The sequence below is a fragment of the Methanospirillum stamsii genome, from assembly GCF_003173335.1.
GTDB classification, from domain to species: Archaea; Halobacteriota; Methanomicrobia; order Methanomicrobiales; family Methanospirillaceae; genus Methanospirillum; species Methanospirillum stamsii.
In genome coordinates this window covers 1-56,495 of the sequence record NZ_QGMZ01000039.1, presented here as the reverse complement: position 1 = coordinate 56,495, position 56,495 = coordinate 1, and the positions used below count along the sequence as shown (strand labels likewise).

Sequence of the window (56,495 nt, the reverse complement as noted above, 5' to 3'; positions counted from 1 at the left end):
TCTGCAGATACTCCTTCTGAAGGGATTCGGTTATTAAAGACAGAAAAATTTGATCTTGTTCTGCTTGATATTTTAATGGAGCCACTTGATGGGTGGGATACTCTTGACCTTATTGGAAATCTAACACAGGGATATGAAACTCCGGTAATAATGGTCTCATCAAAAAAAATGGATCTGCTTGAAGTTGTCAGGTATGGTGAACGGTTGTTTGGTTTTATGAGAAAACCTCTCACTCGTGAAGAAATTTGTGCCGGTGTATTCTCCTTTTTTGAGTGGTATCAATCCCTCCTTGATATTGTATCAAAAAACCGTAGAACAAATGTGCCGGAGGACGAAATTTTGCAATGGTTTGATCTTTCAAGGCAGATCAGGGTCATAACTGATTTAAAAGAGGAAGCTGCATTACGTTGTCTTCCAGATGCATACCGGACTGAAGAGGAGTGCATGATACAATTGACAACACAGGTGGAAGATATGGTTCAGGAGAAAAGAAAGCTTCTTTATGAACTGGAACAAAAAAATCCGGTTCTTAGAACCTCAGGTAAAAAATAAAAATTAGAATCTTCTGCGATTGCCGCCAAAACCACCGCTTCCACTGTTTCCACCGCCGCCATATCCGCGGTTTCCACCAAAGGATCCACTCCCGCCAAATTCACGGCGTGGTTGCATTGGTCGTGCTTCATCAATACGAAGTGTCCTTCCACCAAATTCGGTCTGGTTCAGAGAGTCCATTGCGTTTTGTGCTTCTTCTGAAGTGCTCATCTCAACAAATCCAAATCCTTTCTGCTCAATGAGTTTAACATTCTCGACGGTTCCGAATGGAGCAAATATTTCTCTGATTTGGGTCTCATTAGTTGAATAGGGGAGATTCCCGATGTATAATCTCTTTCCTTCCATTATTTATCACTTTTCTTTATGCATCCGTGTAAATGGCAGTCATGATCCAGTATGATCAGTTATGCCAGAGAAATCACCGAGAATAGCATGACACAAAACACTTCAGACCGAAGGATGCTCAGGGACTATTTCAGAATTGCTCAAACGTCTGCAATACATTAATTGACTCCAATGTATAAGAAGTATCACCTGAAAAAGAGGGATTTTCTGTATCCTCTTCAGCAGGTTTCAATGAAGAAAAAGTCTTAAAATAGTATCTCCTATGGAGATAATCTGGTGGCACAGGCTCCAGTTATGAAATGATCATTTTCTGCATCATAAAATGGATGAGTAAGTACCATCATGTGAAGTGTATCAGTTGCCGTCATGTTCATGAGAGCTCCGGGAGCTACATATACAATATCCCCTTCTGAAATTTGTTGTGGGGAGCAGCCTACAGAAATATTCCCTGATCCGGACAGGACCGAAAATAACTGATAACTTCCATCAATATAATGTTCCGGAATGGATGCTCCTTTGGTCAGTCTGGTTGTCCCTATATCATAAGAGACTTCATAAGGACCGTCTGATGGATGGATGAGACGGTAAAAAGTGAAAAATTCATTATTACTGACATTTCCAAATTCCTGCGATGGGACTGTTTTTTCTGATTTGATCTCAGTAATGTTCAGATTATTATTGTCTGATAGAAAATTTGCAAAACTTAAGTCTATGATAGAATAAAATGTAAGTTCACTGTCTCCATGGTTTTCAAACAGACGGGTTTTATTGGCCGGGATATATACAACATCATCTTTTTCTGCAACAAGCTGCTCCTCACCTGTGGTTATTCTGAGAGTTCCCTTTGTAATGTATAGAACTTCAGGAACCGGAAGAATTGAATCGGGTGAGAGTACTGCACCCGGTTTAGCATTATACGAGAGAAGAGAAATATTGGGGGAGAATTCGATCCCTCCTGATTGTGATAACTGGGAAAAAATGTCTGATACGGTAATATATTCATCATATTGTTCTGATGTTATGTCATGTGCCGGAAGAAAAAAATATTCCGGGTTGTTTGATATTTCTTCACCATAACAGGATATGACGATAGAAAAAATTATAAGTCCTGTCAGAACTACGGTCCGAAATATTGAATCGTTCTTTTGCATATTTCCATTTTCAGCCTGATCTAATAAGAGCTTACTGTTTTCTTTTTTAAAAAGATCGAATAAAAAATGCGCTGGAACATGAACCGAATTAATGCAAATTTCTTCTGAATTATTCTTGATTACCGTATATCTACTGAATAATTCCTTTAATGTCCGGTACTATTCTTCTCAAAAAAAGAATGTAAAAACAGATTTTGGAGAGTAGTGAGAAACATTTCGTATTCTATCAGGAACAATAATGGTATACCTGTATAAAATTAGAAAACGAGGGTTTTTTATGATGACTAGAAAAAAAATATCTAAAATTCTATCCATTTTTGTAGTTCTTCTTATGGTTTTACCTGCAGTAATATCTGCAGATGAAGAAAATAGCACGATAACTCATAATGACGATAGTCAGCCATCTGATGAACTAAAGGGTGGGTTATTATACAATGGGACAATCAATCCGGAAGGTTACGTAAACATCAAATCCGATTCCGGGAATGATTATAAAATTCAGGGGAATACTCCGGTTGGGGTGCTTGAATCATTGCATAAATCGGGTGCAGTTTCCAACTATGTACTTGGTGACGAACTCATGGATAAGAAGGGGATTCTTCTGATTGATGAGATTGATAGCCTTAAATCTGGAAATGAAAGTGGCTGGTTTGTTAAGGTCAATGGTCAGCGGCTTGAGGACGTTGTTCTGTCTGATGTGATGGGTCTAAATCGCTTTGCTCTAAAAGAAGGAGATGTTGTTTTGTATGTTCTTGGAAATCCGGAGGGTTTGATATCAGAATCTGTTGCATACCTGACAGTTACTATTGGAAAAACAGAGGAACCACTACCTGATACAACAGAGATTAAAGCAGAAGGGGAGTCTGCTCAAAATACCAAAAATCTTTCTCAAGAATCAACATTACCAGATGAAATTGAAATCAAAGAGGATGAATCTGACAATATATCACGATCAAATTTTTCTTCAGATAATGGTAATGAGGAAACAGACAATGTCGATCGAATTTCATCCGGTGGTCAGGAAGTGATCTATAAAGAGAATATCTCTCTCCCATCAGGTACCATAAACATCAGTACCACCGGAGGAGAGTATGACATCAATACGGCAACACCTCTTGGTATCCTGCAGAAACTCCTTGATGATGACATGATCTCCGACCTTAGTATAAGTGATAAAAGCATGCAGAAAGGAGGGATTCTATTTTTAGAAGGGATAAATGGTTATCACTTTTCAGGAGATAAAACCTGGTTTGTTGTCGTCAACGGAGTTGTTTTAAAAGACTATCTTGATCCGGAAATTGATGGATTGAATTTATTTAAAGTCAGTTCAGGTGATGAAATCGGTTATTATTTTGGTGAACCCTCAAAACCCGTTGATGAGGCAGTGGCGAGTTTATTAATTACGATTGAATAAGTTACCCTGAAGGGATTATTCATTCTCTTTATTCTTCTTATCAATTAATTTTTAACTGTTTTAATGAAAATTACTGACATTCTATTAATTATATATATTTGTCTGTGATGAAAATTTCTCATGTAATCTCCCTGATTTTTTTTCCTTCAATGATGTATGAATCATCCTTGGTATTACAATCAATATCTGGAATATATCATCGTATAACCTGAAATGAGAAGCAAAAAACAATGATTTTGGCACGCATGTGGATAAACGGGTTGAAAACTTTATTTCCTGTAGATTTGATGAAAATTTACGGATAATCATCCAGCGCTCCGGATATTGGCAGTAAATAGTATTCCTTGAAATTGAATTGATGAAAACTGATTTTAATCATAATATGAGGGCAAGTGTGTATGATTGATGTTAACTTGGATTTATGATGATCCGGGTTTTCCGAGAGCTCAGAAATAAGAACATTATGTGTCTGAAATTTATTTCAGAATTAATATTTCAGGATTACAAGAAGTAAACTTTAACCGTACACCCGATGACCAATTGGATCAGAGGTACTCGTGACGGATCCCCCGGAGCGGTGCCTCGCGGGCAAAGGCTGGGAACATCCGCTATAGCCCCAAATCAAATGGCGTCTTAAGAGCCGGATTTCAGGCAATCGATCCCTGCTGGCAGATATGCCGCATGCCATTACAACTGTTGCATCGGGTTGGACAATAGTCCCATCCGGTCTGCACACATGGATCACCTACCAGACACATCAACCCCACCAGACAGCACAAGGTAGACCTGATAAACCCCCCGGCTTTCTGTACGCCATTCATATTCGGGCAACTATCATCATTCACATCCCCCCTGACAGCATCCCATCAGGGAATTCCCCAACCTTTGCTTGTTCTTTATCACTTGGCTTTTTTCAGATATTCACGTGAGAATCCGGTAATTGATCATTTATAAATTCTCCTATGATAATACAACAGTATACTTTCGGAGAGATATTTGTAAATGGATTTTTGGAAGAGAAAAAAAACCCCGGAAACCCAAACAGAGACTAATACGAATGCTCATGAGAGGCTTGAAAAGGTGTCCGGTGGAAAAGAAACCAGAGTTTCAGAACCCCCTCAGAAAAGGTTGAAAATTCCCCTGAACCGAACAACAAACGACGTAAAATTCGTTAGAAATTCTATTGTTTTTCCTTGTCCAATATGCAGTGAATGGAATAGCATGGAACTAGAGGATCTGGATCCGATAACCGGAGGGGAGATGATGTGTCTGCACTGCCAGGTGGTTTTTCATATCCCTGGTGGATACCGGACCCGGACAGAACTTCAAAAAATAAAGATATATGCAGGTCTTCCTGTAGCAATCCGAAAATTTCCGATTTTTTATTGGAATCACCCGGTTGTTCATGAACTTGATGAGCAGGGGATTACACAAATAATCATTCAATATGGACTTTGGGGTTTTTGTCAGCGGTGTCATCATCAGTTTAGTCCGGCCGTTCTTATGAATCTGCCACAGACAAGAGGAGAAATTGTAGATTACCGGTCTTTGTCATCTGAAGAGATGATGGAGATGAAAGCACTTCGTACTGGTAGTTGCCCATATTGTTCACACCGGATTCTCCTGGTAATCATCTCTGATGTTCCCCATTATGTGATATCTGCAAGTGAAAATATCTCCCACCGGTGGGAAGAAGGTTGACTTATCTGTGAAAGCCAGTTTTCTATTAGATATCTTTTCCTGACTTTGATATGATATTCCGTGTTGGCAAAATCAGGGGATGGTTTTTTGGGTAATTAAAAGAAACCGTTCATAAATCCATTCATTTCTGACTTCCGGATGAAAAAGGGCGCCATATTGGGGTGCATCCCGACATTTGATTATCTGCGGACCTGTGTCTGACACTGCAAGAACATCCCATGATGGTTTAATGGTAGTAGTATATTGATGAAGAGCATATCCTGAAAAATCTTCTTTTCCTTTTGTAAGTGGATCTGTTCTTCCGGCTTTTGTCAGTTTAACCGGGACCATACCAATTTCAAGAGAGGGAATGTATTCTCCTCTCTTACCTGCAGTTATCATCTGCATTCCAGCACAAATTCCTAGAACCGGAATTTTTTCATTACACAGAAAGGAGGTAGGAGCATGAGATTGATACCAGGTGTCAGCAAGTGCCGTTCCGGCGATGATAATGCCAGTCACGTTTCTGTCAATGGTTTTCAGGTCTGAAAGATGAATCGTACTTACTTTTGATCCAAGATTATTTACTATGCGGATAATAGGGGATACAAACTCATCAAAGAGGATGGGAAGGTCCGGCCTTGTCAAGTCAATCACAAGAATCATGATATATCAGACCAGCCCTGCAGAAATTATTCGATAATTTCCTGCTCCGTGTTTGAATAAGATTTCTGCTTTCTCTATTATTATTCTCTTTTTAAAAAACGGTGCATTGAGGACGAAACTTTCATACTCCCCACCTTCGCCGGCAATTGATATCTGATATTTCCCTGATACTTTTTTTAAACGATCCACAAAGGTTCTATCAATATGTGTTCCAAGCCAGGAGGCGTCCAAAGAATCAGCAAATACTCCTGCAACTATCACTTCAAAACCTTCATTTGCGAGAGATCGAACATACGTTTCCTGATCACACTGCCAGAGAGGAGATATACACCATAACCCCTCCTGGTGACATATCCGTTCAATCCTGGTGGCCTGGTAAACTGACTGAATCGCTCCGGTAACTATTCCATCCAGATGAAATTTTTCAGAAGCACAATGGATGGAAGTAGCAAGGTCTAAAAGTTCTTTTTCCTCTATGCCTTCTGTTTCCTGTTCAATAAGAGGAATGGCTGATGCTTCCGCCTGCAGACGGGTGAGAGAGATGTTTGGCGTATGAAACATGTAACTTTCAGCATTTTTAGATCTGATGGTAATGAAACAGGCAATATCACTGCCCATCTGCATTACCTTCCATGCCGCATAGAGGGAATCTTTTCCTCCGGATAACAATGCTCCGAATCTCATCTGTTTAACATCATTCATCTGCGAATTCATCACGAAGTATCCCCCACATGATGAGATCTGCAAATGCTCCGTTTTTTAATACATGCCTTCGTAACAGTCCCTCTTTTTGAAACCCGGCCTTTTCAAGAACATGGGCTGATGAAGAGTTCCATGAGATACTTGTTGCAGTGATCCGATGCAGGAAAAGATATGTGAATCCATACCGGAGAGTTTCAAGGACTGCTTCAGTTGCATAACCATTTCCCTGATACGGATGTCCAATCCAGTACCCAAGTTCACCTCTTTTATCTGAAAATTCCAGTTCCATACCACAGGCACCTACAAGTTTTCCACCATTTTTTTGACACACTGCAAAAATTACCGCCTTCTTTTCATTAAATGCAGTGGAATGATCTGAAATCCAGTTACTACCCGTTTCTGGTAAGTAAGGATGAGGAATGTTCAGACACATATCTGATATCCGGCGATCCCCGGCTAAACTGCACAGTTCATCAACATCAAAAAGGGTGAAAGCCCGAAGATTTAATCGGTTCGTGATAAGAGATGGATAATTAAGACTCATATGACCCGCTGCATTAGGTAAAATACGTATCCATAAACTCCCCGGTACTTCTCAAACATACAGATTTCATCTTCAATAGCTTGTAATACTTCTTCCTCGCCTTTGCTATGTACTTTGGAGTTACGAAGGCGAATTATTTTCTTTTATTATGTACATAAAATTCAAGAAAAAATTGGAAAGAATCTGGATTATTCATCCGTAATGGTTATCATGAAAATGAGAACAGGTTTGTGATAGCCGTCCACATATTTTCAAATCCCTGCCCAAGCACCACATTAGGATCTATCCCGAGAATGGGGAATATAAATATAAAATATGCAAATGTCCCAATACTAGCTCCGACATTAGCAAGAGCCGCAACCAGAACTACTTTGAATAGTGGGATCTTTCGCATTTCAGTTATAGATTCTGCTTCCATAATCTTCCGGATATCTGATCCTTTAGGTTTTCTGATCTTTGCTTCTGCAATAGCAGAAAACCATCCTGCTGCAATGAGAGGATGAAGGGAAGACAGAGGGCTGACCACGCATCCGACAAGTCCGGAAATCCAGTGACCTCCCGCGATGATTGTAAAAATGAAGGTTAGAACTCCATGAATGAGTACCCAGTATACAAGTGCTTCGAGGAGTATTTCAGTCCCAACTCCGGAAAAAACAATGGCCAGAAGAAGAAGGGCAAAGACTACGGTAACAATAATACCAAATATCAGACCCCATGGTCTGGTTTTCATTTGTGATGTAAGACTGTCGATTGGGGGAAGTAATTCCGGATTTTTTAAAAACTGTTCAATTCCCTTACGATGACCTGCCCCAACAACCGCTAAAACACGTTCATTTGTTGATGCCAATCTGATGAGATTGTGTGACATATATGCATCACGTTCACCAATAAGGGCTTTAGCACCACGAGGTGAGTACCTGTAAAACTCCTCCATCGCAGCTTCAACAACGTTTTCCTTTTTCAGTTCTTCAATATCGATGACATCGCCGGTCTTGTCTGCAATCGCAATAGAACCGATAAGGGCATAGAACATTTTCAGTTTTTCAAAAATTGACATTGATGCCCAGAACCGGTGAAGGGTCATCCGGATATCCCGGTCGATTAGAGCAATTTTGACCTGTCTCTCCTCTGCGGCAGCAATGGCAGCTTTCATTTCAGCACCAGGTTCAACTCCGACGTCCATTCCGATTCGACGTTGAATATATGCAAGAATCCACTGAATTAAAAGTTGTGTGAAATTTTTTGCTTCAAGGATATCCTCAATTTCAGGATTTTTTTGTTGTTGTTTTAGCCCTAGATATCTTCCCTGGTCAAGTTCGATTGCAACCACATCCGGTTGCCACTCATCAATTGCTGACTGTACTTCTTCAACACTTTTTTGTGAGACATGTGCTGTCCCTACTATCCGGATTTCACCCATGATATTCCTTAATTCCTTCTCCATCAATTACAACCGGTTTTCCTGCCGGAATGGTCTTCGTTGCAAAAATATTCCGTATCCTATCTTCGTCTGCGTGTTCAAATTCCTGACGTTTTAATAGGTTCAAAGCGATATCCTTCGGATCTTCAATTGAATCAGCCCTATTAAGTCCGGAGCAGGGATGGACTATGAGATCATCGTTATCCAGCATGAACGGGTATGTTCGACATATCCAGGGGCGGTTTTGGTAAATCGTACACCTGCTTTCAGAAAGAAACATACAATGGTTTCCTTTCTGTCTGATCACCCACCCAAAGGTATAATCTCTGCCTGATTCCTGTATCCTCTCCGGATATGGCTCTGCAATTTCTTCAAATGAAAGGCCACTCCCCTCCATTATCCGGTGTATTTCCTCCGGACTTACCATTACGCGGTTTGAACCCGGTTCATATTCAGTACAGCATGCACCGCAACACTGGCAAGAAAATCTATTTTCAAGGATTTTTTGTGCGAGGGATATAGTTGAGGTATTCATCTCAAGTTTGACACATTTTGTAGAAATTTTCAAAGATCCGGTAGCCTTCAAAGGTATGACTGACTTCCGGGTGCCACTGAATGCCAAATATCTGTTTTTCAGGGTGGGCTATTGCTTCATTTCCACAAATAGAGGATGTAGCAAGTCTTTTAAATTCAGGTGGGAGTGAAATGACTTCATCGGCATGTGATGCCCAGACCTGCATTGTTTCCGGATATCCTTCAAGGATTCCTTGATGGTCTGTTATTGTAATGGTAACGGCGCCATATCCTCCCTTCTGTCCGGAGTGGACTTTCCCACCAAATTCTTCCGCGATAACATGGAGTCCAAGACAGATACCCAATACAGGTCTATCCAGGTGCAAATATTGCGAAGATAATCCTGCCCTTGCTATATCTGGTCCACCACCAAGAATAATGCCCATATATCCTTCCCTGACTTGTTCAACCGGAGTGGTGTTGGGAATTAATTTAGCTTCAATGTCCAGATCCCGCAAGGCACGCAGGATGAGGTGATTAAACTGGCCATAATTATTGACCACGCATAAGGGAAGCATCTGCCGTATATATTAGACCAGTCAGTAGATATGCATTCAGGGACTGTACTCTGAAATGAATGACAATATGGCTTGTGTAATCTCTTCCGGAGAGTGATTCATTAGATTTCCAAGCATCATTGCTCCTCCGCATCCCATTCCTTCTTTTACTTCACCGATGCAATACCTGACAAGACCCGAATGCCCAATCTCTCCAAATCCTGGATCAACATACGTAATTGGAGTGCCAATGTCACGCGCGGTTTTGTCACAGCTGGCGTTTGGATCATCTCGGACATAAACCGTTGTGACAACCTCGGGGATCTGTTTTCCAAGCGCACTGATGATTGCAGTAACTGCCAGCATCTGTGTTCCTCCTGCAAGTAGCACCGTTCCGGGAAATCCCTCAACAATTCCGGCAGTCACTGCCATCATTGGATCGCCTGCCTCATGAATAACCTCCAGCGGGTTGTCCGGAATTTTTCCTATGCGGTTTAATACGTCCGAACATACTTTTTCCTTCATTGAATCAGGGTTTTTTATTGATGCACTACTCACTCTGGCATCATACCCAAGTGCCCGAAGAACGCAGAGTGCAGTAGTAGTCCCACCCGGGACACATTCTCCGATAACCAGAAGATCATGAGATGAAAGAAGGGATCCAATTCGCACTCCTTCATGGTATAATCTGATAGCATCAGGGACAGAAGGGCCTTTTCTTGGATCATTCCCTGCATTAGAGGGGATTTCAAGTACCGGAATTGTGGGCCGGTGGACTAGTCCGGCGTTAATGAATAGGGGTGTTAGGCCCGTTAATCCCATGACTGCGCGGGTGATGGTTGCAGGAGTAGGGCAACCAGTCGATGTATTTGGCGTGGCATCAGAACTTGTGATCCTTCCGTTCCAGATAAGTTCAGCATCGAGAATGGGAACTAATAATGAACCTTCTGGACTGGGGCCTGCACCCGACAATCCGGGAACTGTAGATAGCATGGTATTTGCCAGAATTCCGACGAATAATGGTCGTTTTGGTTGAAATTTTGTGGGCCTTGATAGAAAAACCATCGGTATCTCATTACTCTGAATAAGGCATCAATTTCACGGATATTATCTCATATCAGCATTGTGAATAATGTAGGTATTCATGATACAAGCGATCCGTGCCCTGCTCCAGTTCACCACCATTCTTCCCCTGGGTTCTCCTGCTCCTTTTGAAAGTTTTGCACGAAATACATGGCTCTACCCCCTGGCAGGATACATAACTGGGGGAATTGCCTCACTGGTTTTCATCATTCTCCCTGCTCCTCCTCTTTTGCAGGCTGTACTTGCAATGGGGATTGTTATTCTGGTTACCGGGGGAAATCACCTGGATGGTCTTCTGGATTTTGGAGATGGACTTATGGCCCATGGTTCGACTGAAAAAAGAATTGCAGCATTAACTGATCGGCAGATTGGAACCGGGGGTGTAGCTATTGGAATGATGATAACGCTGCTGTCTATAGTATCCCTTGGCTCGATTAAAGGTGCAGTCTTGGCAGTTTCTGCGATAATCCTTGCAGAAACGGGGGCGAAATGGGGGATGGCAGTCCTGACAATTACTGGAAAACCTTTCCACGAAGGATTACATGCAACATTCTATGGTTATGCAAAATCATGGTTTTTTATTCCTGCAACCCTGCTCCTCATACCTGCATTCCTTTTGCCTCTCCCGTATATGGCACGGATGTGTGCAGCAGTTGTCCTTGTTTTATTCCCTCTCTGTATTAGAATTCTTGCAGTCCGGTTTTTTGATGGGGTAAATGGTGATGTGACCGGAGCCACCGGGGAAATTTGTCGAAGCGCTATCCTTGCGGCAACTGCTTGTTGTGTCTGGGTGTAATTTTTTTCTGATTATAGCCGTGACCCAAATCTGGGAGTATAACCCTGTCCGTTGTCATCATCGCAGGATATTGCTGAGCCATCTCTGACCAGGCTGTTAAATTGCATTGCTGCTTCCATCAGGGTTTCAGGGGGAGCAGAGCTGCCTTTAATCTGAGAAAAAGCCATTTCATAGGGAGAAGGCATAACCCGCGCCCCAACCTGGATTCCTTTACAATGCAGGCAATATGAGCACCGGGTGTGCACTGGCAACTTTCCACTGGCGCATTCTACATAGGCTTTATCTGAATTCGGTTCCCGGAGTATCGGAATTGACTTCATTTGTAATCAGATCTTTCCTCTGAAACCCTTTTAATCACTTCGCTTTTCTGCTGTAAGTGGTTAATCCGGCTTTCAATGAGAATGAACTGCAGAGTGAAAAATATTAAAAGGACTTCTATCAAATATGTAATACTCGCATAACCGGGCTGTGCTTTGCAGTTCTGATATCGTGCGGAGGTATTGGAGGATTTGTTATATATGGCAACTGAAAAGCCGCACATTAACCTCGCTGTTATTGGTCACATCGACCATGGAAAGTCAACTACCGTTGGTAGACTGATGTATGAAGCCGGAGCAGTTCCGGCACATATTGTTGAGCAGTACAAAAAAGAAGCAGAATCAAAGGGTAAGGGTTCATTCGCTTTCGCATGGGTTATGGACAGCCTGAAAGAAGAGCGTGAACGTGGTATTACCATTGATATTGCTCACAAGCGGTTCGACACTGACAAGTACTATTTTACTGTCGTGGACTGTCCCGGACACAGGGATTTTGTTAAAAACATGATCACCGGTGCATCTCAGGCAGATGCAGCTGTTATCGTTGTTGCAGCACCTGATGGTGTTATGGAACAGACCAAGGAGCACGTGTTCCTGTCTAAGACTCTTGGTATCAAGCAGCTCATTGTTGCAGTTAACAAGATGGATGCTTCCAAGTATGAGGAAGCACGCTTCAACCAGGTTAAGGCCGATGTTGGCAGTCTTCTGAAAATGGTTGGAACAAACCCTGACAGTGTCAAGTTCATCCCAATCAGTGCATTCGAGGGTGACAACATCATTAAAATCAGTGCAAACATGCCCTGGTACAAGGGTAAGACACTCTTCGGACTTCTTGACGAACTTGAAGTTCCGGAAAAACCAACCGAAAAACCACTCCGTGTCCCTATTCAGGATGCTTATTCCATCTCAGGTATCGGAACTGTTCCGGTCGGTCGTGTTGAAACAGGTACCCTTAAGAAAGGAATGAACGTTACCTTCATGCCGGCTAACAAGACCGGGGAAGTAAAGTCCATTGAAATGCACCATGAAGAAATCCCACAGGCACTTCCTGGTGACAACATCGGATTTAACGTTCGTGGTATCGGGAAGGACGATGTCCGGCGTGGCGATGTGTGTGGAGCAGCAGACAACCCACCATCAGTTGCAGAAGAGTTCTCAGCACAGATTGTTGTGCTTCAGCACCCAAGTGCAATTACTATCGGATACACTCCGGTCTTCCACTGCCACACTGCACAGACTGCCTGTACCTTTACTGAACTTGTAAAGAAACTTGACCCACGCACCGGTCAGACTCTTGAAGAGAACCCAACCTTCCTGAAAGCCGGTGATGCAGCAATCATCAAGTGCCACCCGACCAAGCCACTTTGTGTGGAAAGCGCAAAAGAATTCCCACAGCTTGGACGGTTTGCAATTCGTGATATGGGTCAGACCATTGCTGCAGGAATGTGTATAAGCGTAGTCAAGAAGCAGATGCGCTGATTGAGATTCGGTGTTATCATGCAGAAGGCCAGAATTAGACTCACCGGAACCGACTATCAAAAAGTCGAAGAAGTATGCGAAAAGATTAAAGAGATCGCTGAGCGGACCGGTGTAAATCTGGCCGGTCCGATTCCCCTGCCAACCAGGAAGCTTGTGGTTCCCATCAGGAAAAGTCCTGATGGAGAGGGCACAGCAACCTGGGATCGCTGGCAGATGAGAGTTCATAAGCGTCTCATCGATCTTGACGCTGATGAGCGTGCTCTTCGTCAGCTTATGCGTACCCAGGTACCAAAGGATATTGGTATTGAAATAGTCCTTGAAAGCTGATGGAAAAGAGCGGCTTTTCAGACAAGCCGCAATAATCCCGATATAATCCACAGTACCTCCTGAAGGAGATACCTTTTTTCTCTTTTATTTGGGATTGATAAGAACAGATGTAAATATCAATCGATCGTATTTTTTCATAATTATTCAGGTCATTATCGTTCATAACTGGCTGTATATGGGGCAGATATATTTATGAATATTCTAAAATTCAGGGAAAAAATAGCCAATTTCTCCATAGAAAAGATTATTACTATAATTTTTTTAATTGGACTTATTCTCCGGGTACTACTTCCGAATCTTAAACTTCTCCATCACGATGAAGCCATTCATGCCTGGTTCAGTTATGAACTTGTTACAAAAGGAGTATATCAGTATGATCCAATGTACCATGGTCCGTTCCTGTATTACCTGACTGCAGGAATATTCAAATTTTGTGGAGATAGTGACCTGGTAGTCAGGCTCCTTCCTGCTGTTTTTGGATCTGCAATAATTCTGCTGATATATGGGATTTATAAAACCGGATGGCTTTCCCGGAATCAGACCATCTGGTCTGCAATATTTTTTGCAATCTCGCCTGATATGGTTTATTTCTCAAGATTTTTAAGGCACGATATTTTTCAATTATTTTTCACGGTCCTGTTACTCCTTTCCATAATTGCATACATAGAATTTAAAAAACCAGGTTGGGCAATATTGGCAGGATTTTCTGCAGCCTGTGGGATGTGCCTTAAAGAAGAGATGCCGGTAGCGATATTCATCTTTGGGGCTTTTTTTATTCTGCTATTAATCAAGAACCTGATTATTCTTCCTCGAAGCTGGAGATGGGATATTCTTGGGGCGGTAATTGTTGCCGGTTTTACCGGATTTTTATTCTATAGTTCATTTTTCACACATCCGGAAATGTTTTGGGAAGCACCGGTAAAGGCCATCGAGCATTGGACCTCAATGCATGACCAATGCAGGCTTTGTGGTCCACCATACTGGTATATTGCGATGTTCATTCTTTATGAACTACCGCTTTTCGCTCTCGCTGTGTTCGGGGTATGGGAATGGGGTTATAAAAATGGTGGCATTTCCTCTATTTTTCATCCACATGAAGAAATTCCTTCTCATACTGGTAATACGAAGCAGCATTACTTAATGGCCCTCATAACAGTCTGGGCTTTATGTACCATTGTTTTTTATGGATACATTGGAGAAAAAGTACCCTGGCTTCTCATTCACCAGTTATTTCCTGTTCTCATTCTGGCATCATATGCAATGACAGGAAAGAAAGTTATTGCCGGGATTATCACAGCATTGTTTCTAATCGGGATGACACTTCATGTTTGCTTTACCCCTGTAGATATTAATGAACCGATTGTCCAGGTTCAGAATTCTGAAGACATGCGGGAGGTAATGAAACTTATTGATGCGGCAGACAGTGTGGTTGTGACTTCTGATTCGTACTGGCCACTTCCATGGTATTATCGTGGAACTAAATGGAATAAAATTCAATTTTATGGAAAAAAGGTCGATCCTGTTATATGGGCTGGAAAAGATCCTGATGTCATCATTGCACATGACATTGATAGTTACTCTTCATTGGCCGGGTTTGAAAAAAGGGAATATCATTTGAGTTATTGGTTCTCATGGTATGATAATCAGAACCGACCATTACAGTGGTTCTTCCTCCGTGATGGAGAAATGGGTACGGTTAACCTTGATGTATTTGTCCGGGAAAAATAGGTTAATCTGGCCTAATCCAGTTACGATTGTAATATCGAGTGGCTCAACAATATTTACTGGATAATTCCTTTGTTTTTTCTTACTATGATGGTAACAAAAGAGGGTAACAAAAAACCCACCGTTAATTATCCAATTTAAAAATGAAATTATAATCTCAATTTATTGGAAGGGTTTTTTTCGCTATTTTTAAAAAGTTTTTTTGCGTATATCACCAAAAAAAGAATGCCTTAGGGTTTTAATGCTAATAAAATATTATTCCTCATGGGATAACTGAGGATCGTAAATCTTGGTATTCCCGTTTGAATAGTGACAGTAATAAAAAAATGTGAGAAAAAAATTAGAATAACTCATCATATTGATGAGCAGTTGACTTCTTTTTGGGTTTATCCCGGGAACCAAAACTACCTCCGCCGCCCTTACCGCTGCCTCCTTTGCCACCACGGTTTTTAAAGAGACGTAAGGCGATAAACCCTACAATGACAAGGATAATTAATCCGATTAAATAGGGCAATATGCCGGAAACGTCAGGAAGTGCAACTCCTTCAGGTTCTTTTTCAAGTTCTGCCTGTAATGCTTGTGTTTCATCAAATACTTCTGTAGCTTTCTGATAGGCTTCTTCAGCTTTTTTCTTGGCTTCAGAATATTTGCCTGCATCATAAAGTTCCTTGGCATCACTTGCATCTTCGGCTGCAAATTCCCGCTTTGTTATGATGGGGGCAAGACGGGGATCACTACCCAGGTCTTTTTCAGTCTTGAAATATGTAATCCATTCATCCGTCTTATCTATTGCTTCTTTTGCGTCATTAATCGCTTTTTGGGACAATCCAGAATCAAGCATTGCATATGCATCTTTTATGTAGGTATTTGCGTTTTTAATGTATACCTGTGCATTGGAGTAACTTGCCCCTGCAGCTGAATTAAGTGCACTTGATGCTTCTTTTGCCTTTTGTTCTGCTTTTGAAATGTCTATTCCGTCTGCTTTGTGCTGAGCCAGATCCTTTTCGAGCTTTGAATAGGATTCTTTGACTGAAGAGAGATCGCCTTTTAATTCACCTGGGTTGGTCACAAAAGCGGATACATTTTTAACCGTATCTTTTACTCTTCCCCCGGCAGTGGCAACATTGACTGAAACTATCTCGACTTGTGCTGATTTGTCAACCTTTGGGGCCATTCCTCTCAAATTGACTTTAACACTTTCTTCAACATTCTCATATGAGAGTTCCCATCCGGAAAGGTCCAGTTGTTTTTTACTAACAGCAGGTCGAGGGTTTTCAACACCATCGAGAATAATTGAATATGTCCACACCGGGTTATCAAGTCCGGTACTTAATACCAGGCTTTCATCACTGGGAAATGATTCTCCGCTGGAAGAAATAAAAGAAAGTTCTAAATCAGCAGATACATTGGATTTACCAGATTCAAGGTCTCCGGTTGGTTTAACGTTCACATATCCAACTTCAACACTTGCCATTGCAGGGATAGCAATGACAAAAAAAATGATACACAGAAAAATTACAAAAGATCTGATCTTCATGGGTTCCTCATTCAAATAGTGGTTCAATGCTCTCATCAAGTTTTAAAATGTTTTCTTCATCAATTCTTTCAGATGTAGCTTTTGTTTCTTTAGCTATTTCAAGAAGGTTTGTTACCCGGGGAGCATCAGCAATGGATGCAAGAAGAACTACTGCAGCTACATATTTACTCTGTGCAGGAAAATCCCCTCCGCGAACTTCTACTCCTGCAATATTCTCTTCAACCCAACTTTTTGCTTTTTCGATTCCTTTTCTATCCAGATCATCAGGAGGACCGGCTACCAGCACCAATGCCCTGCTGGTAGTTGTATATTCACAAGGAAGCGTTAGACGACCAAGCATGGCCCGGCGTACAAGCGATAAAATTCGCGACGTTTTATCTTCACCCATCAGTTTCTCATCTGGTCTGCGTTCCTCGATCTGCTTTTTTCCAATTATTCTATCAAAGAATCCGCGTTCCTTCTCGATAGTAGGAGTTTCGGTCACTTCACTGATTGCATACCCGACTGAACTGATTCCTCCTCCCCTGAGAGTATTAATGATCTCACTCGAATCAACCACCATTTCTCCAATACCTAGTTGGCCAATCTCTCCGGCACGGAATAATAACCCAAACCTACGGACGATTTCATCATTCAGGCGATCAAATGCTCCTTTTATACTTTCTCCCTCATTTTTCCAGGCACTGTTGTCAAAAAGAATGACATTGTCTGCCTCTTTGACCAATGTGGCAAGGCTTCGTGCAGCATTATACGAATACAGTCGCCCCTCTTCCGGAGCCGGTAAAATTCCGAGGACATATACCGGTTCTTTATATATCTTTTTTAAATGTCGTGCGAGAACCGGTGAACCACCTGATCCCGTCCCACCACCAAGTCCTGAAATAATTATGAATGCCTCTGTTTCACCGATCCCTTTCCTGTCGATGGCATTCATGATGATATCTATTTCATCAAAGGTAATCTGGGCTCCGGTGTCATTATCTGTCCCAACACCATGCCCTTTGACAGCCGTCTGACCGATGAGCACCCGATCCTCAAAGTCCAGGTGCTGAAGTCCCATCAGATCAGTTCTGGCCGTATTTACCGCAATTGCACGAAAACTTTTGCCACCGATTCTTGTATCATACTCAACGAACCGATCAACAATTTTTCCGCCTGCTTGACCAAATCCTATAAAAAACACTTTCATGGAGGTACACCAGTTTTATGAAATATCGGGAATGTTAATATTTGGTACATCTTTCCTTTATACATTCAAAAAGCTTCTTCAATGAGCAGGATGGGAATATCTAAGGGATTAAAACAGAATATGCGGATCGCAATTATTGGAGGAGGGCTAACTGGCCTTGTTTCGGCGTACAGGCTTTCAGTTGAGCATAATGTGACAATTTACGAAAAGTCAGATGAAATTGGAGGTCTGTTAGCATCCTACCACAAAGAGCACTATTCTATTGAAAGGTTTTACCACCATTTTTTCTCCGGAGATAAATCCTTTTTGGAGCTTTTAAAGGAATTAGGTCTCTATCAGGATGTTCTCTGGCTCAAGGGTTCTACGGGAACGTATCAGGATGGGGTAATCTATTCTCTCACCACCCCGCTTGAAATATTACGATATCCACTTCTGTCTTTTCATGACAAATTACGCCTGGCTCTTTTTATGAAAAACATCAAGTGTGTCGACACATCGATGCTTGATACGATAAGCGCAGAAAAATACCTGATTGATAAAGTTGGAGAAAAGATCTATCGTTCTTTCTTTTTCCCTTTGTTAAAATCCAAATTCGGTCAGAATGCAAATAAAATTTCTGCAGCCTGGGTGGTAAGCAGAGTTGCAATACGTTCTGACCGTGGAGTGAGTGGAGAGAGACTTGGATATCTGAACCGTGGGTTTGCTGGTTTTATTACCTCAATATCCGATGAAATAATAAATAGAGGTGGTATTTTTTTTACCGGTACTCCTGTTACTCACATTTATCAAGAAAATAATCACTGGTTTGTAAATGGAGAATCATTTGACTATGTTGTGTCAACCATAGCATTACCTCTTCTCAAGGAAGCCGGAATTGAAATTCCTGAAATTCCATATCAGGGAGCTGCTTGTGTGACTCTGGGTTTGAAAAGACAGGTCACCCGGGGGATATACTGGATCAATCTTTATGATGAAGCACCATATGGTGCAGTAATTGGACATACCTGCCTTGCCCCTGAATCATGGTATGGTGAACATATCGTTTATCTTGCGTCTTATTATTCCGGAAAACCTTCTCCTGACCTACAAGAACGGATGATACAGGATTTTTGTGATAAATTTTCCGTCAGACAAGATGAAATATCCTGGTCTGACATTACTACTGATTCATATGCAGGTCCACTTTATCTTGCCGGGTACAAATCCCTGATGGAATCTGTTCATGTCCCCGGGCTTTATCTTGCCGGCATGTTTTCAAGGGAGAATTATCCTGAAAGGAGTATTGAAGGGTCTGTTCGTGCAGGAGAACGTGTGGCTGGTGAGATATCTGATTGTATTCGTATTTCGGAAGTGAACAGGTGAAAATTCAAAGTCCTGTAACAATAGTCATTCCGGTTTACAATGATGTTTCTGCACTTCGTAGGACGGTACCGAAAGTGTTGGCTATCATGGATGATCTTGCAACTTCTTATGAGATCATTATTGCAGAGGATGCAAGTACGGATGGCTCAACAGAAGTTGCAGAAGAATATGCAAAGGCCTATGATGCTGTAATTCATCTTCACCGGAATCAACGGCTGGGGAGGGGTTCTGCTCTTACCCATGCAGTATCGATAGCAAAAGGGGAAATCTTTTGTTATTTTGATGTGGACCTGGCAACAGATCTCTCTCATCTAACCGACCTCCTTGGTGCAATTTCCGGAGGGTATGATATTGCAACTGGTTCACGTCTTCTTTCAGAGAGCAAAATTATCCGGAGTTATGGGCGGGAAATAAAAAGCAGGGGTTATAACACCTTAGTTCACTGTATTCTGAGGAGCAGCATTTCTGACCATCAGTGCGGGTTTAAGGCATTTAGAACTCATTCCCTGAAAATGCTTCTTCCTGATATCGTTGATACTCACTGGTTCTGGGACACTGAAATACTTGTCCGTGCACAATGGATCGGGCTTAAAATTAAGGAAATTCCTGTTGTATGGACTGAAGGTAAGGGAACCACCGTGCGTTCGGGTGATATCTGGAAGATGGGAAAAGCAATTTTAAGGCTGTGGTGGCAGATTCATGTATCGTAAACTGGTGGCTATTGTTTTTTCTGTTCTCCTGGCAGCTGCCATTCTGATTGTGATGGTTGTTCGTGTATGGGATGACCTGTCAGAAGCGCTCTCATACGTACAGCCTCTTTACTTATTTCCTGCAGTTTTTTTCTGTCTGTTTGCATGGTTTATCAGGAGTTGCAGGTATCAGGCTATCCTATCAAGGATGCAGGTTTTCATATCTGTTGCCTTTGGTGTTGCCTGTATTTTTATCTCTCAAACGGTGAATCTTGTAGTTCCGGCCCGTTTAGGTGATCTGATCCGGGTGGTGCTTTTAAAGCATGACTATGATGCAACAATATCACAGGGGCTCTCGTCAATTGTTGTAGAACGTGTATTTGATATAATATCTGTAGCCCTGCTTGGATTATGTGCAATTTTGTTTGTTTTGAATGCCCCTTCCTGGGTTTTGATGATTCTGGTTCTGCCTTTGTGTCTGGGTGTCCTGTTTTTTATAATCCTCACGCTGACCGGAAAGATTCAGTCCGAAAACAAATACCTTCGATATATTCTGAATATGCTGGATGAGATGAGAAACGCATCTCTTACTCCCCGGTCAGCAATTATCCTGGGTTTAACTTCTGTTGGAATCTGGATTCTGGATACAATCATCTGTTATTGTGTGGTTATGATGTTCAGGCAGGATATCCCGTTTATGGTGGTCTTACTTGCTGTTGTTGCTGGAAACCTGGTAAAAGCAGTTCCACTCACTCCCGGTGGGATTGGGACCTATGAATTTGCCCTTGCGGTAATCTTTGAACTTGCCGGAACCGCCCCTGCAGTCTCAACATTAATTGCGGTAATTGATCACCTTGTTAAAAATGGAATCACCCTTGCAGGAGGAGTGATCTCTGTTTTTTATCTTGGTGACTGGGTCATTCCTGAATTATCAGCCAGTATCAGAAAACGACTCAAAGAGGATTCTTAATTAATGATTGAAGTGGATCAGGTCTTTGCAGTTCTTTCATGGTTCGTTGTGCTTGTTGCGATTCATCTCTCCCTGTATCCTTGGATAAAAAAGATTCTACCTAAAGTAGCTGTTCCTGTGTCAGGGACCGGGGGATTTATACTTTTCTCTCTTGGTTCGTGGTATTCTGTTTATCTTGGTTTTTCTCCACTCATGGGATTAGTCCCTGTTATGTTACTTTACATCGGAGTGATGGTTCTTAAACTTGGACATTTCTATCTTGAGATTCCAAAAGAATGGCGGTATTATCTGCTTTTCATAGTGGTTTTCGCGGCGTTCCTTGTTGTAAGGATGTTTAATCCTGATATTAATGGGGCAGAAAAATTCATGGACCATGGATTTCTCGCCTCGATTCTTAGAAATCCCATGGTTCCTCCCCTGGACCCCTGGTTTGCCGGGGGAGAACTCAATGTGTACTATTATTTTGGGCACTGGATGGTAGCCATGCCTGCTTTTATTGCAGGAATACCCTCCAATCTCCTTTTTAATCTGGTCCTACCAACTATTGCTGCGCTTTCTGCACTCAATCTATACGGTGCTGGTAATGTTGTCTTAAAGCATGTCCGGATCTTACCGGTACTGGCATTTTTTATTGTTAATCCATATTTCATATTCCTTGCGTTGACCGGAACCGCTTCATTCACTCTTCTTTGGGACAGTAGCAGGGTTATTCTGAATACTATCAACGAATATCCTCTTTTTTCTTTTTTATTCGGTGATGTCCACGCCCATGTTTTAGGAATTCTTCCCCAGACATTTCTGGTTCTTATGGTCACGATTGCTTTAACCTGCTGGAAGTCGGTTACCAGGACTGGTCGTGGTGTAATTATTCTCCTTACCTCTCTTGGGCTCTCAATAATCCCTGCTGTAAATAGTTGGGATATTTTGATCTGGGCCCCCATGATCCTTGCTGTTGGATTCTGCATGATTATTGGAGAAAATGCTTGGGATTCTATAAGGTATAGGCCCCTGCTTATTATAAACCAGGTGAGGGAAGAGTTGTTCCGTAAAAAAGGCGGATGGATGTCTTCCGAAGCATCAGCAATAATCTATCTTTTGTTGGTTCCGGTTGTAAGTCTGCTATTAATCTCTCCCCTTCTTTTTAGTATGTGTACCCAGGGAATTGAAGGGATAGGTTTTGTCCATAATCCCTCCCATATCATGGAATTTTTGATGGTGCATAGTTGGTTCCTATTAGCATTTTTATTTTCATTCCGTTCATTAATCAAAACTGTCCCTTGGGTTATTTTAGTCCTGATCCCTTTTTTTGTGGTTGGTTATTTATCTGCGGGATTTGCAGTATTATTTCTCATCCTGTTATTCCTTCGGAGAAATGGTGCTGCTGATTTTCTTGCAACAGGTGGCCTTGTAATCCTCCTTTTCTGTGAAATTTTTTATCTGGCTGATAACATGGGTGAAACCTATTATCGGATGAATACGGTATTCAAACTCTATATCGGCGCCTGGATTCTATGTGGGACATCAGCGGGTCTCATGATTGGAAAAGAACTGGATCAAATGATTGAGAATAGTAACCGATGGAGGGCGGGGGCGGTTCAATATGGAATTGTTCTTTTATTGTGTCTATGTCTGGTTGTTCCCCCTATGGTAGTGTCTACTATTCCTGGGGCTCATACCCCGACTCTGGATGGTCTTGCCTGGCTTTCCAGTTCAAATCAGGGTGATGCTGAAGCGGTGAATTTTTTACGTTCTCTACCGGGCAATCATATTATTGTTGAAGCAGCAGGAGATGATTATCAATATACCTCCCGGATATCATCTTTTACCGGGATTCCAACCATCATCGGATGGCAATTCCATGAGTATATGTGGCGTGGAAATACTCCTGACGGTTGGTATTCACAAAGGGGTTCTGATGTGCGCACTATGTATGAAAACCCGGAGCAAACCACGCTACTCATGAGATCATATAATGCCAGTCTCCTCTATGTCGGTCCTGAAGAAAATAAAAAATATACGGTTTCAATATGCCCTGATGATTTCCATGTATTGTACAAAAATCATGATGTTACTATTTATCAACTCAATTCATTGTAATAGGTGTAAATTTCTCCATAGTTAGGATGATTGAGAAGGTCCGATTTGCGAACCTTTAATTGATGTCAATCGTAACATATATGGCACATTCGTCATCTGCTGATGAGTGATGATGGAGGGTCATGCCCCTCCTGAATGAGGTGAATTCATGGCAAACTACGTTACCTTTGAAGTTTCTGAAGATATCCAGAACAAGGCTCTTGAAGCTGTAGAAGCAGCACGCGAAAGCGGTAAAATTAAAAAAGGATCAAACGAAGCAACCAAGGCAATCGAGCGCGGTATTGCGCAGCTTGTTCTTATTGGTGGAGACGTTGAACCAGCCGAGATTGTCATGCATCTCGGACCGCTCTGTGATGAAAAGAAGATACCCTATCTCTTCATTAACAAGCAGAATGATATTGGCGCTGCCTGTGGACTTGAAGTCGGTTCAGCTGCTGCAGCTATCGTAAAGTCCGGTAAAGCAAAAGAGATCATCGACGATATTGCTGCCCAGATTGCAGCCCTCAAAGCTGAGTGAATATCATGTCTGATGGAACGCCCGCTGAAGTAATTGAGGTTATCGGGTCAACCGGTATGCATGGAGAAGCCATGCAGGTCAAGGCCCGTATCCTTGATGGCCCGAACAAGGGGCGGATTATCACCCGCAACACGGTAGGACCTATCCGTGAAGGTGATGTCCTCATGCTCCTTGAGACAGAACGCGAAGCAAAGAAACTTTCCCGGAGGTAAAATCAATGATTGATACTCATGTCTGTTCATTCTGTGGCGAGCAGATGGAACCTGGGACCGGGAAGATGTATGTTAAGAAGGATGGGCAGGTATTCTTCTACTGCAGTACCAAGTGCCAGAAAAACCATAAACTTGGCCGTATACCACGTCGTGTAAGGTGGACCACTGCCGGCAGGAAAGCTCTTGGAAAGGTTTAAGATGGAACGAACCTTTTTGATGGTAAAACCAGATGGTGTCCAGCGCGGACTTATCGGGGAAATCGTTACCCGGTTTGAACGAAGAGGATTCAAGTTGGTCGCCTCACGTTTTGAAAAACTTCCTGAATCACGGGTAATGGAGCACTATGCAGAGCATGTGCAGAAACCATTCTTTCCTGGTCTGAAAGCATACATAACTTCTGGTCCCTGCTTCCTCATGGTTTGGGAAGGAAAGGACATCGTGAAAATCAGCAGGGATATGATTGGAGCAACAAACCCTGCCGGTGCAGTTCCGGGAACGATCCGGGGAGATTTCGCCCTTGAAATAGGGATGAATGTTATCCATGGGTCCGACTGTGTTGAAACTGCTGACCGGGAGATTGCAATTCACTTCAGGCCGGAAGAACTTGTTTCTTATTCCCGGATTGATGAAAAATATCTCTACGAGTAAATAAATTCTGAATGGCTTTTGCCATCTTTTTTTCCTGTTTTTTACAGGTATCCGGTTGGTTCATAATAAAGGAAAAGCAACATTATATCTGATTGGTGATTTCTGGAATATGTGGCCGGATGTAAATACGAAAAATGCAGGTTTTTTTCTTGTAATAGTCCTCTTTTTTATTATATGCATCTCGGCAGGGTGTACCGAAACTGCCCAGATTAAAGATCAGGCCAGAATCGCTTTTGAAGAAGGTCGGTATGCTCAGGCAGTATCACTCTATGATCAGGCGATTTTAAAAACCGGAACGGATAGTGAATTATTCTTTCTTAAGGGGCTTGCGCTTTTTGAACTAGTTCGTTACAAAGATGCAATAGATGCCTTTACCGCTGCGATTCGTATTAATTCAGGATATCATCAGGCATGGTACTGGAAAGGGCGTGCAAGTTACATGATGGGTGACTACGATGAAGCAGTCAGGTCATTTTACAAAGCAATTGAACTTGATGAAGCAAATACAGAATACTGGTATCATCGCGGTCTGGCTCTGAGCAGTCGTGGACAATATGATCTGGCAATTGCTCATTTCGATAAGATTATTATGATAAGTCCATCCTTTGAGGATGCATGGAGTTCACGAGGTTATGCCTATGTCATGGAAAAGAATTACACTGAAGCGTTGTATTCATTTAATGAAGCTTTGAAACTCAATTCTGATAATGCAGAAAACTGGATCAATAAAGCTTCGGTTTTAAGGGTTCTTGGTCAGAACGATGAGGCGGAAATAGCAATAAATCAGGCGAATCTCCTATATCTGAAACAAGGTGAAGATATCACCCGCAAGATTCCGAAAACCCCTGTGTCAATAATTCCCTGAGAAGAGGAAGACATTTCATACTGTCCTGATAACAAATACAAAAGAATTGTGCATTCAGGCACCTGGAACGTGTAACTTTCATGAAGTTTATAGCAGCTATTTTACTTCCCCTGTTTGTATTGGTTCTATTCTTTCTTTGCGGATGTCTGGGGACTGAGGGGTGGAATGCACAGGACTGGAATGAACAGGGAAACCGGTTTGCAAAAGATGGTCTTTATACTGAAGCAGTCGATGCATACAGCCATTCACTCCGTCTTGACCCCAACAATGCGAAGGTGTGGACCTGGCGGGGTATTGCGCTACAGCACCTTGACCGCCTTCAGGAAGCAATGAATGATTTTGATACCGCAATAAGACTGAATCCTGATGAGAGCAGTGCATGGCAGGGAAAAGCATCTGCCTATATAGATTCGGAACAGTATAAACTGGCAATCAAAGCCGCTGAACGCTCCCTGGAATTGGCTGGACCTGATGATAAAAAAGAAAATTCATGGCTCATCATCGGGTTTGCGTATAATAGGCTGGAACAATACGAAGATGCGTTAATTCAGTTTGATAAGGCTATTGAAGTTGATCCAAAAAGAATCGATCTCTGGCAACACAAAGCCTATACTCTAACCAAACTGGCCCGCTTCATGGAAGTTCTGAAATGTTATGAGGTAATGACCGGGATTGAGCCTGAAAACCCTGAATTATGGAATAAAAAAGGTGAGATTTACTTGGCGCTCGGTCAGATAAACGAAGCAAATGAAGCATTTACTATTGCAAAAGGCCTGATCGAAAGGAATTAGTGGATATTTTTTCCTTTTTTTTACTTATGCTCACCGAAAAGAGTCAGAAGATCATGAATATGTGAATTGCATTCATGAATCAGGGGCTCTTGTGAGGCATTTACGCCATTAGTCTGCAGTTGTGAAACAAGTTTTTCAAGTGCACGGATGTGGTTGATAACTCTGGTTCTGACATGCTCGTGTTCTGCCGGGGCTGCAATCTCTTTTTTCTTTCTCACTGATTCACGGATCTTATATGCAAGTTCGGTGAACTGTGCACGCGGATCGCCTCCTTTCTGGATGTAATAATCTGCGCCGGCGTTAAGGGCTTCGATAACCACATCTTCTCTTCCTCTTCCGGTGAAAATGATGAAAGGAATATGGTTTTCTTTTTCGCGGATGGCACGCAGGAATCCAAGTCCGTTCATAACAGGCATTTCGTAATCTGATACCACTGCGTCAAAATTTTGTTCATCCAGAAGGGTTAACCCTTCTTCTGCAGAAAGGACTGTGGTGACGGTGAATTCTCCATGTCGCTCGAGGAATGCACGGGCAATGTCCAGGATAACCGGTTCATCATCAACAAGCAGGACGGATATCATAAATGGTGAACTATTACTGTTCTGTGGCTTTAATTATGGCGATGGTATCTGGTGGGAAGCGGGAAGGAAAACAAAAAAGTGTTATGTCTGGAAAAAATGGACAAAGACAAATGTTATAAAAATTAACACAAGTAGTGTTGCACTGATACCGTCTCCAAAATTAAAAACCAGCCGGTGAAAGGGGAGTTTTTTTCTGGCTCTATACCCTCTCATGTCAAGTGTGAGTCCGAGAACCTGGGTTTTGGCCAGAGAGTTGGCAACTAACGGGATCATAATTGGTTTCATACTCATGATTTTTCCTTTAACTCCGGTACCTGGGTTATATCCTCTGCATAATTGTGCCTCATGAATTCTTTTTGCTTCAAGCTGAAGACTTGGGATAAAACGGAGCGCGATAAGGAGCATGAGTATATAATCTACCGGAAGTCTGAATGCGAGGAGTCCGGTGACCAGATCACTTGGTTTTGTGGTGACTACAAAAAGCTGAAATGCTGTTATCATGACAATGAACCGTAGTGATAACAATACCCCAAACATGAGGCCACCATAAGTGATGCCATAACCTGGCTCTGATGGGTCTGATGATGGGAGAAGGGTGATTAGTAGTTCTCCTTCCTGGACTGTAAGACTTGTTAATAAGACAAGAAAAAATGAGAGCAAAAGAAGAAACGGGACCTGACTTTTTAATTCATTTATGAGTCCTGAAAATAAGGATCCAAGTACCAGGATTATTATCAGGAGACATAGAAAGGGGATATGCGATGAAAGGACGCAAAGACCAACTATCAGGATTACCATGAGTAACTTTGTTACCGGATTCAAATGGTGCAGTGGACTATTACCCGGTATATATTGTAATATTTCACTCATGATGCCATCCTTTTAAGATTGTGGTAATCTCCGATAACACGCCCATTTTCCATGGCAATTATTCTATCAGCGTACATTTCTGCAATTCGCATGTTATGTGTCACCATGATTATGGTGTGTCCGGTTTTTTGCAGAGTCAGCATCAGTTCCATCATGCGGTCTGATTCTTTTTCATCTAGTCCGGTTGTTGGTTCGTCAAGGATGATTATTTCCGGTTTCATGGCAAGGATACATGCCACAGCAAGACGTTGTCGCTCACCTCGAGATAAATGCCTCGGATAGATTGTTTCTTTACCTGATAGACTTACCATTGACAGAACTTCACTAATCGTCAGATCCGGGTTTTCTGTTCCGATGTTTTCGAGCCCAAAGAGAATTTCATCCCTCACACTGTCGGCAAAAAGCATGGTGTCTGGATTCTGAAAGACCAGTCCGGTTTCTTTTACCAGGTCCATTACAGGAGCTGTTCCTGCATCCAGTAATTTAACCGTGATTTTCCCGCTATCCGGCCGAAGCAGACCATTCAGATGTTTAACCAAGGTAGTTTTTCCAGATCCGTTTTCACCCAAAATTGCAATGAATTCTCCCTCATAAAACTTCAGGGAAACGCCCCTTAAAGCTTCAATTTCACCATATCGTTTTACTAGATTATTGATTGTAACGATTGAAGTGCGATTTTTCGGATTATGTGGCTGCAGATCCGGGTCGTCATAGAGTGCCTTCATCGAACCCTGCTTTTCAGGGAATAGGAGATCAAATGTTCCTTCCTTTTTTATCATGCCCTCTCCCATTACAACAACCCTGTCTGCGACATTCCGATATCCTTCGAGGGAGTGATCCACGATGATGATGGTCTTCCCTTTTTGTTTTAAATCGTGTAATATTTCGATTATCCGGGTAGTGGCAAGGACATCAAGTTCAGAAGTTGGTTCATCAAGGATTATCACATCTGTGTCCATTGCAAGAGCAGCAGCGAGTGCTACCCTTTGTTTCTGACCGCCAGAAAGAGCATAAGGAGGACGTTCTTTCAGATGGGAGATGCCACACAGGTCCATCACCTCTCGAACACGCATTTCAATCTCCTCTTTCGAATCCATCCTTGTTTCAAGACCTGATGCGAGTTCCTCTTCGACACTCGTAAAGATTAATTGTGCATCGGCATCGTCAAAGACTATACTGACATGCTGATTTAGTTCGGCGACACCTGCATAATCTGCAATTGGTCTGTTTTTAAGAGAAAGAAATCCGGATTCGGTCCCTCCAAATTCATGGTGCAGAATTCCTGAAAGTGCATAACAAAGTGTAGTTTTACCCGCAGCAGTTGGACCAGTTATCAGCACAAGTTCCCCGGTACTGATAGAAAGGGTGATATCCCGGAGGGCAGGTCTGACACCAACCGGGTAAGTATAACTGAGAGCTGATGCAAGGATCATGATCTTCTGGATAATGCCCTTGATGCCGGAATATAAAGAACCTGGGCAATGATTGTGTTAATAATTGCTGTTGGAATGACAATCATAATCATCATCGCACTAAAGAACGCGTACAGGCTTTCATAATTAAATGCCTTAAAGAGAAGACCGGGAGCTACCATTACTAACAGCATAACAATCAGGATAAATGAAATTCCGCTTGCGAAGGTTGCGATAAGGGTAGCTATGGATGGGGCTGCAGTAAACCTGGTTTTTAATGCCTGGAATACCAGAAGACACGCAACTGCTCCGATAGGTTCACTGATGAGGTTTCCCGGAGGGAATATTGAGTGACTAATCAGGGCACTGATAATTCCTCCGATAAACCCGATACCAAGGGCCTGGGAAAATTTTGGAACTACCAGCATGATAGCAAGACAGTAAAAAACAATAACAAAGTTCGGTACTAAGAACGGGGGAAGTGGTGCATACAAAGCAGCAAACCGCGCAATTGCGCCCACTGCGAGTAAAATGCCTATAATGGCGATATCCTGTGATTTCATGTTTAATTCATTTTTTTTTGATTATTCTAAAAGGCGATACAGAAAATCGGTGTCATGGTGCTTTACGCCAACGGTGTGGTGAACCTGAAAATACGCCCTGAAAGGGGTATTGAACATGTTGGGTCATCTATGTATAAAATTATACATCTCCCTATATGAACATTACCTGCATTTCTCATATCCCTGCGCATCAGGGCCAACCAAAACCCGCGTATTCTTCACAGCGCACGGTAGTAAGAACAAACTTGCCCTGATACCAGACATAAACTTCAACAGGGATTCCTCTCCGAAATTCCTGTATTCGCTGGTCATAGGCTTTTCGTACATGGGAAAATCCCTTATTTATGAATAATGACTGTGCAGCGGAAAAAAAATCGATCATCTGGGAAAGCCATTCTGATTCATAGGCTATTGTCTCCTTTGCTGCTTTCAGTAATTCTTCATCTGATATCATCTGGTTATATTCGCCATGTTCATTGAGCCCGCTAATCTGTCTGAATTTCAATTGTTTTTTCCGATCTGGTTCCCGATGAAGCATGTATGGATAAATCCTGCAGATAGAAAAGCGGTTTTCGTATATTGTACAACGTTCATGGTTGAGATAGGGGCAGGTTCCGTTTTCTCTAGCTTTTAATGTATATCCTGAAACATAAAAAACGCCATCATCATCAATAAGTTCAAATTCAGGAGCTGGGAGAAGATATTCCGGATTGTGGGCTTTTACCCAGGCAGCGTCTTTATCCAGTAGAAAGACGTGGCCATTAAAATCTGTAGTGCAGCATCTTCCACACAGGAGGCATGAAAATCCCACATCCCTGAAAATTGCAGCCAGTTCACTCTCATTCCAGTTCTTTAGAAGGCTCAGTTCTTCAGAAAAATATGATAATTGATTCTGGATATATGATCTGGACATTTCTCATAGTATTTAGGATCACAATGCCATATGATTGACGACTGCATATACTCTTCATGCGGACTTGAACCTTTATCGCCAATACAATAATATCAGATTTCGGCTAATCACAGATAACATGCTTGATGCCTTTGACCTCTCCGGAAAGGTTCCAAAAGGAGAATATTCATCAATGATAGAACCTCTAGAATCAAGGGCTGCTGAATTACAGCGTGAGGTTAGAAAAAGAGGGAAGTCTGTCATTATTGTTATGGAGGGCTGGAGGGGTTCAGGTATTACAGAACTAATCAATCTCCTCCAGCCTGTTCTTGATCCAAGAGGTACACGAATACATCCTATTGCTGAGCCGAATGATATTGAACGGGATCATGATCTTCTCTGGCGTTTCTGGTCAAGACTTCCATCATATGGTCAGACTGCGATTTTTGACAGAAGCTGGTATACTGCAACCATTGTCGAAAGGTATGAATCCGAAAAAATGGATGAAATTCCGAATTCATGTATTGAGGATATCAACAATTTTGAAGCACAACTTATCAGTGATGGAAATCTGATTTTAAAATTTTTCCTGCATGTTAGCAAAAATGAGCAGAAAAAAAGACTTGAAGCGATCAAAAATGATCCCTTTACCATGCAGGCCAGGTATTTACGGAGGAAAGAGGGTATTTACATCGTTGGTCGCGATTCCACGATGATTGATCGGATGCTCATGAAAACTGATATGCCTGCATCTCCCTGGACCATTGTAGAAGCAGAACAGATGAAATATGCTCATTTCAGAATTCTGCAGACATTTAATTCAGTCGTTGAATGCTGGCTAAAAGAGAAGGAAGGAGGACAGATAGAGAGTACTCAGACATTTCAGATTAAAAGTATGGCCGGGCATGAAGAGAGTACGCTCCTTCAAAGAGCTGATCTGTCAAGAAATTACACCCGGAATGAGTACAGACCTATTCTTCAAAAACTCAAAGAGACGCTGCATTCTCTTCAAATGGACATCTATAGAAAAAATATCCCGGTGGTTATTGTTTTTGAAGGATGGGATGCTGCAGGTAAAGGTGGTTGTATTATCCGGCTTGCTGAAGCGTTTAATCCCAGAGGATACGTTGTTGAGCCGATTGGCCCTCCCAATGATTGGGAAAATATGCATCATTACCTTTGGAGGTTTTACACACGCTTTCCAAGAAGGGGGCATATTGTAATTTTTGACAGAAGCTGGTATGGTCGTGTTCTGGTAGAACGGGTTGAAGGTTTTTGTACTGAATCAGAATGGCAACGGGCATATCATGAGATTAATGTCATGGAGGAAGAACTAACAAGTGATGGGACAATTCTGATAAAATTCTGGCTTCATATTGATAAGGATGAGCAACTTCAACGATTTAACGAACGGGAAAATAATCCTGAGAAAAACTGGAAGATTACTCCGGAAGACTGGAGGAACAGGGAAAAATGGAATCAATACAATGCAGCAGTTAATGCCATGATCCGCAGAACAACAACCGCTGATGCACCCTGGAATGTTATTCCCGCTAATAACAAATACTATGCCCGGATTACTGTATTGGAAACTGTTGCAACAGCATTTAAGAAAAAATTAAAGGAAATAAAATAGTCATGAACTAAAAGAAAAAATCAATGTCTTTAGTTCCTTATATCGTTCTTTATCTTTTTCATATCGATGAACAAATTCATGTAATTCAGGAATTTCAAGATCTGTTTCAATGGTTCCGTTTTTTTGAATCGGATAAATTCTGCCAAGGATTTCAATAAGACGTTCTTCAACCTGGACTTTTTTAATCAAATCTCCATATTCATTCACAACTAAAGGATCTGCACCTTTTTGTAATGCTTGTGTTTTTTCCTGGGATATCTGATTGCTTCGTTGTCCAACACCGTCAATTGAACGAATCAAGTCAGGAAGACGAACCGGTTTAATGAGATAATCATCAATGAGATCGCCATAACGTAATACATCCTTAATTGTCAGGCTTTTGCCGGTCTGCATAATGATGGGGATCTGGGCACTTGGTTCAAATTCTTTTATATGCATGAGTGTTTCCCATCCGTCCATGGGTTTCATCATGACATCAAGGATGATAATATCCGGTATTTCTTCATGAATCAGGTCCAGAGCTTCCTGTCCACTCAATGCACCCCTGGCATTGAAACCCTGTTGTTTAAGCGTTTCCACAAATGCCATTTTTAACAGTGCTTCATCGTCAACATACAAGACTTTTAAATTATCCCCCATCATCCCACCTGGATTTTAAGCCCTTTTTAGCATTTTATTTTTGTTCTAATTTATTCAGATACTAGTTTTTTTTCATCCAGGTCTGATATATTCTTTCCTTTATCAACCATTACCTCTTCTTTCATGATTGCCCTGGTTTCTTCTTCAATTGATTTAACAACTTCACTGATTCTTTCAGCAGTAGGGATGTCTCCAAGTATGGATTCATCTAAGGTAATGTCATATGCCTCGTTATCATCCATTGATTCAGTTGCGCCAAGGTATTTTGCCCCCTGTTTAATAAGACTTGAAATTTCAAACGGAAAGATAATTTTCGTTGCCTGACCTTGTGCCATGGTTTTTAATGCATCAAAGGAAAGAACTGTGATCGCCCGTTTGTCAAGGGATCTGGAACCGAGTGCGAGGATACGCAGTCCTTGCGATTCTCCCTGCGACCGAAGGATTTGAGACATCCTCTCTCCTTCAGCCTTTAGGATTTTACTCTGACGCTCTCCCTCTGCCTCCAGAATCATACTCTTTTTAAGACCTTCTGCTTTCAGAATGGCGGAGCGTTTTTCACCATCAGCACGAAGAATTGCAGCTCTTCGTTCACGTTCGGCAGCGGTCTGTTCAGTCATGGCCTGCTTGACAGTGCCTACCGGATCAACTTCCTTTATCTCAACCCGCTCAACTTTTACTCCCCACTGGTCCGTTTCACGGTCCAGAATATCACGAAGTTTTGTATTGATGCTCTCACGGTTATAAAGGACCTCATCAAGTTCCATATCACCGATGATTCCACGAAGGGTTGTCTGTGCAAGGGCCACTGTTGCCATCCGGTAATTGGCAACCTCAAAAAAGGCCTTTTCCGGATCGATAACCCTGATATACACGATTGCATCAACATTGGTGGGTGAATTGTCCTTGGTAATTACTTCCTGGCTTGGAACATCCATGACAAGAGTTCTGAGGTCCAGTTTTACAACCTGTGTTATCAGGGGAATGACCCATCGAAAACCCGGATTCATCCTGCCGATATATCGGCCAAGTCGTATTTGAAGGCCCTGTTCATAGGGCTGGACAATAATTACACCTCTGGCAAAGATAATCAGGATAATTATGACCAGAAATAGAGTTACAAGTGTTTCAAAGAATGCCATTTATTCCTCCTCTACTACAATATGCACACCTTGAGAGGCAATAACTTTTACCTTTGACCCTTCAGGAATTATCCCGGAAACAGATTTAGCACTGAAAATCTGACCTTCAATTCTGACTTTTCCAGAAAGGGTTTTTTCATCCGTGGGGTTTAATACAGTTCCTGTTTTGCCAACCAGTGAATCCATACTGATTGTAAGGGGTTTTTCATCTCCGGGTGTAAGGCGGCTATACAGAAATACTGTAACAATTGCCGCAAGAAAAGCAATGACAATCCCCAGAACAATTCCATATGTCGAGTTGAAAATGTCAACTCCTAAAATTACCAGCACGCCAATTATCAAAAGGACTGTTCCCGGTACAAGGAAAAAAAAACCTGGTGAAAAAACTTCAAGGACGAAAAATATCGCGCCAAAAAGAATAATAATCCAGCCATATGATAAATTTTCAAAAACCATATGCTAATCTGGTCAGGATGAAAGAAAAAGGTGTGTATCTGTTAACCTCAGTGATTTCGTAATAATGCGATTTTATCTCCTCTGTTTACTCCAAGTTCTTCGGCTATTGGTTCACACTTTGCACAGAGGAGGTATGCAACAGGGACAAGTCCGTTTTCTTCCCGGAGACTTTCATAATTAGCCATACCCTTTGAAATAATGATGGAACAAGTGTCGATTGCCTTCATGACTTCATCCGGCATAAGGTCAAATCTGATACCCAGTTCGACTCCCGCACCGGTAGTAAGGATGGTATCTGCAATAGAATCGAGATTGATTCTTTTTGCATCTTCGATAGTTGCATCATTTAAAATAGGTTTTTCGCGAACTACCAGGGTCACTTTACTGCCCTGATCTTTTAACCATTTTATGAGTGCACGATCGAAGACTATTTCACCACAGTTGTCCGTAAAATAGACGACATCGTTACAAAGGGGGAGTATTCTTTCTGTATCATCAATTGCAAGTCCGGATGCAAATTCAGTATTAAAAAAAGAGACAAAATCATCACTGACTTCATGTCCTTTAACACCGTAATCAAACATATTGCCGATAACACTTGCGAGAACAAATTCTCTGAAATTTGTGAGATCTGATAGGACTGTGTCTATTATTGTAAGTGAAACCTCTTCCGACGCCTGCTTGAGCGCATAAAAGGGATCAGACACTCCCAGGCGCTGGTACATCGCCCTATGAAGAGCAGATGCAATCATCGGATGTGTCCATGGTGTGGACTCTAAAAATCTGATTATTTCTTTTGCGTGGTCATATATCTCTTCTTTTTTCCTGGTTTCTGTTTCTGCAAGTTTAATCTCCAAGTCGACTCTTGAAAAAAGACATTCAAAACAACGTGGGTCATGTTTCATTTCATCACCCGAAAAAAGGTAATGGGGCCATCGAGATTCGAACTCGAGTCAGAAGACCCCCAGTCTCCTAGGATGCCAGGCTACCCTATGGCCCCAATTCCATACTAGATTATCAGCTTTGCCATATGTACTTACCCATATGAGTCGGGAAATATGGGAGAAAACAGATGGTTTGTACTCTCGAAACAACAGATAAACTGGTAAACGCAGATGAATTTGATCTCTCAAGAAAAGTTCTCTGATATGGATGAGTATCAAACCATGAAATAATATAGGTCTGGGACAATATCGTATTATCATCAGGTAATGGGAGCGGGATATGCTTAAGGAAAAGATTGCAGGGATAATTGAGAATATCAGGGTAATTGAAGGGGTCAAACTGTGTGCACTCGTATCCCGTGATGGAATAATGCTTGGACGGTGTGCAGTTGGTGATTTTAATGAAGCATGGTTTGCAGCGATGTGTGCAACACTCCTTGCTTCAGCCGAGTCTGCAGCAGTCATTGTTAAGATTCAGTCACCTGAAATGGTAACGATTCATTCTGCTGACGGGGTCTTAATTATCATGGGGGCAGGGGAAAAGATCCTCCTGGCAGCATTAATCGATCCAGCACAGGATTTAAAGCATATGACTGATCTGCTCAGAGAAATTGCGGAAGATGTGGGGGGAACTTTCTGATGTCAACGATAATGGTGATTGATGACAGTCCTTTTATTGTAGACATCTTTGTGACGATGCTGGAGAGAGGGGGGTATGCTGTTTATTCTGCAAACAGTGGTCCTGAAGGTATTGATCTTTTAAAAACAGTCACTCCGGATTTAATCCTTCTTGACATCATGATGGAACCGATGGATGGATGGGAGACTCTTGTTGCAATTAAACAAAATTTCTCGACAAAAGATATCCCCGTTATGATGCTCACCGCAAAACAACTGACTCCTCAGGAAGCGCAGGAATATGGGATGTACATTGAGGACTATATCTTAAAGCCGGTTACACATTCGGAGCTCTATGCAGCCATTGAGGGTGTTATCAACCGCCGTAAGCAGATTGTAGATGATATGGTCCGGGCTAAAGAGGGAGGATTTGATGAAGCGCTCATTAATGAGTATGGCCGGTTGGTCAAAAGTACTGAAATTACGAAACGGCTTTTAAAACTCCTTTCATCTACGTATGATTTATCAGATCCTTCGATGAAATTTTCTGATGACATTAATGTTGCTATAAAAAGTATGGAAACAAATGTCAAATTCCAGGAACAGCGTCTTGTTCAGATTCGTGAAGTGTTTTCCGGCTCAAATTGATTTTTTTCATTTTATCGAATTGAATATTTCATCCCACAACATGAAGTAAGAATACGAACTAACCTTACTTTCTATGTTTGATCTCGTATGCATCGGTTGTGGGGCAACTTATCCATCTGATGCTGTTATGTATACCTGCAGCAGGTGTGGCCACCTTCTTGAGGTCAGGTATGACCTTGCCAATATCAATATTACCAGAAAGGACTGGCTTTCAAAACCTATCTCGGTATGGAGATATCGTGAACTTCTTCCGGTATCTGGATCTCCGGTTACTCTTCATGAGGGTGGTACTCCCCTTTATCATCTCCAGCGTATTGGGGAAGAACTGGGAGTCAAAGAATTATATGCCAAACATGAAGGTATGAATCCGACAGGATCCTTTAAAGACCGGGGTATGACGGTTGGGGTTTCTATGGCCATGCAACTTGGGATGTCATCGGTTGCTTGTGCCAGTACTGGAAATACTTCTGCTTCTCTTTCAGCTTATGGTGCAAAAGCGGGTATTCCAGTTGTTGTTCTTCTTCCATCAGGAAAGGTTGCACTTGGTAAAGTAGCCCAGGCCCTGATGCATGGTGCACGGGTAATTTCTATTCGTGGTAATTTTGACCGTGCACTTGAGATGGTCCGGGATCTGTGTGAAAAGAAGGGAATATATCTTCTCAATTCGGTTAATCCATACCGGCTTGAAGGACAAAAGACCATTGGATTTGAAACAATTGATCAATTGAATGGGGAAGTCCCTGATCGAATGGTCCTGCCGGTTGGAAATGCCGGAAATATTTCTGCAGTATATAAAGGACTTTTAGAACTGCAGGAACTTGGATTTGTTGACAGGATACCTATGATGACTGGTATCCAGGCTGATGGGTCGCAGCCTGTTGTAAAGGCAATAAAAGGAGACCTTCCTGAAGTTGTTCCAGATTTAAATCCTGAAACCATCGCCACTGCAATACGGATTGGTGCTCCTGTAAATGCTGAAAAAGTTCTAAAAGCGATTCGTATGAGTAAAGGAACAGCAGATTCAGTCACAGATGAAGAAATTCTTGCCATGCAACGAGATCTTGCACAAAAAGAGGGTATCGGGGTAGAACCTGCCTCTGCCGCTTCAGTTGCTGGAGTAAAGAAACTCATCGAATCTGGAGAAATTGACCGTAATGAACGTATCGTATGTGTTGTTACCGGTCATCTCCTCAAAGACCCGGAAACGGTTATTAAACAATGTGCTCCTCCAATCGAATGCGACGCTACACTCGAATCATTACTTGCTGCATTGCATCTCTGATTCTGATGATGATGCCTGTTGCCGGAATCAATCTTTCGGCAACGGTTCATGATGACGGAGAGAGATATAGCGCAATTGTTCTGGTTAATAATACCGAACGGTATGATCTGATACAACCCGGAATGGTAGGGGAACGGATTCCTCTGGATGTACAAAATGTAAGTGTTCGTAATGATTCCAGTGAGTTATCAATAAAACCAGATCGGGGGGTGCTCACCTTTCCACCTGGTAACTACACTATCAGGTATGACGCACCGATTACTGCAAAAACAATACAGTTCCTGTTTACTGAGCCTGCTAATGCAACTGTCTTGCTCCCACATCCGTACCGGATTGGGAATCCTCTCCTCACATCGATGCAGCCGTCTGGTCTGGTGACTACATGGAGTAACAACTCAACAACGGTGTCATGGAATAATGTCCGTTCTGTTGAATTGCGATATTATGATGAAAAGCAGGAGCATCTTCTCTTTCTGTTTGCCCAGTTCTGGCTGATAATTGCAGTGGTACTATTGTTGCCCTTTTTCCTGTCAAGAAAATAAGCAGTTCATGATTACTGTCTGGTTTTTATACAGCAGTACTCAATCATGATCTGCTCTCTTTTTTACTTTTTTTATGCGGCACCTTCAGGATCGAATCGCGCGAATTAATTTTTACCCTCCTGATCAATCTTATTTAACAATTGAGAACCGAAATTGCCCGAATATTCCGTATTTTTTTCACAAAAAAAAAGAAAATTCTTGCGTTTAATTCACAAAAGAGCACCAATTTTTTTGTTTTATTGAAATTGCTATGATTAAAACTCTTTGTATTGCCGCGCTACCTCTAAAAACCATTAGAAATGATTTATTTCTATTATCCTTCGAGATAAAATTTCATATTTTTGTCAGAAATTAGATTTCAAGCATAAATCGAGATTTTTAGATTAAATCGTGAAAATAGGGTCTAAAATGAAAATCAAAGTCCAATAATGACGATTTATCTATTTGGGCACTTTTGACAAGGGTAAACCTTAAATCCTCAGGGATACACGTGATTGAGTCAAATGGTGATACATGATGATTGACACACTTGTTCCAACCAGAGAAGGAATTGCAACCGCTCCTGCAAAATCAGATCAGGAGATTATGGAAGAGTTTAAAGTTAGGAATGCCTGGGGACTGTATGCCAGTGTTGACCTGAAAAACTGTAACCCGGAAACCATCAGAGATGCAGGGAAGATCAGAGAATTTGTCATCCAACTCTGTGACCTGATTAACATGAAGCGGTTCGGAGAACCACAGATCATTCACTTCGGGCCATGTGAGAGAGTAGCTGGATATTCTATGACTCAACTGATTGAGACTTCCCTTATCGGTGCACACTTTGCAAATGAGACCAATGCTGCATACATTGATATCTTTTCATGCAAGGAATATGCACCACAGCTTACCGCAGAATTCTGCCGGGAATTCTTCGGTGCTGATAAGATGACCGTTCACATTGCATTCAGGGATTAAACCCTCAATACCCTTTTCTTTTATTTTATTTAATACTCTCTGGTTTGTTCTTAAACAAAAAAGGAGAGTTTATTACTGTGCCATAATTGATTTAACAATTTTTTCACCAAAACCTGCAGCTGCTGGAGGCCCATTTGCTGTGATAATTCTCCCGTCGACGACAATAGGTTCTGCTTTATAGATACCTCCCCCTTTCTTAATTCTGGCAATGGCAGTATCGTCATTCCAGACGGTCATTTGTTTTTTGGTTACAATTCCGGCTTCTGCGAGGACTACTGAAGAAAGACATATGGCAGATATCGTCTTTTTCTGGCTGTCAAATTCTCTGATTATCTCATGGAGGTTTTTATCATCCCAGAGATAGTCCGGAGAACCTCCTCCACCGATAATAATGATGCCTGCATAACCCGAAACACCCGATACTCCAATATCCCGAATTGTCTTTTCAACAAGGATCTTTCCACCCAGCATCCCTATCGCAAGTCCGGTCCTGGTTGACACGATATCATAGTCAATTCCTGCTTTTTCCAGATATTTTATCGGTTCAGATAACTCTTCATCACGGAATTTTTCCGGTGCAATTACAATCAGCACCCGCTTCGGTATAGTCATAATTTTCACTGAAGGGAAATCTTCTCACAAATCAATAAAGGTATTGTTTTGGTATGGCGAAAAAAGGGAGAAAGTTTATTGGATTGAGTCGGTAGCGATAAGGGTGAAGGAATGTGAAAGCAGAAGTTTTATAGCCTCTTCAACCTTGTCTACCCGTAAAATAAGGATCGCTTTGTTTTTGCCGGAAAATGCATATGAATAATCTATATTGATTCCCGCATCACTGAGTTTTGAGGCAATTTCGAACAAACCCCCAGGTTCATCTCGCATCAGCACTGCGATCACATGAGTAAATGCAACATTAAAACCCAGTGCAGTCAGTCTTGAAAACGCAACATCAGGCTTATCTACAAGAACCCTGATAACTCCGAAACCATCTGCCTCTGCAATTGAGAATGCCAGTATGTTCACGTTCTCTTCTTGGCAGGCTTTTGCTAATGCAGCAAGTCTTCCAGGTTTATTCTCTGAAAAAAGAGAAATCTGGCGGATCATATACTGTTCACAATTCATTTATATCAATCTCCGATCAATAACACGTTTTGCTTTACCTTCAAACCGTGGAAGTGTTCCAGGTTCGGTCAGTTCAACAGAAACCTGCACATTTAACGCATTTTTAAGTGTCTTCTCCACATTTTTCTTTGTATGTATGAGATCAGCAATCTTATCTGAAAATGCTTCCTTGGCAAGTTCAACTTTGATAAGCATTTCATCCAGGGCACCTTTCCGGTCGATTTCGATCATAAAGTGCTCACCAACATCGGGTATTCCAAGCAATGCATGTTCAATCTGGCTTGGAAAAACATTGATACCTCTGATGATAAGCATATCATCTACTCTTCCGGAAAGACGTTCAAGCCTTGGATGAGTTCTCCCACAAGGGCATGGTTCTTCTCTAATAGTGGTAATATCTCCTGTTCGATATCTGATGATCGGAAGACCATCTTTTTGGAGCATTGTAACTACGAGTTCTCCACGTTTGCCGGGTGGAAGGGGCTCTTGTGTATCTGGATCCAGTATTTCAGGATAAATCAGGTCACTCCATACGTGAAATCCCTGTTGATATTCGCATTCACAAAAAAGCGGTCCGGAAAGTTCACTTGTCCCATACACATCATATGCATCAACCCCGAGCCAGTCCCTAATTCTTATGCGCATCTGTTCACTCCAGGGTTCTGCTCCGACAATGGCTTTACGAAGAAGAGTATTATTCTTAATAGAAACACCCATTTTGTCTGCGACTTCACCCATGTGCAGAAGGTATGAAGGTGTACAGGCAATTGCCGTTACCCGGAGGTCCTGCATAAGTTCTATCTGTCTCTCTGTATTTCCCACCGATGTTGGAAGAACCGTTGCTCCAATACGTTCAGCTCCATAATGAAGACCAAGTCCCCCGGTAAAAAGCCCGTATCCGTAACTCACCTGCATGACATCACCGCGTCCGATACCTGCTGAAGTCAGGCCACGTGCAAGTGATTCAGACCAGTTATAGATATCATTTTTTGTATATCCTACAACCGTGGGTTTTCCGGTAGTTCCTGATGATACATGATATCTGACCAGTTCTTCCTGTTCACTCATGATCATCCCATCAGGGTATGTGTCCCGAAGGTCTTTTTTAAACATGAAAGGAAGGCGCTTTATGTCTGAAAGACAGGTAATATCATCCGGATGAACTGCCGCCTCTTTCATGCGCTTATGATAAAACGGAGAAAAACTGTATACTTTATAAATGAGGGTCTTTAAGAGTTTGAACTGAAGTTTTTGAAGTTCTTCTTTTGGCATCTCCTCAATTCTCGGATCCCAACATCGCATCAGTCTGCACCCCGCCTGTCAACAACTCGTTTTGCTTTTCCTTCAAACCGTGGTAGTGTTCCAGGTTCCACCAGGTGGACGGTGGTTCTAAGTTCCAGTACATCCCGAAGTGATTTTATCACCTTATTCTGTACTTTCTTTAAATCAGCAAGTTCTCCATGGAAATTATCACGGGAGACCTCAACTTCAATCGTCATCTCATCCATATGGTTTATCCGGTCAACATAAACCATATAGTGATTGCCTACTTCGGGTATTGCAAGCAGAACATGTTCAATCTGGCTTGGGAACACATTAATACCTCTGATTACAAGCATGTCATCGCTTCTTCCGGTAAACCGTGCCAGTTTTGGACCTCTTCCACATGGACACGCGTCTTCCATGATCATGGTAATATCTCCTGTCCGGTAACGCAGAAGTGGCATTGCTTCTTTTACGAGTGGAGTCACAACCAGTTCACCACGCTCTCCAGGACCTAAGGTTTTCCCGGACACAGGATCAATGATCTCCACAAGATATGAATCGTGCCAGATGTGTAGTCCTTTATGCTCCGGACATTCAAATGCTACTCCTGGTCCGTACAGTTCACTCATCCCATAACTGTCAAAAGCTTCAACACCAAGTTTTTTCTGCAATTCATTTCTTGTCTTTTCAGACCAGGGTTCAGCTCCGAATATTCCTATCCTGAGTGATGAGAGATCCATTTTCATTTCTGTGGCAGCTTCAGCAAGATGCAGACCATAACTGGGTGTACAGTGGATTGCTGTTACACCAAAGTCGTGGATCATCTCAATCTGACGCTTGGTATTTCCCGTTCCGGCAGGCAATGTGGTAATTCCTGCCTTTTCTGATCCATAATGGAAACCCAGCCCTCCGGTAAACATCCCCATATTGACCATATTCTGGAATACATCCTGATTAGTAAGCCCTATCATGGTAAGATTACGGGCAATAAGACCGGACCAGTTCTCAATATCTCCTTTAGTATAACCCACAACAGTAGGTTTTCCGGTGGTTCCTGATGTTGTGTGAATCCGGACTACCTCTTGAAGAGGTACTGCCATGAATCCAAACGGGTATCCTTCCCTGAGATCACTTTTCCGTGTAAATGGTATTTTTTTCAGGTCATCCAGAGTACGAATGTCTGATGGATTTATTCCTTCTCTTCGGAACATCTCCTGATAAAAACCAACCTTCATACATCGGGTTATTGTTTCTCGCAGACGTTTTTCCTGAAGAATTCGTAATTCTGCCGGTTTTATCGTCTCTATTGCCTCATCCCAGAACATAACAAGATATCCTGAACATCCAAGAGGATGTTTATGACATAATGGTTGGCAGGGACAGTGAATAACCCTTGTTACACAGTAACATGGATTTATGATCTTTGTGGATGATCGAAGTTGGGTATAGTTCGGATAAACTCCACATTAACTATATATAATGATTTTACCTATCCCTACTTGGTGGCAATTATGACTGATATTGTAACTATGGTGGCAAATCCCCTGAATGCGACAATAACTACTATTGCCGATGTTTTCCCCTTTGTTATTGCAGCTCTGATAATCCTGTTAGTGGGCTGGATAGCTGGAAGACTTTTAGGTAAACTGGGTTCTATGATTGTCAGTAAATCCGGATTAGAAAAAGGTTTTGAAGCTACAACAATTGGTAAAGCATTGTCAGAATCAGAATGTTCTCTATCTGTTGCAACAGATTACTTAGTTCGGATAATCGTTTATCTGCTTGCTATCATGTCAGCTGCTGACACTTTACAGATCGAATCTTTACAGGGAATCTTAACTGGAATCCTGGCATATATCCCGCATATTATTGCATTTATTCTGATTCTGTTTGTTGGATTATTACTGGTTGATTATTTTGCGGATTTTATGGCCAAAATTGGGGAGAGTGCAGAGATAGAACTTATCAGACCTGTGATTGCTTTTCTGCGAATCTTTCTGTATTTTGTTATCGTTGTGCTGGCATTAACACAGTTAAATCTGAATCTGGATATAATATATGCTTTTATTGTCCCGCTATCATGGGGAATCAGTCTTGGAATAGGTGGCTCAATAATACTGTTCTTTGGATGGGGATTAAAAGAAAAGAGTCCGGAGGTTATTGATAATTTACTTGGAAAGATAAAACCCTGATTGATTTTGATCCATTCTTTTATCTTTTTTTACGGCATTTATGAATTATATGAAGGTTGTTGGTATCAACAGCAGTCCGAGGAAGAATAGTAATACAGATCTTCTCCTGTCAGCGGCGTTGAAAGGAGCAAAAGAAAAAAAAAGTGAGACTGTCCACCTGAATCTCTATGATTTCGAGATTGAATATTGCACGGCCTGTGATTCATGTTATAAGACAGGAACCTGTGTTCTTATGGATGAATTCCCTGATATCTATGAAATTATACTTGAATCAGACGGTATAATCCTTGGCAGTCCCAATTATATCAATAATGTGACGGCGAAAATGAAAACACTCCTTGACAGGATGGCCGATACAGTTCATTGTCAGCGGTTACTTGGGAAATATTCTGCAGCTGTCTCTACCGCCGGGGGTTCTGGTTCACAGGAGGTTGCTGACTATCTTAATCATTCTCTATTTATTATGGGGGCATCTGTGGTTGGCAGAGTTGGTGCAAACCTTTCAGAAGGTGATGAAACATTCAAACATGCAGTTCAGAGTTCTTATAAACTTGGGATGGACCTGGCTGATGCTATTGCCTTAAAAACTTCTTTTCCTGATCAGCAAAAGGAACACGAAGCAATGCTTCAAAGAATGAAAGAACTTGTTACTTTTCGAAAGGATGACTGGACATATGAATATGAGTACTTTAAACAAAAAAAATGGCTTTAATAGTTATGCCGTTTTAATTTTCGCTACATCCTGAAGACCCAGCATTTCAATACCCATTTCTTTCATCTTGAATTTCTGGATCTTTCCTGACACGGTGATTGGGAAAGTATCCACAAAGGCGTAATATTTTGGTATTTTATATCGTGCAATCTTGCCGTCAGCATAGTTCTGAATCTCTTCTTCGGTCAGGGATGCCCCCTCTTCTAATTTTATCCATGCCATGAGTTCCTCGCCATATTTCTCATCCGGAACTCCGATTACATATACGTCTGCGATTTTTGGATGCTGGTGTAAAAATTCCTCGATTTCACGTGGATAAATATTTTCACCGCCTCGGATGACCATGTCTTTGAGTCTGCCCTCAATATGAACGAATTCTTCAGGATCGAATGATCCAAGGTCTCCGGTATGAACCCATCCATGTTCGTCTTTTGCCTGCCTGGTAGCAGTCGGGTTGTTATAATAACACCGCATGGTCATGTATCCTCTCGCACAGATCTCTCCGATTTCACCCCGTGGAACTATCTTTTTGGTTTCCGGATCAATGATCTTGATTTCAGTATGGGGAAAGACTCGTCCAACGGTTGTAACCCGCTTGTCCAGGGGATCATGGGTTGTTGTCATGGTCACACCAGGTGAGAGTTCTGTCTGGCCATAGACAATGACTATCTCGGACATATGCATCTTTGTTGCAACTTCCTTCATCGTCTCGATGGGACAAGGGGAACCTGCCATAATCCCGGTTCGTAGAGATCGAAGATCAAATTTTGAAAAATCGGGGTGTCTGAGTTCTGCGATAAACATCGTTGGCACACCATGGACTGCGGTGCAGCGTTCTGCTTCGATGGTCCGGAGCACCTCACCCGGATCAAAAGCCGGGCCCGGGATTATCATGGTAGATCCATGAGACAAACATGCCATATTTGAAAGAACCATGCCAAAACAATGATAAAACGGAACAGGGATACACAATCTGTCTTTTTCAGTAAAACCCATTCCTTCTCCGATAATATATCCGTTGTTTAAAACTCCGTGATGGGTGAGTACGACACCTTTTGGATACCCGGTTGTTCCGGAAGTATACTGGATATTTATCGCATCATCAAAATCAAGAGATTTTTCCCGTTCAATGAGTTCATCCTGACTGATTCGTTCTGCTTTTTTCAGCAATTCATCCCACTGAAACATGCCATTGTATGGGATATCCCCCATAAAAACTACCGTTTTCAGGAACGGAAATTTTTCAGATAAGATGCGTCCGGGTCTTGATTCGTATGCTTCCGGACAGGTTTCATAGAACATCCCGACATAATCTGATGTTTTAAACCTCCCCTGAAGAATGAGTAGTTTGATCTCGGATTGTTTCAGACAATATTCCAGTTCAAAGGTCCGGTACGAGGGGTTGATATTGACCATTATCGCGCCGATTTTTGCAGTAGCAAACTGGACTATAATCCATTCCGCATAATTCATAGCCCAAATGCCGACACGATCTCCTTTGTTGACATCAAGGGCCATGAGGCCGCGGGCAACCTTATCCACCTCATCCCGAAACTGATTATAGGTTAATCTGATATCCTGCTGTGGGGATACAAGCGCTTCATTTTCAGGATACCTGTCTGCAATTTCATTGAGCATTTCACCAATCGATTGTCCCAGCAGAGGAAAGTCGGCAGTGCCACAGGCATAACTCAGTTCGGGGGTGGCCTTTGATTCCATTATTCTCACAGGTAGACGCTAAGAGAATTTATCTGTCGCTACTGATGATCATAATGTTTAAATCAGCTTTCAGACTACCTATATGAGCACAGGGGTCGTGGCCTAGTCCGGCATGGCGACGGGCTCCAGCGGTCTTTGCATTCCGGTGTAGATGATGACAAATGGGTCTGCTGATTTGGTGATGACCCGTTGGAGCACTGATGCATATCGGAGAGACCCGTCGATCGTGAGTTCAAATCTCACCGACCCCACCTCTTTTAAAAAGCCATTTATGTCATAGGACTTTTTCTTCCATGGTTGATTTATACTGTGGTCGCTGAGATATACGGGAAGGTTATCTTATGTATCTGATAGGCGAAGCTCTGATCGGCGAAGGTGCTGAACTGGCTCATGTTGACCTGATCGTCGGTGATAAAAACGGTCCGGTCGGGATGGCATTTGCGAATGCCCTCTCAAATCTTTCAGCCGGACATACTCCTCTTCTGGCTGTAATACGTCCGAATCTGCTTACCAAACCAGCGACTGTGGTTATTCCTAAAGTTACCTTAAAGCATGAGGGACAGGTTAACCAGATGTTCGGTCCGGTTCAGGCAGCAATTGCAAAAGCTGTTGCCGATTCGGTTGAGGAAGGGGCTTTTGGTAAATCTGACATAAATGAAATTTGCATTCTGGCAAGTGCGTTCCTGCATCCGTCAGCAAAAGATTACAACCGGATTTACCGGTACAATTATGGGGCTACCAAACTTGCAATTTCCCGTGCATTTGAACAATTCCCCGATGAGAAGACCCTTATTAATGAAAAAGATCGCGCAGCTCATGCAGTAATGGGCTTTAAGGTTCCGCGCCTCTGGGATCCGCCATATCTTCAGGTTGCACTCGACATTGTTGACATGGGTAAACTCAGAGCAGTTCTCTCATCCCTCCCTGAGAATGACCATCTGATCATTGAAGCAGGAACCCCGCTTATTAAGAAGTTTGGTCTGCAGGTTATCAGTGAGATTCGTGCAATAAAGCCAAATGCCTTCATTGTCGCTGACATGAAGATCCTTGATACCGGAAATCTTGAGGCACGTATGGCAGCAGATTCTTCTGCAGATGCAGTTGTGATGTCTGGTCTTGCCCCGTCCTCCACCATTGAGAAAGCAATTGTTGAGGCAAGAAAGACTGGAATATATTCTGTTATCGATATGCTCAATGTTGAAGATCCGGTCGGACTTATTGCAGGACTGAAGGTAAAGCCTGATATTGTTGAACTTCACCGTGCAATTGATGCAGAACATACCTCCCATGCATGGGGTAACATAGGTGACATCAAGAAAGCTGCAGGTGGAAAACTGCTTGTTGCAACTGCTGGTGGTATCCGTGTTCCTGTTGTTAAAGAGGCTCTGAAGACCGGAGCAGATATTCTTGTTGTCGGAAGAGCAATAACGGCAAGCAAAGATGTCCGGCATGCTGCAGAAGAATTCCTTGAGCAGCTTAATAAGGAAGAGATTGATCAGTTCAGAATCATGACCGATTTTTAATCTGAAATATTTCTGTATTCTTTTTTTCCGTTGTTTCATCACTTATTCATTCTGGTCATATCCGGTTTTATCCTGATAATTGTCATTAAGTATATATTTTTCACACGGAATTTATATATACAAAGACAGAACATTTGTTCCTATTTAGGAAGGTGACATTATGGGCATTGGAGAATATGTAAGTGATTCATTTGGATATGCAAATGAAGGATTAATTGGTAAATGGATGAGATGGATAATTCTCATTATCTGTTCTATTATCTTTCCTCTGATTATGGGATATTCTCTCAGAGTTATGAAGGGCGTTACTCCGGCACCTGAACCTGGTGAATATGTTGGCATGCTAATTGATGGAATCAAGATGATAATCATCAATATTGTCTACATGATCATACCAATTATTATTGGAATTGTGGTGTTCTCTTTAAGTGGAGGATTTGGCAGCCTTACGATGCTTGGGATGAATGTTTCTGATCCTGTGGCATATATGGGATTGTTATTTGCATCATTTGGTCTTTCATTACTGGTTTTCATGATTGTTGCTTTTATCTTCTCCTTATTTGGTATCATTGGAATGGTCCGGTTTGCGAGAATGGATAGTATGGGAGAAGCCTTTGCATTTGGTGAAATAACTGCAACAATTGGTCGGATTGGCTGGGTTCAGTATATCCTCGCTCTTATCGTTCTCATGATCATCCTGTTTGTTATCTATATGATATTAGGAATGATTCCGGTAATTGGTATACTTCTTGAACTCATTCTTGCACCCTACATTTCAATTGCTATTGCGAGATATTACTCACAATTATATGATGCAGGATCCTAATCCAAAATTTTTTTTTATTCTAAATTTTTTTCTTTTTTTTATTTGGATTATCTGAAAGGCAGCGATTTTTAGTTTCAACAATTGATTGTGAAATTTTCCTGATATGATAATCTCCGGAAAATCTCTCGTAAAAAAATGGAAAATTCTAATTATATCTAATTCAGAACCATAAAATCCCACTTTCCTGCTTGTAAGGCACCAAATAGTAACTCTGTATCATCAACATAATCATTAAGGTTTTTTATCGTAAACTCACCAGCAGGTTCTATTTCCACTCTTATCTCATTTATCTGTTCTATGCCTCTTTCATCTGGCATTTTTATTTTTAAAATACAAAACCGTGTTTTTTCAGGGTGCCATCGTTCATAAAAACCATTTGTTTCTTTCTCAAATACTCCAATGAGTATTGAACCTGTATCCCGTTTAATTGGTAATAGTAATAGACGAACAGTAATAAACTCTGAAATTTCGCTATCTACTTCGGTTTTTGTTTTTGATTCATCAATTGAAAGATCGGTTTTATTATTCTCCTCTAAAATTAGAAATATTTCATTGCTTCCTCCCTTATATCCTGGTTTTTCAACTTCAACCCGCACCCACACTTTATCATGAATATTATTCGGCCAGGTTCCATTGACTTCTGATATTCCTGAAGAATCTGTAGTGAATGAAATTTCAGGAATGATGATATCAGTGCCGGATGAAAAAATGAGCAACCCATTTACATCCGCAATTTTTTCTCCATTCTCGTCTGTAACTTGTATCGTAAGTGAAAAGGGAGAACCGGGACTGTATTCTTTTTTATCGATGGATAATTCCGGGAAAAGAATTGATGAGGTTTCAATACCGGGACTTGGTTCCTCGGTTCTTCCTTCCGGTGCTTTTAGAATCTGAATACATCTCTGGATGTATTCATGCGGGTCTTCAAAATTTTTATCATAACCCTCCGGATCGACTTTCCTGTTGTATACGCACCAAATTTTATAATTGCCGGTAATGTATTCAATTTCACATCCAATTGGCTGACCTCCGGCGTATTGATCGTATACTTCCTGATAATATCCTATTTCACCAATGTCAATAAATTCTTTTTTTCCATATCCTGATTCCGGATCTCCAAATGATTCCTTGATAATCCGGTTCATCTGATCAACTTCACCTTCATGATTGTCAGGATCGAATTCATTTACGGTAATCCGGAAAAAAATTCTTACCTTCTCTCTTGGTGGATTGTAACTTTTTGACTGAAAATATGTATACCCAACATCCAAAAAATCATCAGAAATGATGGGTTCTCCAAAAGGAGACAATGAATATGGTTCAAATAATGATTCTATCTCGTTGTGGGAAGGAACTAATTCCTCAATGTCTGCTGCCTGACAACATGCCACCAGAAATAATAGAATCACAAGTCTGATACACCAGGTGGATATTCGCATGATAATCCTCAAATGAAATGGAAATTGTCATTTTAATTTAAAAAAGTTGTTATTATATTTGTTGTTCAACCATTTCCTGAAAAGTTACTCCTATAATTATTCTCATCATCAGAGTCTTTACACCTGTCTCTTTTCTGACTGGATGCTAATAAATACTCAGGGTTATTATACTGGCAGGATAGTAAATGGAATAAGAGTCGAGAATTTAAAAGGGGTTTTGTCATTTACCGGTACTTTATGTTCCATTGGGAACCCACATACCGGCTGGCATAGTTGTTATGTAACCTGCTATTCATAGTCTGGAGGTGGATCAGGAAAAGATAGGATCTCTATCTGTTCAATTGCGCCCCCTTGGTTAAATAAACCGGCTGGCATGATCTGTATTGGGTGCTTCACCTTGGTTATCTTTTTTCTATGGAGATTCCATAGATCATTATATTTTCTCTTCCCTGATTATTCTGGAATGGAGTAAAAATTCAGGACAATGAGAAAACATATCCGAGTTCAATATGTAATGATGGTTTTATTACATTCTGTATTCAATATTGTATTACATGCCTAAAGCCAAAGCAAAAAGTCATGCGAGTGTTTCCATCAGGATGCCCGCGGAATTAAAGAATTCACTGGAGGATTATGTTACAGAACATGAATGCAATTCAATGTCTGAAGCCATTATTGCCATACTGGTTGAAAAACTGAATCCACCTATTCCGGGTTTGTGCTGGCCATGTAATTATCAAAACCCGGTAGATGCCAGGTATTGTTGCCAGTGTGGGAAAAAATTGCAGGATGATTAATACTGGTTTTTAACCTTATAAAATGCAGAGATATAATGGGATTTTAAGCGGAATCATTCCAGGAGAAAAGAGAAAAATGAAGATTGTAAGTATTTGTGGTAGCCAGAGAAAGCATGGCAATACTGAAAAGATTCTAAAAGAGTTTCAAAAGCAATTTGAGTCGCTAAACATCCAGGATTTTAAATACAAATTTTTTAACATCGCAGAGATGAATGTGTACCCATGCAGCGCCTGCCAGAAGTGTACTAAAAAAGACAATTGTATCATTCAGGATGACTTTGGAAAAGTGGCATTGAAGATGCTCCAGAGTGATTTAATCATCATCGGATCTCCGGTATATTTCTCTGACGTGAGTGCCCAGATAAAAGCCTTGTTTGATAGAACCTATTCTCTCTGGCATAAAAAAATGCTCAAGGGAAAAAATGTGATATTTGTAGCCGCATGTGCAGAATATGGAACCGGTCATACCATCGATACCATGAGACATTGGGCACGTGATCATGAGATGAATATCATTGCTACCATTGAAGGGGTAAGTGAGAAAAAAGGACATGTTCTCGATAATGAAATGACTCTGAAAACAATTTCTGATGCAGTTAGGGCTTGTGAAGGTATAATTACGCCAAATCAATAACGGGCGTTAGCTAAAAGAATTATGTGTTCATCTCAGCATCAGGTAGAAGATATTCTCCATGCCCCTCACATATATCACAATATATGTCTACGTATGGGAAACATTTAGGACAAAGATGATAGGATTGTCCTTCTCCTTTATTTCGAAAACTCTTTCGGTTTTTTTCTAATCCAGTTGTCATACTGACTTGGTTAGTGTAAATGCTGATAATGGTACGGTATAGAGAATCTATAGGTTGCCATGTATTTTTTATTTGTATTTATTCTCAATTATCCTGTGATTTTTCCACATTGAGAAAAATCCTGAGCATATCTGTTAATGTGATACCCTACTTCAGAGAGGAATTGCATTGCGTCATCCAGGGATCTGGCATGATAAGAGCCTTTAACCGGAGGAGACATCACGTTCATTTCGTTTGATTTTTTTCCAGCAGAAAAATGGTATCGCCAAACCAAATTCAAGGGCGCAAATATCCCGGTAACAGAAGTCAGAAGCTGAGTGTATAGTCCGGAAATTGTTACCGTGATTGATAATCCACGCATTTCAATTCTGAATAAATTGCCAGTGTATTTATGTGAAAAATATCCGATGATCAGGATGTCTTTATCTCTAATTGCCAATGTTACTGGAAAATCATTCATGATATCATTATTTTTTACTTCTCCAATACCTTGCATAAATGAACGGACAAGATACCTGTCCGATGGCTCAAGGATGTAGCAATAAGCTCCAAATTCTGTTTTCGGAGATAATTTCCTATTCATTTCCAACAGGTTATGATGTAATTTTCTGATACAACCAGGGAGAGTAGTTGTGTTATCAGAATCAGAATCCTGTAAATATTCCAGGGCAGAGTTATCAGTAATGCAATCAGGATTTCTAATGACTAAAAAAATGTTAGTTAACTGTTTTTGAATCGATTGTATATCAGTTCTTTTCGAATAATCCAGTAATGAAAAAGATAATTCAACAGAATTTGTAATGATGTCAGTCTGTTCTTTGATTATGTCTATGATTCTGAATATCCCTGGTATAGTGATGATTCCGGAATCATTACATGAAGAACATTCAATAAATGACTTATTGTTCCGGATTATTTCCGGTCTAAGGGAATCAGTAAAAGGGAGTTTTTCTAAATCACTTTTTTGTGCATACAATTTGGCTGCGTTAATTAATGTGATATGTCCAAGAGCAGTTTCTGCCGCATTTATTCCCTGGATGAGTTGTTGTTTTTGGCTTGTAATCCTTGACAGGCAATAATCCATATCGTTCATAGTTCCTCCTGGTTTTCAGATAAAGACTAAATTAGAAAGTCTATTTTCATATTGCCTGAAAAATCATTCATGTCTCTTCTCGTGGAATCGACCGTTATATAAAGTTCAGTGAATCCGGTGTAATAATTCCGCAGGCAATTGATAGTGCTTTATTCAATGAGGTAAAATAAGGATTTTCTCTAGAAAATATAGAGAATTATGTACTCTCTGTTCGATAATTCAGAAGCGTTGATAACACTTGTTTAAAAAAAACAAAAAGACTCTCTACAAAATCTCTTTCAATCGAGTGAAACAAATACTCTTTTCAAACAGTTATTTTATTGAGCTAAAGCCTCTATTGATATCTCCATAAAATCTATTCATGTTTAATATAGTCGAAAAAACATGAAGAATATTGATGGATATTTCACATACTGAGAAGATAGAATCATCTACTCTTACCTGTCTTCTTGATGATGCCTGTTTTACAAAAAAACACCAAAAAATCTGGGCGTTATCATCGATGGGCATTCTTCTGGATGGGTTTGATCTTTTTGTTCTTTCTGTAGCTTTACCCTTGATTATTTATTATTTCGGTGCTACTCCCATTCAGGCGGGATTAATCGGAGCTGCTGCAACCATCGGAGCCATTGCCGGTTCAGTTATTGGCGGACATCTTACCGATAAATATGGTAGGAAGAAAATATTCCTACTTGATCTGGGACTTTTCATTATAGCAGCAATTTTGTGTGGCATGGCCTGGAGCATAGAATCTTTAATACTTTTCAGATTTTTATTAGGTATCGGAGTTGGGGCTGATTATCCCATTTGTGCATCATATGTATCTGAATTCATGCCAAAAAAGATACGGGGGCGGATGCTCATCGGAGCATTCTCGTTCCAGGCTGTTGGAATATTTCTTGCTGCTGCAATTGGTCTTGCAATTTTATACATCTATCCTGATGAACTTTCATGGCGATTTATGTTACTTGTCGGTGCAATACCTGCAACCTTTATTCTTGTGGCAAGAAGGGATATTCCTGAAAGTGCCCGTTGGCACATTAAAAGAGGTGAATCCGGTCAGGCTGTTAGAATCATCTGTAGAACACTACATGATCTTCCACAAACTCTTAAAGATTGTATTTCACAGTTCAGATTATTACAAAAGTCTCCGTTTGAAACATCTGAACCTTCTCATATACCATATTCCACTCTTTTTTCGAAGAGCATGAGAAAAAAAACATTACTTGTTACTGTTCCATGGTTTTTAATGGATGTTGTTTTTTATGGTATCGGATTATTTACTCCAATCCTTCTCGCAGCAATGGCATTTGAAGGAGATGGTACGAATTTCATCGCAGATGATATTCTGGCAACAGAGGGAACAGCATTTCTTGATATTTTTCTGATTATAGGTTTTATTCTTAATATCATCCTGATCGAACGACTAGGAAGGATGAAATTACAAATCTATGGTTTTGCAGGAATGGCAGCAGGTCTGTGTCTACTCATTATTGGTTCTATGTACGGTTCATCCTTGATTTTTTTACTTTTTACCGGGTTTGCGGTATATAATCTTCTTATGAACATGGGCCCCAATGCAACAACCTTCATTCTTCCAGCTGAATTATTTCCTACACATATCCGTGCAACCGCTCATGGGTTTGCCGCAGGTATAGCAAAATCCGGTGCAGCACTTGGAATAATCCTCGTTCCTGTGTTAAAAGAGATGTATGGCATAACCGTAACACTTCTGGTAATGCTGATTCTGGTTCTTATTGCTCTTATGGTGACTGTTATGTGCAGGATTGAAACTACTGGAAGATCACTTGAGGATATTACTGAGTAGGAGATATGGGTTGTCACGATAAAAGTAGATAAAAAAAAGTCGGTTTGAATCCGGGAGATTTACAGGATCATATCTCCATTCTCTCTTGTCTGAATTCGTATTGCTTCTTCAACCGGAATTATGAATATTTTTCCATCTCCGATGTTTCCGGTAAAGGCACTCTCACAGATGATATCAATAATTTCATTGACAATTTCATCATCCACAACCATCTCTACCTTTATTTTGGGCATAAAATCGTACAATGATTGAACATTATACTGGTTTACTTCTTTAGATGTGCCCCGATACCAGATATCATAATTAATCATGGATCCATGACCCATAGCTTTCATTGCATTCCTTACATCAGTGATTTTCTCTACTCTGACAAATGCTTCAATTTTTTTCATGTTCCGGTTATTTCGTTTCGAATTGCTATATCTTTTTATTAATGAGAATATGATTTTCATTTTAAATCATATCTCTATATATAATCAATCTATATTGTGTATCTATCTGATAATATATATGGAATCGTTATTGGAAATCCGGGATAATGCTGAATTGATATTTTTTTAGAATTCCGAAATCTGGCTATGGTGCAGTATGAATGATGGTGTGACAAAAACTGGCTTTGATTTATCTGGGTATTATTCCACTCAAAGTTCTCAAAAACCAGGGATGGATAATAAATTTCCCGGTGGAAATAATTTAGATAATACCGGAGTAATTACGGCGGATTCGACAACATTGCGGGAGATCATAGATAATGCCCCCGTTGCAATACAAATCGTGGGTCCGAATGGGACATTCATCGATTGTAACAGGAAGACTTTTCAATTATTCTGTGCACAGTCACCTGATGACATAATCGGACAACCCCCCTCAATACTTTCACCAATATTACAACAGGATGGAAGAACATCAAAAGAAGTTTCAATGGAAAAGATTTCTGAAGCATTTTCTGGAAAAACTGTTTCCTTTTCCTGGTTTCATAAAAAATTAAATAATTATGTGTTTCCAGCGAAAGTGACACTAAACCATATAATGTATGATGGAATTCCCTGCTTAATGGCATCAGTCGTAGATACCAGTGACATTCATGATCAAATTGAGGAGACCACCTCTCTTATCAGAGAATCCTCATCCGGAATTTTTTCACTGGATAAAAATGGGAAAATTGTTGATGTCAATCCTGCGGTGATCACAATTACCGGATATACCAGGCAGGAACTCTGTTCTATGCACTATAATGATATCCCACTCATTAAGTCAGAGGGAGAGACTATTGAAGATGCAATTCGTCTCTTAAAACCAGTGAATGGAAAAATGGTGATACGAACAAAAAATGGTATCCGATATCTTCAAAGTACATATATCCCTGTATTGACTCAAAAAAAGGAGGTTCAATTAATATTTACCCTAATTTCTGATCAAACCTCTTTGATTGAAAAAATTAATGAAGCAGGATCTCTTGTTCGGGAAAACCCTGCAGGAATACTGACAACAGATAGTGAAGGAAAATTAATTCATGTTAATCATGCGTTCAAACAAATCAGCCAGATGAATGAAGAAAAACTTCTAAATATGCAGATTCATGATTTTTCAATAATATCGAAAACCGGTGATACATTCAAAGATGTCAAAATTACCAAAAAACCTGGCAAAGGAAAAATCGTTGTAAAATTTGGATCTGATATCCGGATTCTGGAATCTACATATATTCCTGTTTTAAATGCCAGTTCTGAAATTGATCGTGTTGTGATTATGTTTATTGATGTTACACAAGTTGACAGTGTCCAAAAATCAGGTGATTCACTAAGAAATCCTACTTTTTCTATTTAATATAAATAA

Annotated in this window: 61 protein-coding genes and 2 tRNA genes (1 of these 63 running past the window's edge); 32 read left to right on the top strand and 31 right to left on the bottom strand. The window is 41.1% G+C overall.

Going from position 1 to position 56,495, the window contains the following annotated elements; translation table 11 throughout:
• Positions 1–552: the 3' portion of a response regulator gene (locus DLD82_RS14850; RefSeq protein ID WP_181391462.1), read on the top strand. It extends 96 nt beyond the left edge of the window; only the last 552 of its 648 coding nucleotides appear in the window; the start codon falls outside the window, past its left edge; it ends in the stop codon at positions 550–552.
• 3 nt (positions 553–555) lie between these two features.
• Here DLD82_RS14850 and DLD82_RS14845 read toward each other — a convergent pair whose 3' ends face one another.
• Together DLD82_RS14845 and DLD82_RS14840 are read right to left on the bottom strand one after the other, a co-directional pair.
• On the bottom strand, positions 556–897 hold the full coding sequence (locus tag DLD82_RS14845; RefSeq protein WP_109941905.1) for an RNA recognition motif domain-containing protein: 342 nt from the start codon (positions 895–897) through the stop codon (positions 556–558).
• 260 nt (positions 898–1,157) lie between these two features.
• Complete coding sequence (locus tag DLD82_RS14840; RefSeq protein ID WP_109941904.1) at positions 1,158–2,048, bottom strand: cupin domain-containing protein; 891 nt, start codon at positions 2,046–2,048, stop codon at positions 1,158–1,160.
• Positions 2,049–2,325: 277 nt separating this feature from the next.
• On the opposite strand from DLD82_RS14840, the gene DLD82_RS14835 reads away from it, so the two are divergent.
• Positions 2,326–3,462: a hypothetical protein gene (locus DLD82_RS14835; RefSeq protein WP_146199826.1), complete on the top strand. Its 1,137-nt coding sequence runs from the start codon at positions 2,326–2,328 to the stop codon at positions 3,460–3,462.
• Between the two features lie 647 nt (positions 3,463–4,109).
• Here DLD82_RS14835 and DLD82_RS18305 read toward each other — a convergent pair.
• Positions 4,110–4,307, bottom strand: coding sequence for a hypothetical protein (locus DLD82_RS18305; RefSeq protein ID WP_146199825.1), 198 nt, complete (start codon positions 4,305–4,307; stop codon positions 4,110–4,112).
• A 376-nt stretch (positions 4,308–4,683) separates the two neighbouring features.
• Here DLD82_RS18305 and DLD82_RS14820 point away from each other — a divergent pair, with 376 nt between their 5' ends.
• Positions 4,684–5,163 carry a hypothetical protein gene (locus DLD82_RS14820; RefSeq protein ID WP_146199824.1) on the top strand — a complete coding sequence of 160 codons (480 nt, stop codon included), beginning with the start codon at positions 4,684–4,686 and terminating at the stop codon, positions 5,161–5,163.
• Between the two features lie 72 nt (positions 5,164–5,235).
• Here the strand turns inward: DLD82_RS14820 and DLD82_RS14815 are convergent, their stop codons facing one another.
• The 7 genes from DLD82_RS14815 to cobT form a co-directional block, all read right to left on the bottom strand.
• The gene (locus tag DLD82_RS14815) at positions 5,236–5,808 is read right to left on the bottom strand and encodes a glutamine amidotransferase-related protein (RefSeq protein ID WP_109941899.1); all 573 of its coding nucleotides are present in this window, start codon (positions 5,806–5,808) and stop codon (positions 5,236–5,238) included.
• A gap of 6 nt (positions 5,809–5,814) precedes the next feature.
• Complete coding sequence (locus DLD82_RS14810) at positions 5,815–6,522, bottom strand: diphthine--ammonia ligase (protein ID WP_245920471.1); 708 nt, start codon at positions 6,520–6,522, stop codon at positions 5,815–5,817.
• Positions 6,503–7,054 carry a GNAT family N-acetyltransferase gene (locus tag DLD82_RS14805; protein WP_109941898.1) on the bottom strand — a complete coding sequence of 184 codons (552 nt, stop codon included), beginning with the start codon at positions 7,052–7,054 and terminating at the stop codon, positions 6,503–6,505. Before DLD82_RS14805 ends, DLD82_RS14810 begins: the two co-directional genes overlap by 20 nt.
• Before the next feature lie 208 nt (positions 7,055–7,262).
• Entirely contained in the window at positions 7,263–8,474 is a 1,212-nt protein-coding gene (locus DLD82_RS14800; protein WP_109941984.1) for a TraB/GumN family protein, read from the bottom strand.
• Positions 8,467–9,009 carry a YkgJ family cysteine cluster protein gene (locus DLD82_RS14795; RefSeq protein WP_146199823.1) on the bottom strand — a complete coding sequence of 181 codons (543 nt, stop codon included), beginning with the start codon at positions 9,007–9,009 and terminating at the stop codon, positions 8,467–8,469. The genes DLD82_RS14800 and DLD82_RS14795 overlap by 8 nt, the downstream gene beginning before the upstream one ends.
• Before the next feature lies 1 nt (position 9,010).
• A complete protein-coding gene (locus tag DLD82_RS14790; RefSeq protein ID WP_109941896.1) occupies positions 9,011–9,565 on the bottom strand; it encodes a GMP synthase subunit A in 555 nt (184 codons plus the stop codon).
• 36 nt (positions 9,566–9,601) lie between these two features.
• Positions 9,602–10,609: a nicotinate mononucleotide-dependent phosphoribosyltransferase CobT gene (gene cobT, locus DLD82_RS14785; protein ID WP_109941895.1), complete on the bottom strand. Its 1,008-nt coding sequence runs from the start codon at positions 10,607–10,609 to the stop codon at positions 9,602–9,604.
• Between the two features lie 79 nt (positions 10,610–10,688).
• Between cobT and cobS the strand changes: the two genes are divergently transcribed.
• A complete protein-coding gene (cobS, locus tag DLD82_RS14780; protein WP_109941894.1) occupies positions 10,689–11,423 on the top strand; it encodes an adenosylcobinamide-GDP ribazoletransferase in 735 nt (244 codons plus the stop codon).
• A gap of 11 nt (positions 11,424–11,434) precedes the next feature.
• On the opposite strand, the gene DLD82_RS14775 is transcribed toward cobS, so the two are convergent.
• On the bottom strand, positions 11,435–11,743 hold the full coding sequence (locus DLD82_RS14775) for a hypothetical protein (protein WP_109941893.1): 309 nt from the start codon (positions 11,741–11,743) through the stop codon (positions 11,435–11,437).
• A 198-nt stretch (positions 11,744–11,941) separates the two neighbouring features.
• Here DLD82_RS14775 and tuf point away from each other — a divergent pair, with 198 nt between their 5' ends.
• The 3 genes from tuf (at position 11,942) to DLD82_RS14755 (ending at position 15,274) form a co-directional block, all read left to right on the top strand.
• Entirely contained in the window at positions 11,942–13,219 is a 1,278-nt protein-coding gene (gene tuf, locus DLD82_RS14765; protein WP_109941891.1) for a translation elongation factor EF-1 subunit alpha, read from the top strand.
• An 18-nt stretch (positions 13,220–13,237) separates the two neighbouring features.
• On the top strand, positions 13,238–13,546 hold the full coding sequence (rpsJ, locus tag DLD82_RS14760) for a 30S ribosomal protein S10 (protein WP_011448589.1): 309 nt from the start codon (positions 13,238–13,240) through the stop codon (positions 13,544–13,546).
• Between the two features lie 192 nt (positions 13,547–13,738).
• On the top strand, positions 13,739–15,274 hold the full coding sequence (locus tag DLD82_RS14755; protein WP_109941890.1) for a flippase activity-associated protein Agl23: 1,536 nt from the start codon (positions 13,739–13,741) through the stop codon (positions 15,272–15,274).
• A 337-nt stretch (positions 15,275–15,611) separates the two neighbouring features.
• Here DLD82_RS14755 and DLD82_RS14750 read toward each other — a convergent pair whose 3' ends face one another.
• Complete coding sequence (locus tag DLD82_RS14750; RefSeq protein ID WP_146199822.1) at positions 15,612–16,808, bottom strand: hypothetical protein; 1,197 nt, start codon at positions 16,806–16,808, stop codon at positions 15,612–15,614.
• Positions 16,809–16,815: 7 nt separating this feature from the next.
• The gene (locus tag DLD82_RS14745) at positions 16,816–17,997 is read right to left on the bottom strand and encodes a tubulin/FtsZ family protein (protein WP_109941888.1); all 1,182 of its coding nucleotides are present in this window, start codon (positions 17,995–17,997) and stop codon (positions 16,816–16,818) included.
• A 90-nt stretch (positions 17,998–18,087) separates the two neighbouring features.
• On the opposite strand from DLD82_RS14745, the gene DLD82_RS14740 reads away from it, so the two are divergent.
• From DLD82_RS14740 to DLD82_RS14695, 10 genes are all read left to right on the top strand, one after another.
• Positions 18,088–19,359 carry an NAD(P)/FAD-dependent oxidoreductase gene (locus DLD82_RS14740; protein ID WP_245920464.1) on the top strand — a complete coding sequence of 424 codons (1,272 nt, stop codon included), beginning with the start codon at positions 18,088–18,090 and terminating at the stop codon, positions 19,357–19,359.
• Positions 19,356–20,069 (top strand): dolichyl-phosphate beta-glucosyltransferase, encoded by a 714-nt coding sequence (locus DLD82_RS14735; protein WP_109941982.1) that lies wholly within the window; start codon positions 19,356–19,358, stop codon positions 20,067–20,069. Before DLD82_RS14740 ends, DLD82_RS14735 begins: the two co-directional genes overlap by 4 nt.
• Positions 20,059–21,018, top strand: coding sequence for a lysylphosphatidylglycerol synthase transmembrane domain-containing protein (locus DLD82_RS14730; RefSeq protein WP_109941887.1), 960 nt, complete (start codon positions 20,059–20,061; stop codon positions 21,016–21,018). The genes DLD82_RS14735 and DLD82_RS14730 overlap by 11 nt, the downstream gene beginning before the upstream one ends.
• 3 nt (positions 21,019–21,021) lie before the next feature.
• A complete protein-coding gene (locus DLD82_RS14725) occupies positions 21,022–23,115 on the top strand; it encodes a DUF2298 domain-containing protein (RefSeq protein ID WP_109941886.1) in 2,094 nt (697 codons plus the stop codon).
• A 148-nt stretch (positions 23,116–23,263) separates the two neighbouring features.
• Complete coding sequence (gene rpl7ae, locus DLD82_RS14720) at positions 23,264–23,632, top strand: 50S ribosomal protein L7Ae (protein ID WP_109941885.1); 369 nt, start codon at positions 23,264–23,266, stop codon at positions 23,630–23,632.
• A 2-nt stretch (positions 23,633–23,634) separates the two neighbouring features.
• On the top strand, positions 23,635–23,844 hold the full coding sequence (locus tag DLD82_RS14715) for a 30S ribosomal protein S28e (RefSeq protein ID WP_109941981.1): 210 nt from the start codon (positions 23,635–23,637) through the stop codon (positions 23,842–23,844).
• Positions 23,845–23,849: 5 nt separating this feature from the next.
• A complete protein-coding gene (locus DLD82_RS14710; protein WP_109941884.1) occupies positions 23,850–24,041 on the top strand; it encodes a 50S ribosomal protein L24e in 192 nt (63 codons plus the stop codon).
• Between the two features lies 1 nt (position 24,042).
• A complete protein-coding gene (gene ndk, locus DLD82_RS14705; protein WP_109941883.1) occupies positions 24,043–24,492 on the top strand; it encodes a nucleoside-diphosphate kinase in 450 nt (149 codons plus the stop codon).
• Positions 24,493–24,547: 55 nt separating this feature from the next.
• The gene (locus DLD82_RS14700) at positions 24,548–25,357 is read left to right on the top strand and encodes a tetratricopeptide repeat protein (RefSeq protein WP_109941882.1); all 810 of its coding nucleotides are present in this window, start codon (positions 24,548–24,550) and stop codon (positions 25,355–25,357) included.
• Positions 25,358–25,437: 80 nt separating this feature from the next.
• On the top strand, positions 25,438–26,148 hold the full coding sequence (locus DLD82_RS14695) for a tetratricopeptide repeat protein (protein WP_109941881.1): 711 nt from the start codon (positions 25,438–25,440) through the stop codon (positions 26,146–26,148).
• Between the two features lie 20 nt (positions 26,149–26,168).
• Here the strand turns inward: DLD82_RS14695 and DLD82_RS14690 are convergent, their stop codons facing one another.
• The 5 genes from DLD82_RS14690 to DLD82_RS14670 all read right to left on the bottom strand — a co-directional run bounded on the left by DLD82_RS14690 (position 26,169) and on the right by DLD82_RS14670 (position 30,487).
• Positions 26,169–26,729 (bottom strand): response regulator, encoded by a 561-nt coding sequence (locus DLD82_RS14690; RefSeq protein ID WP_109941880.1) that lies wholly within the window; start codon positions 26,727–26,729, stop codon positions 26,169–26,171.
• Positions 26,730–26,810: 81 nt separating this feature from the next.
• Positions 26,811–27,599 (bottom strand): energy-coupling factor transporter transmembrane component T family protein, encoded by a 789-nt coding sequence (locus DLD82_RS14685; RefSeq protein WP_109941879.1) that lies wholly within the window; start codon positions 27,597–27,599, stop codon positions 26,811–26,813.
• On the bottom strand, positions 27,596–29,032 hold the full coding sequence (locus DLD82_RS14680) for an ABC transporter ATP-binding protein (protein ID WP_109941878.1): 1,437 nt from the start codon (positions 29,030–29,032) through the stop codon (positions 27,596–27,598). Before DLD82_RS14680 ends, DLD82_RS14685 begins: the two co-directional genes overlap by 4 nt.
• Positions 29,029–29,574 (bottom strand): tryptophan transporter, encoded by a 546-nt coding sequence (locus DLD82_RS14675; RefSeq protein WP_109941877.1) that lies wholly within the window; start codon positions 29,572–29,574, stop codon positions 29,029–29,031. The genes DLD82_RS14680 and DLD82_RS14675 overlap by 4 nt, the downstream gene beginning before the upstream one ends.
• Before the next feature lie 190 nt (positions 29,575–29,764).
• Entirely contained in the window at positions 29,765–30,487 is a 723-nt protein-coding gene (locus DLD82_RS14670; RefSeq protein WP_109941876.1) for a YkgJ family cysteine cluster protein, read from the bottom strand.
• 118 nt (positions 30,488–30,605) lie between these two features.
• On the opposite strand from DLD82_RS14670, the gene pap reads away from it, so the two are divergent.
• Positions 30,606–32,102 (top strand): polyphosphate:AMP phosphotransferase, encoded by a 1,497-nt coding sequence (gene pap / locus DLD82_RS14665; protein ID WP_109941875.1) that lies wholly within the window; start codon positions 30,606–30,608, stop codon positions 32,100–32,102.
• Here the strand turns inward: pap and DLD82_RS14660 are convergent, their stop codons facing one another.
• The 5 genes from DLD82_RS14660 to DLD82_RS14640 form a co-directional block, all read right to left on the bottom strand.
• Positions 32,103–32,744, bottom strand: coding sequence for a response regulator (locus DLD82_RS14660; protein ID WP_109941874.1), 642 nt, complete (start codon positions 32,742–32,744; stop codon positions 32,103–32,105).
• 47 nt (positions 32,745–32,791) lie between these two features.
• The gene (locus DLD82_RS14655; protein WP_109941873.1) at positions 32,792–33,880 is read right to left on the bottom strand and encodes an SPFH domain-containing protein; all 1,089 of its coding nucleotides are present in this window, start codon (positions 33,878–33,880) and stop codon (positions 32,792–32,794) included.
• Entirely contained in the window at positions 33,881–34,336 is a 456-nt protein-coding gene (locus DLD82_RS14650; RefSeq protein ID WP_109941872.1) for an NfeD family protein, read from the bottom strand.
• Between the two features lie 47 nt (positions 34,337–34,383).
• Positions 34,384–35,241: a damage-control phosphatase ARMT1 family protein gene (locus tag DLD82_RS14645; protein ID WP_109941871.1), complete on the bottom strand. Its 858-nt coding sequence runs from the start codon at positions 35,239–35,241 to the stop codon at positions 34,384–34,386.
• A 22-nt stretch (positions 35,242–35,263) separates the two neighbouring features.
• Positions 35,264–35,336 (bottom strand) — tRNA-Pro (locus DLD82_RS14640).
• A 224-nt stretch (positions 35,337–35,560) separates the two neighbouring features.
• On the opposite strand from DLD82_RS14640, the gene DLD82_RS14635 reads away from it, so the two are divergent.
• The 5 genes from DLD82_RS14635 (at position 35,561) to speD (ending at position 39,327) form a co-directional block, all read left to right on the top strand.
• Complete coding sequence (locus DLD82_RS14635; protein WP_109941870.1) at positions 35,561–35,920, top strand: roadblock/LC7 domain-containing protein; 360 nt, start codon at positions 35,561–35,563, stop codon at positions 35,918–35,920.
• Positions 35,920–36,546 carry a response regulator gene (locus DLD82_RS14630; protein ID WP_109941869.1) on the top strand — a complete coding sequence of 209 codons (627 nt, stop codon included), beginning with the start codon at positions 35,920–35,922 and terminating at the stop codon, positions 36,544–36,546. Before DLD82_RS14635 ends, DLD82_RS14630 begins: the two co-directional genes overlap by 1 nt.
• Before the next feature lie 73 nt (positions 36,547–36,619).
• Entirely contained in the window at positions 36,620–37,828 is a 1,209-nt protein-coding gene (gene thrC / locus DLD82_RS14625) for a threonine synthase (protein ID WP_109941868.1), read from the top strand.
• Positions 37,783–38,370: a DUF5803 family protein gene (locus DLD82_RS14620; RefSeq protein ID WP_181391469.1), complete on the top strand. Its 588-nt coding sequence runs from the start codon at positions 37,783–37,785 to the stop codon at positions 38,368–38,370. The genes thrC and DLD82_RS14620 overlap by 46 nt, the downstream gene beginning before the upstream one ends.
• Before the next feature lie 516 nt (positions 38,371–38,886).
• A complete protein-coding gene (speD, locus tag DLD82_RS14615) occupies positions 38,887–39,327 on the top strand; it encodes an S-adenosylmethionine decarboxylase (protein WP_109941980.1) in 441 nt (146 codons plus the stop codon).
• Positions 39,328–39,399: 72 nt separating this feature from the next.
• On the opposite strand, the gene DLD82_RS14610 is transcribed toward speD, so the two are convergent.
• The 4 genes from DLD82_RS14610 to DLD82_RS14595 all read right to left on the bottom strand — a co-directional run bounded on the left by DLD82_RS14610 (position 39,400) and on the right by DLD82_RS14595 (position 43,040).
• Positions 39,400–39,939, bottom strand: a complete 540-nt coding sequence (locus DLD82_RS14610) for a DJ-1/PfpI family protein (RefSeq protein WP_109941866.1) — start codon at positions 39,937–39,939, stop codon at positions 39,400–39,402.
• A 75-nt stretch (positions 39,940–40,014) separates the two neighbouring features.
• Positions 40,015–40,449, bottom strand: coding sequence for an ACT domain-containing protein (locus DLD82_RS14605; protein ID WP_109941865.1), 435 nt, complete (start codon positions 40,447–40,449; stop codon positions 40,015–40,017).
• A complete protein-coding gene (locus tag DLD82_RS14600; RefSeq protein ID WP_109941864.1) occupies positions 40,450–41,751 on the bottom strand; it encodes a phenylacetate--CoA ligase family protein in 1,302 nt (433 codons plus the stop codon).
• Positions 41,751–43,040: a phenylacetate--CoA ligase family protein gene (locus DLD82_RS14595; RefSeq protein ID WP_109941863.1), complete on the bottom strand. Its 1,290-nt coding sequence runs from the start codon at positions 43,038–43,040 to the stop codon at positions 41,751–41,753. The genes DLD82_RS14600 and DLD82_RS14595 overlap by 1 nt, the downstream gene beginning before the upstream one ends.
• A gap of 186 nt (positions 43,041–43,226) precedes the next feature.
• Between DLD82_RS14595 and DLD82_RS14590 the strand changes: the two genes are divergently transcribed.
• A complete protein-coding gene (locus tag DLD82_RS14590) occupies positions 43,227–43,907 on the top strand; it encodes a mechanosensitive ion channel family protein (protein WP_109941862.1) in 681 nt (226 codons plus the stop codon).
• A gap of 40 nt (positions 43,908–43,947) precedes the next feature.
• Positions 43,948–44,619 (top strand): flavodoxin family protein, encoded by a 672-nt coding sequence (locus DLD82_RS14585; protein WP_245920463.1) that lies wholly within the window; start codon positions 43,948–43,950, stop codon positions 44,617–44,619.
• 3 nt (positions 44,620–44,622) lie between these two features.
• On the opposite strand, the gene DLD82_RS14580 is transcribed toward DLD82_RS14585, so the two are convergent.
• Positions 44,623–46,338: an AMP-binding protein gene (locus tag DLD82_RS14580; protein ID WP_109941860.1), complete on the bottom strand. Its 1,716-nt coding sequence runs from the start codon at positions 46,336–46,338 to the stop codon at positions 44,623–44,625.
• Positions 46,339–46,429: 91 nt separating this feature from the next.
• Between DLD82_RS14580 and DLD82_RS14575 the strand changes: the two genes are divergently transcribed.
• From DLD82_RS14575 to DLD82_RS14565, 3 genes are all read left to right on the top strand, one after another.
• A tRNA-Trp gene (locus tag DLD82_RS14575) sits at positions 46,430–46,589 on the top strand.
• Between the two features lie 90 nt (positions 46,590–46,679).
• Positions 46,680–47,861: a bifunctional 5,6,7,8-tetrahydromethanopterin hydro-lyase/3-hexulose-6-phosphate synthase gene (locus DLD82_RS14570; RefSeq protein WP_109941859.1), complete on the top strand. Its 1,182-nt coding sequence runs from the start codon at positions 46,680–46,682 to the stop codon at positions 47,859–47,861.
• 160 nt (positions 47,862–48,021) lie between these two features.
• A complete protein-coding gene (locus tag DLD82_RS14565) occupies positions 48,022–48,687 on the top strand; it encodes a DUF4013 domain-containing protein (protein ID WP_109941858.1) in 666 nt (221 codons plus the stop codon).
• A gap of 155 nt (positions 48,688–48,842) precedes the next feature.
• On the opposite strand, the gene DLD82_RS14555 is transcribed toward DLD82_RS14565, so the two are convergent.
• A complete protein-coding gene (locus tag DLD82_RS14555; RefSeq protein WP_109941856.1) occupies positions 48,843–50,126 on the bottom strand; it encodes an Ig-like domain-containing protein in 1,284 nt (427 codons plus the stop codon).
• 554 nt (positions 50,127–50,680) lie between these two features.
• Here DLD82_RS14555 and DLD82_RS14550 point away from each other — a divergent pair.
• Together DLD82_RS14550 and DLD82_RS14545 are read left to right on the top strand one after the other, a co-directional pair.
• Positions 50,681–50,923, top strand: coding sequence for a hypothetical protein (locus DLD82_RS14550; protein WP_109941855.1), 243 nt, complete (start codon positions 50,681–50,683; stop codon positions 50,921–50,923).
• A 76-nt stretch (positions 50,924–50,999) separates the two neighbouring features.
• Positions 51,000–51,557 carry a flavodoxin family protein gene (locus DLD82_RS14545; RefSeq protein WP_181391459.1) on the top strand — a complete coding sequence of 186 codons (558 nt, stop codon included), beginning with the start codon at positions 51,000–51,002 and terminating at the stop codon, positions 51,555–51,557.
• Between the two features lie 269 nt (positions 51,558–51,826).
• On the opposite strand, the gene DLD82_RS14540 is transcribed toward DLD82_RS14545, so the two are convergent.
• Positions 51,827–52,831 (bottom strand): hypothetical protein, encoded by a 1,005-nt coding sequence (locus DLD82_RS14540; RefSeq protein WP_109941853.1) that lies wholly within the window; start codon positions 52,829–52,831, stop codon positions 51,827–51,829.
• Between the two features lie 397 nt (positions 52,832–53,228).
• Between DLD82_RS14540 and DLD82_RS14535 the strand changes: the two genes are divergently transcribed.
• A complete protein-coding gene (locus tag DLD82_RS14535) occupies positions 53,229–54,659 on the top strand; it encodes an MFS transporter (protein ID WP_109941852.1) in 1,431 nt (476 codons plus the stop codon).
• A gap of 59 nt (positions 54,660–54,718) precedes the next feature.
• On the opposite strand, the gene DLD82_RS14530 is transcribed toward DLD82_RS14535, so the two are convergent.
• Entirely contained in the window at positions 54,719–55,051 is a 333-nt protein-coding gene (locus tag DLD82_RS14530) for a P-II family nitrogen regulator (protein WP_109941851.1), read from the bottom strand.
• 196 nt (positions 55,052–55,247) lie between these two features.
• Here DLD82_RS14530 and DLD82_RS14525 point away from each other — a divergent pair, with 196 nt between their 5' ends.
• Complete coding sequence (locus DLD82_RS14525) at positions 55,248–56,486, top strand: PAS domain-containing protein (protein ID WP_109941850.1); 1,239 nt, start codon at positions 55,248–55,250, stop codon at positions 56,484–56,486.
• The last annotated feature ends 9 nt before the right edge of the window (positions 56,487–56,495 follow it).

What these genes read in the sequence shown, in the direction of transcription:
- DLD82_RS14845 (WP_109941905.1), bottom strand. Translation starts at nt 897, where the DNA reads ATGGAAGGAAAGAGATTATACATCGGGAATCTCCCCTATTCAACTAAT.
- DLD82_RS14840 (WP_109941904.1), bottom strand. Translation starts at nt 2,048, where the DNA reads ATGCAAAAGAACGATTCAATATTTCGGACCGTAGTTCTGACAGGACTT.
- DLD82_RS14835 (WP_146199826.1), top strand. Translation starts at nt 2,326, where the DNA reads ATGATGACTAGAAAAAAAATATCTAAAATTCTATCCATTTTTGTAGTT.
- DLD82_RS14820 (WP_146199824.1), top strand. Translation starts at nt 4,684, where the DNA reads ATGGAACTAGAGGATCTGGATCCGATAACCGGAGGGGAGATGATGTGT.
- DLD82_RS14815 (WP_109941899.1), bottom strand. Translation starts at nt 5,808, where the DNA reads ATGATTCTTGTGATTGACTTGACAAGGCCGGACCTTCCCATCCTCTTT.
- DLD82_RS14810 (WP_245920471.1), bottom strand. Translation starts at nt 6,522, where the DNA reads ATGAATTCGCAGATGAATGATGTTAAACAGATGAGATTCGGAGCATTG.
- DLD82_RS14805 (WP_109941898.1), bottom strand. Translation starts at nt 7,054, where the DNA reads ATGAGTCTTAATTATCCATCTCTTATCACGAACCGATTAAATCTTCGG.
- DLD82_RS14800 (WP_109941984.1), bottom strand. Translation starts at nt 8,474, where the DNA reads ATGGGTGAAATCCGGATAGTAGGGACAGCACATGTCTCACAAAAAAGT.
- DLD82_RS14795 (WP_146199823.1), bottom strand. Translation starts at nt 9,009, where the DNA reads ATGAATACCTCAACTATATCCCTCGCACAAAAAATCCTTGAAAATAGA.
- DLD82_RS14790 (WP_109941896.1), bottom strand. Translation starts at nt 9,565, where the DNA reads ATGCTTCCCTTATGCGTGGTCAATAATTATGGCCAGTTTAATCACCTC.
- cobT (WP_109941895.1), bottom strand. Translation starts at nt 10,609, where the DNA reads ATGGTTTTTCTATCAAGGCCCACAAAATTTCAACCAAAACGACCATTA.
- cobS (WP_109941894.1), top strand. Translation starts at nt 10,689, where the DNA reads ATGATACAAGCGATCCGTGCCCTGCTCCAGTTCACCACCATTCTTCCC.
- DLD82_RS14775 (WP_109941893.1), bottom strand. Translation starts at nt 11,743, where the DNA reads ATGAAGTCAATTCCGATACTCCGGGAACCGAATTCAGATAAAGCCTAT.
- tuf (WP_109941891.1), top strand. Translation starts at nt 11,942, where the DNA reads ATGGCAACTGAAAAGCCGCACATTAACCTCGCTGTTATTGGTCACATC.
- rpsJ (WP_011448589.1), top strand. Translation starts at nt 13,238, where the DNA reads ATGCAGAAGGCCAGAATTAGACTCACCGGAACCGACTATCAAAAAGTC.
- DLD82_RS14755 (WP_109941890.1), top strand. Translation starts at nt 13,739, where the DNA reads ATGAATATTCTAAAATTCAGGGAAAAAATAGCCAATTTCTCCATAGAA.
- DLD82_RS14750 (WP_146199822.1), bottom strand. Translation starts at nt 16,808, where the DNA reads ATGAAGATCAGATCTTTTGTAATTTTTCTGTGTATCATTTTTTTTGTC.
- DLD82_RS14745 (WP_109941888.1), bottom strand. Translation starts at nt 17,997, where the DNA reads ATGAAAGTGTTTTTTATAGGATTTGGTCAAGCAGGCGGAAAAATTGTT.
- DLD82_RS14740 (WP_245920464.1), top strand. Translation starts at nt 18,088, where the DNA reads ATGGGAATATCTAAGGGATTAAAACAGAATATGCGGATCGCAATTATT.
- DLD82_RS14730 (WP_109941887.1), top strand. Translation starts at nt 20,059, where the DNA reads ATGTATCGTAAACTGGTGGCTATTGTTTTTTCTGTTCTCCTGGCAGCT.
- DLD82_RS14725 (WP_109941886.1), top strand. Translation starts at nt 21,022, where the DNA reads ATGATTGAAGTGGATCAGGTCTTTGCAGTTCTTTCATGGTTCGTTGTG.
- rpl7ae (WP_109941885.1), top strand. Translation starts at nt 23,264, where the DNA reads ATGGCAAACTACGTTACCTTTGAAGTTTCTGAAGATATCCAGAACAAG.
- DLD82_RS14710 (WP_109941884.1), top strand. Translation starts at nt 23,850, where the DNA reads ATGATTGATACTCATGTCTGTTCATTCTGTGGCGAGCAGATGGAACCT.
- ndk (WP_109941883.1), top strand. Translation starts at nt 24,043, where the DNA reads ATGGAACGAACCTTTTTGATGGTAAAACCAGATGGTGTCCAGCGCGGA.
- DLD82_RS14695 (WP_109941881.1), top strand. Translation starts at nt 25,438, where the DNA reads ATGAAGTTTATAGCAGCTATTTTACTTCCCCTGTTTGTATTGGTTCTA.
- DLD82_RS14690 (WP_109941880.1), bottom strand. Translation starts at nt 26,729, where the DNA reads ATGATATCCGTCCTGCTTGTTGATGATGAACCGGTTATCCTGGACATT.
- DLD82_RS14685 (WP_109941879.1), bottom strand. Translation starts at nt 27,599, where the DNA reads ATGAGTGAAATATTACAATATATACCGGGTAATAGTCCACTGCACCAT.
- DLD82_RS14680 (WP_109941878.1), bottom strand. Translation starts at nt 29,032, where the DNA reads ATGATCCTTGCATCAGCTCTCAGTTATACTTACCCGGTTGGTGTCAGA.
- DLD82_RS14675 (WP_109941877.1), bottom strand. Translation starts at nt 29,574, where the DNA reads ATGAAATCACAGGATATCGCCATTATAGGCATTTTACTCGCAGTGGGC.
- DLD82_RS14670 (WP_109941876.1), bottom strand. Translation starts at nt 30,487, where the DNA reads ATGTCCAGATCATATATCCAGAATCAATTATCATATTTTTCTGAAGAA.
- pap (WP_109941875.1), top strand. Translation starts at nt 30,606, where the DNA reads ATGCTTGATGCCTTTGACCTCTCCGGAAAGGTTCCAAAAGGAGAATAT.
- DLD82_RS14660 (WP_109941874.1), bottom strand. Translation starts at nt 32,744, where the DNA reads ATGATGGGGGATAATTTAAAAGTCTTGTATGTTGACGATGAAGCACTG.
- DLD82_RS14655 (WP_109941873.1), bottom strand. Translation starts at nt 33,880, where the DNA reads ATGGCATTCTTTGAAACACTTGTAACTCTATTTCTGGTCATAATTATC.
- DLD82_RS14650 (WP_109941872.1), bottom strand. Translation starts at nt 34,336, where the DNA reads ATGGTTTTTGAAAATTTATCATATGGCTGGATTATTATTCTTTTTGGC.
- DLD82_RS14645 (WP_109941871.1), bottom strand. Translation starts at nt 35,241, where the DNA reads ATGAAACATGACCCACGTTGTTTTGAATGTCTTTTTTCAAGAGTCGAC.
- DLD82_RS14635 (WP_109941870.1), top strand. Translation starts at nt 35,561, where the DNA reads ATGCTTAAGGAAAAGATTGCAGGGATAATTGAGAATATCAGGGTAATT.
- DLD82_RS14630 (WP_109941869.1), top strand. Translation starts at nt 35,920, where the DNA reads ATGTCAACGATAATGGTGATTGATGACAGTCCTTTTATTGTAGACATC.
- thrC (WP_109941868.1), top strand. Translation starts at nt 36,620, where the DNA reads ATGTTTGATCTCGTATGCATCGGTTGTGGGGCAACTTATCCATCTGAT.
- DLD82_RS14620 (WP_181391469.1), top strand. Translation starts at nt 37,783, where the DNA reads ATGCGACGCTACACTCGAATCATTACTTGCTGCATTGCATCTCTGATT.
- speD (WP_109941980.1), top strand. Translation starts at nt 38,887, where the DNA reads ATGATTGACACACTTGTTCCAACCAGAGAAGGAATTGCAACCGCTCCT.
- DLD82_RS14610 (WP_109941866.1), bottom strand. Translation starts at nt 39,939, where the DNA reads ATGACTATACCGAAGCGGGTGCTGATTGTAATTGCACCGGAAAAATTC.
- DLD82_RS14605 (WP_109941865.1), bottom strand. Translation starts at nt 40,449, where the DNA reads ATGAATTGTGAACAGTATATGATCCGCCAGATTTCTCTTTTTTCAGAG.
- DLD82_RS14600 (WP_109941864.1), bottom strand. Translation starts at nt 41,751, where the DNA reads ATGCGATGTTGGGATCCGAGAATTGAGGAGATGCCAAAAGAAGAACTT.
- DLD82_RS14595 (WP_109941863.1), bottom strand. Translation starts at nt 43,040, where the DNA reads ATGTTCTGGGATGAGGCAATAGAGACGATAAAACCGGCAGAATTACGA.
- DLD82_RS14590 (WP_109941862.1), top strand. Translation starts at nt 43,227, where the DNA reads ATGACTGATATTGTAACTATGGTGGCAAATCCCCTGAATGCGACAATA.
- DLD82_RS14585 (WP_245920463.1), top strand. Translation starts at nt 43,948, where the DNA reads ATGAATTATATGAAGGTTGTTGGTATCAACAGCAGTCCGAGGAAGAAT.
- DLD82_RS14580 (WP_109941860.1), bottom strand. Translation starts at nt 46,338, where the DNA reads ATGGAATCAAAGGCCACCCCCGAACTGAGTTATGCCTGTGGCACTGCC.
- DLD82_RS14570 (WP_109941859.1), top strand. Translation starts at nt 46,680, where the DNA reads ATGTATCTGATAGGCGAAGCTCTGATCGGCGAAGGTGCTGAACTGGCT.
- DLD82_RS14565 (WP_109941858.1), top strand. Translation starts at nt 48,022, where the DNA reads ATGGGCATTGGAGAATATGTAAGTGATTCATTTGGATATGCAAATGAA.
- DLD82_RS14555 (WP_109941856.1), bottom strand. Translation starts at nt 50,126, where the DNA reads ATGCGAATATCCACCTGGTGTATCAGACTTGTGATTCTATTATTTCTG.
- DLD82_RS14550 (WP_109941855.1), top strand. Translation starts at nt 50,681, where the DNA reads ATGCCTAAAGCCAAAGCAAAAAGTCATGCGAGTGTTTCCATCAGGATG.
- DLD82_RS14545 (WP_181391459.1), top strand. Translation starts at nt 51,000, where the DNA reads ATGAAGATTGTAAGTATTTGTGGTAGCCAGAGAAAGCATGGCAATACT.
- DLD82_RS14540 (WP_109941853.1), bottom strand. Translation starts at nt 52,831, where the DNA reads ATGAACGATATGGATTATTGCCTGTCAAGGATTACAAGCCAAAAACAA.
- DLD82_RS14535 (WP_109941852.1), top strand. Translation starts at nt 53,229, where the DNA reads ATGGATATTTCACATACTGAGAAGATAGAATCATCTACTCTTACCTGT.
- DLD82_RS14530 (WP_109941851.1), bottom strand. Translation starts at nt 55,051, where the DNA reads ATGAAAAAAATTGAAGCATTTGTCAGAGTAGAGAAAATCACTGATGTA.
- DLD82_RS14525 (WP_109941850.1), top strand. Translation starts at nt 55,248, where the DNA reads ATGAATGATGGTGTGACAAAAACTGGCTTTGATTTATCTGGGTATTAT.